This is a genomic window from Sphaerospermopsis sp. FACHB-1094 (genome assembly GCF_014696195.1).
GTDB lineage: Bacteria > Cyanobacteriota > Cyanobacteriia > Cyanobacteriales > Nostocaceae > Sphaerospermopsis > Sphaerospermopsis kisseleviana.
Genome location: NZ_JACJPT010000034.1, coordinates 1 through 47,669, shown reverse-complemented (window position 1 = coordinate 47,669; position 47,669 = coordinate 1). Strand labels below are relative to the sequence as shown.

The 47,669-nt window shown below is 37.6% G+C and carries 42 protein-coding genes and 1 CRISPR repeat array; of the genes, 12 read left to right on the top strand and 30 right to left on the bottom strand.

The annotated features are described in order from the left end of the window. Positions 1-232 precede the first annotated feature (232 nt). Together H6F47_RS12850 and H6F47_RS12845 are read left to right on the top strand one after the other, a co-directional pair. On the top strand, positions 233-550 hold the full coding sequence (locus tag H6F47_RS12850) for a hypothetical protein (RefSeq protein ID WP_096572097.1): 318 nt from the start codon (positions 233-235) through the stop codon (positions 548-550). Between the two features lie 84 nt (positions 551-634). After that, complete coding sequence (locus tag H6F47_RS12845; RefSeq protein WP_137666904.1) at positions 635-1,921, top strand: glycosyltransferase; 1,287 nt, start codon at positions 635-637, stop codon at positions 1,919-1,921. 211 nt (positions 1,922-2,132) lie between these two features. After that, positions 2,133-5,166: direct repeats of the CRISPR family, unit length 37 nt; unit sequence GTTTCAATCCCTAATAGGGAGTAATGGAAATTGCAAT. Positions 5,167-5,393: 227 nt separating this feature from the next. Here H6F47_RS12845 and cas2 read toward each other — a convergent pair. From cas2 to cas6, 4 genes are all read right to left on the bottom strand, one after another. Continuing rightward, positions 5,394-5,666, bottom strand: coding sequence for a CRISPR-associated endonuclease Cas2 (cas2, locus tag H6F47_RS12840; protein WP_096572095.1), 273 nt, complete (start codon positions 5,664-5,666; stop codon positions 5,394-5,396). 99 nt (positions 5,667-5,765) lie between these two features. Beyond that, positions 5,766-6,770, bottom strand: a complete 1,005-nt coding sequence (cas1d, locus tag H6F47_RS12835) for a type I-D CRISPR-associated endonuclease Cas1d (RefSeq protein WP_190649484.1) — start codon at positions 6,768-6,770, stop codon at positions 5,766-5,768. A 126-nt stretch (positions 6,771-6,896) separates the two neighbouring features. Next, entirely contained in the window at positions 6,897-7,505 is a 609-nt protein-coding gene (gene cas4, locus H6F47_RS12830) for a CRISPR-associated protein Cas4 (RefSeq protein WP_190649480.1), read from the bottom strand. Positions 7,506-7,622: 117 nt separating this feature from the next. Continuing rightward, entirely contained in the window at positions 7,623-8,441 is an 819-nt protein-coding gene (gene cas6 / locus H6F47_RS12825) for a CRISPR-associated endoribonuclease Cas6 (protein WP_190649478.1), read from the bottom strand. A 103-nt stretch (positions 8,442-8,544) separates the two neighbouring features. Between cas6 and H6F47_RS12820 the strand changes: the two genes are divergently transcribed. Then, complete coding sequence (locus H6F47_RS12820) at positions 8,545-8,976, top strand: hypothetical protein (protein WP_242027390.1); 432 nt, start codon at positions 8,545-8,547, stop codon at positions 8,974-8,976. A 122-nt stretch (positions 8,977-9,098) separates the two neighbouring features. Here H6F47_RS12820 and H6F47_RS12815 read toward each other — a convergent pair whose 3' ends face one another. From H6F47_RS12815 to cas3, 8 genes are all read right to left on the bottom strand, one after another. Then, positions 9,099-9,704, bottom strand: a complete 606-nt coding sequence (locus H6F47_RS12815) for a type I restriction enzyme HsdR N-terminal domain-containing protein (RefSeq protein WP_137666906.1) — start codon at positions 9,702-9,704, stop codon at positions 9,099-9,101. Positions 9,705-9,928: 224 nt separating this feature from the next. Continuing rightward, positions 9,929-10,636 carry a type I-D CRISPR-associated protein Cas5/Csc1 gene (gene cas5d / locus H6F47_RS12810; protein ID WP_190649474.1) on the bottom strand — a complete coding sequence of 236 codons (708 nt, stop codon included), beginning with the start codon at positions 10,634-10,636 and terminating at the stop codon, positions 9,929-9,931. Between the two features lie 62 nt (positions 10,637-10,698). Continuing rightward, positions 10,699-11,709, bottom strand: a complete 1,011-nt coding sequence (gene cas7d, locus H6F47_RS12805) for a type I-D CRISPR-associated protein Cas7/Csc2 (RefSeq protein ID WP_190649472.1) — start codon at positions 11,707-11,709, stop codon at positions 10,699-10,701. A 175-nt stretch (positions 11,710-11,884) separates the two neighbouring features. Continuing rightward, entirely contained in the window at positions 11,885-12,490 is a 606-nt protein-coding gene (locus tag H6F47_RS12800) for a hypothetical protein (protein WP_190649470.1), read from the bottom strand. Between the two features lie 3 nt (positions 12,491-12,493). Then, complete coding sequence (gene cas10d, locus H6F47_RS12795) at positions 12,494-15,847, bottom strand: type I-D CRISPR-associated protein Cas10d/Csc3 (protein ID WP_190649468.1); 3,354 nt, start codon at positions 15,845-15,847, stop codon at positions 12,494-12,496. Next, the gene (locus H6F47_RS12790; RefSeq protein ID WP_190649466.1) at positions 15,844-16,227 is read right to left on the bottom strand and encodes a DUF5615 family PIN-like protein; all 384 of its coding nucleotides are present in this window, start codon (positions 16,225-16,227) and stop codon (positions 15,844-15,846) included. The genes cas10d and H6F47_RS12790 overlap by 4 nt, the downstream gene beginning before the upstream one ends. Beyond that, positions 16,224-16,484: a DUF433 domain-containing protein gene (locus H6F47_RS12785; protein WP_190649482.1), complete on the bottom strand. Its 261-nt coding sequence runs from the start codon at positions 16,482-16,484 to the stop codon at positions 16,224-16,226. Before H6F47_RS12785 ends, H6F47_RS12790 begins: the two co-directional genes overlap by 4 nt. Positions 16,485-16,774: 290 nt before the next feature. Beyond that, positions 16,775-18,886, bottom strand: coding sequence for a type I-D CRISPR-associated helicase Cas3' (gene cas3 / locus H6F47_RS12780; protein WP_190649464.1), 2,112 nt, complete (start codon positions 18,884-18,886; stop codon positions 16,775-16,777). Between the two features lie 153 nt (positions 18,887-19,039). On the opposite strand from cas3, the gene H6F47_RS12775 reads away from it, so the two are divergent. Next, on the top strand, positions 19,040-19,897 hold the full coding sequence (locus tag H6F47_RS12775) for a WYL domain-containing protein (RefSeq protein WP_190649462.1): 858 nt from the start codon (positions 19,040-19,042) through the stop codon (positions 19,895-19,897). A 274-nt stretch (positions 19,898-20,171) separates the two neighbouring features. On the opposite strand, the gene H6F47_RS12770 is transcribed toward H6F47_RS12775, so the two are convergent. The 7 genes from H6F47_RS12770 to lipB form a co-directional block, all read right to left on the bottom strand. Then, positions 20,172-21,338: a pyridoxal phosphate-dependent aminotransferase gene (locus tag H6F47_RS12770; protein ID WP_137666914.1), complete on the bottom strand. Its 1,167-nt coding sequence runs from the start codon at positions 21,336-21,338 to the stop codon at positions 20,172-20,174. Positions 21,339-21,547: 209 nt separating this feature from the next. Continuing rightward, entirely contained in the window at positions 21,548-22,219 is a 672-nt protein-coding gene (locus H6F47_RS12765; protein WP_190649460.1) for a CAP domain-containing protein, read from the bottom strand. Between the two features lie 243 nt (positions 22,220-22,462). Beyond that, positions 22,463-23,839, bottom strand: coding sequence for a DUF2330 domain-containing protein (locus H6F47_RS12760; protein WP_190649458.1), 1,377 nt, complete (start codon positions 23,837-23,839; stop codon positions 22,463-22,465). Beyond that, positions 23,739-24,014, bottom strand: a complete 276-nt coding sequence (locus H6F47_RS12755) for a hypothetical protein (RefSeq protein WP_190649486.1) — start codon at positions 24,012-24,014, stop codon at positions 23,739-23,741. The genes H6F47_RS12760 and H6F47_RS12755 overlap by 101 nt, the downstream gene beginning before the upstream one ends. Before the next feature lie 13 nt (positions 24,015-24,027). Next, complete coding sequence (locus H6F47_RS12750) at positions 24,028-24,852, bottom strand: RnfABCDGE type electron transport complex subunit D (RefSeq protein ID WP_137666918.1); 825 nt, start codon at positions 24,850-24,852, stop codon at positions 24,028-24,030. Between the two features lie 356 nt (positions 24,853-25,208). Next, on the bottom strand, positions 25,209-26,711 hold the full coding sequence (locus H6F47_RS12745; protein ID WP_096572083.1) for an ABC transporter permease subunit: 1,503 nt from the start codon (positions 26,709-26,711) through the stop codon (positions 25,209-25,211). A 189-nt stretch (positions 26,712-26,900) separates the two neighbouring features. Further along, positions 26,901-27,575, bottom strand: coding sequence for a lipoyl(octanoyl) transferase LipB (lipB, locus tag H6F47_RS12740; RefSeq protein WP_190649456.1), 675 nt, complete (start codon positions 27,573-27,575; stop codon positions 26,901-26,903). A gap of 110 nt (positions 27,576-27,685) precedes the next feature. On the opposite strand from lipB, the gene H6F47_RS12735 reads away from it, so the two are divergent. Both H6F47_RS12735 and raiA read left to right on the top strand, forming a co-directional pair. Further along, a complete protein-coding gene (locus tag H6F47_RS12735) occupies positions 27,686-27,871 on the top strand; it encodes a hypothetical protein (protein WP_162501857.1) in 186 nt (61 codons plus the stop codon). A 558-nt stretch (positions 27,872-28,429) separates the two neighbouring features. Beyond that, the gene (gene raiA, locus H6F47_RS12730) at positions 28,430-29,077 is read left to right on the top strand and encodes a ribosome-associated translation inhibitor RaiA (RefSeq protein ID WP_190649454.1); all 648 of its coding nucleotides are present in this window, start codon (positions 28,430-28,432) and stop codon (positions 29,075-29,077) included. A 208-nt stretch (positions 29,078-29,285) separates the two neighbouring features. Here the strand turns inward: raiA and H6F47_RS12725 are convergent, their stop codons facing one another. Next, positions 29,286-29,747: a peroxiredoxin gene (locus tag H6F47_RS12725; protein WP_137666923.1), complete on the bottom strand. Its 462-nt coding sequence runs from the start codon at positions 29,745-29,747 to the stop codon at positions 29,286-29,288. 113 nt (positions 29,748-29,860) lie between these two features. Here H6F47_RS12725 and H6F47_RS12720 point away from each other — a divergent pair, with 113 nt between their 5' ends. Next, positions 29,861-30,991, top strand: a complete 1,131-nt coding sequence (locus H6F47_RS12720; RefSeq protein WP_190347926.1) for an acyltransferase family protein — start codon at positions 29,861-29,863, stop codon at positions 30,989-30,991. Between the two features lie 138 nt (positions 30,992-31,129). Here the strand turns inward: H6F47_RS12720 and obgE are convergent, their stop codons facing one another. The 3 genes from obgE to H6F47_RS12705 form a co-directional block, all read right to left on the bottom strand. Next, positions 31,130-32,158 (bottom strand): GTPase ObgE, encoded by a 1,029-nt coding sequence (gene obgE / locus H6F47_RS12715; RefSeq protein ID WP_096572078.1) that lies wholly within the window; start codon positions 32,156-32,158, stop codon positions 31,130-31,132. Positions 32,159-32,377: 219 nt separating this feature from the next. Next, positions 32,378-32,581, bottom strand: coding sequence for a hypothetical protein (locus H6F47_RS28880; protein ID WP_307722510.1), 204 nt, complete (start codon positions 32,579-32,581; stop codon positions 32,378-32,380). A gap of 83 nt (positions 32,582-32,664) precedes the next feature. Then, positions 32,665-33,324: a Mo-dependent nitrogenase C-terminal domain-containing protein gene (locus H6F47_RS12705; protein WP_137666925.1), complete on the bottom strand. Its 660-nt coding sequence runs from the start codon at positions 33,322-33,324 to the stop codon at positions 32,665-32,667. Positions 33,325-33,540: 216 nt separating this feature from the next. Between H6F47_RS12705 and H6F47_RS12700 the strand changes: the two genes are divergently transcribed. Beyond that, positions 33,541-34,638, top strand: coding sequence for a glutamate--cysteine ligase (locus H6F47_RS12700; protein ID WP_190347933.1), 1,098 nt, complete (start codon positions 33,541-33,543; stop codon positions 34,636-34,638). 64 nt (positions 34,639-34,702) lie between these two features. Here the strand turns inward: H6F47_RS12700 and H6F47_RS12695 are convergent, their stop codons facing one another. The 4 genes from H6F47_RS12695 to H6F47_RS12680 all read right to left on the bottom strand — a co-directional run bounded on the left by H6F47_RS12695 (position 34,703) and on the right by H6F47_RS12680 (position 38,988). Further along, positions 34,703-36,526, bottom strand: a complete 1,824-nt coding sequence (locus tag H6F47_RS12695) for a penicillin-binding protein 2 (RefSeq protein ID WP_190347927.1) — start codon at positions 36,524-36,526, stop codon at positions 34,703-34,705. 131 nt (positions 36,527-36,657) lie between these two features. Continuing rightward, the gene (locus H6F47_RS12690) at positions 36,658-37,233 is read right to left on the bottom strand and encodes a hypothetical protein (protein WP_190649452.1); all 576 of its coding nucleotides are present in this window, start codon (positions 37,231-37,233) and stop codon (positions 36,658-36,660) included. 89 nt (positions 37,234-37,322) lie between these two features. After that, positions 37,323-38,567: a transposase gene (locus H6F47_RS12685; RefSeq protein WP_347239083.1), complete on the bottom strand. Its 1,245-nt coding sequence runs from the start codon at positions 38,565-38,567 to the stop codon at positions 37,323-37,325. Next, on the bottom strand, positions 38,485-38,988 hold the full coding sequence (locus H6F47_RS12680; RefSeq protein WP_242027388.1) for an IS607 family transposase: 504 nt from the start codon (positions 38,986-38,988) through the stop codon (positions 38,485-38,487). Before H6F47_RS12680 ends, H6F47_RS12685 begins: the two co-directional genes overlap by 83 nt. Positions 38,989-39,571: 583 nt before the next feature. On the opposite strand from H6F47_RS12680, the gene H6F47_RS12675 reads away from it, so the two are divergent. The 3 genes from H6F47_RS12675 (at position 39,572) to H6F47_RS12665 (ending at position 41,064) form a co-directional block, all read left to right on the top strand. Further along, a complete protein-coding gene (locus H6F47_RS12675) occupies positions 39,572-39,802 on the top strand; it encodes a hypothetical protein (RefSeq protein WP_096572074.1) in 231 nt (76 codons plus the stop codon). 261 nt (positions 39,803-40,063) lie between these two features. Further along, entirely contained in the window at positions 40,064-40,732 is a 669-nt protein-coding gene (locus H6F47_RS12670) for a glutathione S-transferase family protein (protein WP_096572073.1), read from the top strand. 17 nt (positions 40,733-40,749) lie between these two features. Next, complete coding sequence (locus tag H6F47_RS12665; RefSeq protein WP_096572072.1) at positions 40,750-41,064, top strand: hypothetical protein; 315 nt, start codon at positions 40,750-40,752, stop codon at positions 41,062-41,064. Positions 41,065-41,474: 410 nt separating this feature from the next. Here the strand turns inward: H6F47_RS12665 and cax are convergent, their stop codons facing one another. Beyond that, positions 41,475-42,569, bottom strand: a complete 1,095-nt coding sequence (gene cax / locus H6F47_RS12660) for a calcium/proton exchanger (protein WP_190649449.1) — start codon at positions 42,567-42,569, stop codon at positions 41,475-41,477. Between the two features lie 480 nt (positions 42,570-43,049). Between cax and H6F47_RS12655 the strand changes: the two genes are divergently transcribed. Further along, the gene (locus tag H6F47_RS12655) at positions 43,050-45,752 is read left to right on the top strand and encodes a DUF3536 domain-containing protein (RefSeq protein ID WP_137668807.1); all 2,703 of its coding nucleotides are present in this window, start codon (positions 43,050-43,052) and stop codon (positions 45,750-45,752) included. Between the two features lie 83 nt (positions 45,753-45,835). On the opposite strand, the gene H6F47_RS12650 is transcribed toward H6F47_RS12655, so the two are convergent. Next, positions 45,836-46,330 (bottom strand): DUF4168 domain-containing protein, encoded by a 495-nt coding sequence (locus H6F47_RS12650; protein WP_137668803.1) that lies wholly within the window; start codon positions 46,328-46,330, stop codon positions 45,836-45,838. A 195-nt stretch (positions 46,331-46,525) separates the two neighbouring features. Beyond that, on the bottom strand, positions 46,526-47,512 hold the full coding sequence (gene holA, locus H6F47_RS12645) for a DNA polymerase III subunit delta (protein WP_137668802.1): 987 nt from the start codon (positions 47,510-47,512) through the stop codon (positions 46,526-46,528). Positions 47,513-47,669 lie beyond the last annotated feature (157 nt).

Below are 47,669 nucleotides of genomic sequence, written 5' to 3'. Positions count from 1 at the left end.
TGGTGACTGGTGACTGGGGACTGGGGACTGGTGACTGGTGACTGGGGACTGGTGACTGGTGACTGGGGACTGGTGACTGGTGACTGGTGACTGGTGACTGGGGACTGGTGACTGGGGACTGGTGACTGGTGACTGGTGACTGGGGACTGGGGACTGGGTAATCAGTTTGATATTTCCCTATAAACTAATTACCCATTATCAATTATCAATTATCAATTATCAATTACCAATTATGAGATTGTGGAATTTTTGGGTTAATACTTTAATTTTATCTAGTCAATATAATCCACCGCGATTTATTGAATTGTTGATGTTGCTGCTGGCGATCGCCATGTTAATTATTTCCACAATTGTACCAGATACACCTTATTTGGTGCTGGGTTTAAGTTTTGTACTTGGGGCTTCAATTTCTATTTTGGTTCGGGAAACAATATCTATCAGGGAAAATGTTCACCCACCTCTTTACCAAAGATTAATTACCCAATTTACAGCTTGTCTTTTACTCAGTGTTAGTATTTATGGTTTTGTGGATTTAATTCGGTCTTTGTAAGGGTGATTGGTGATTGGTGATTGGTGATTGGGAAAAGGTCTTATTAATTAAGAATTACGAATTGCAAATTATATAATAAAAATTATGAAACTCAGTTTGTGCATGATTGTTAAAAATGAAGAAGCTGCTTTACCAAGGTGTTTGGAAAGTGTGCAAAATTTGGTGGATGAAATTGTAGTTTTAGATACGGGTTCAACTGATAAAACGCCGGAAATTGCTCAACAATTTGGTGCTAAATTACATTATTTTCAATGGTGTAATGATTTTAGTGCGGCGCGGAATGAGGCTTTAAAATATGTGACTGGTGACTGGGTTTTGGTGTTGGATGCTGATGAGGTTCTTGCACCAGAAATTGCACCACAAATTAGAGAAGCGATTAATACAGATGATTATATATTAATCAATTTGGTGCGTCAAGAAGTTGGTGCGACTCAATCACCTTATTCTTTGGTTTCTCGCTTATTTCGTAAACATCCAGAAATTAGATTTGAACGTCCTTATCATGCTTTGGTTGATGATAGTATTGCGGCGATTTTAAATAAAGAAACTTATTGGCAAGTTGGTTATTTACCACAGGTTGCTATTTTGCATACTGGATATCAAAAATCTGCTATTAATCAACAAAATAAATATGCTAAAGCTGCAACTGCTATGCTGGAATTTTTTGCAAATCATCCAGATGATGCTTATGTTTGCAGTAAGTTGGGGGCGTTGTATGTGGAAATGGGTAAAGTTAATGAGGGAATAGAATTATTAAATCGGGGTTTAATTCAGATTGTTGGTAGTCGCAAAAAAACAGATAAAAAACCTTTTGCTTGGTTGAAAGATTCACCTTCTAATCAGGTGAGAAATCTGTGGGATCAAGATATTCAAGAAATAAATTATGATATTTTGTATGAGTTAAATTATCATTTGGGTATTGCTCATACACATTTGAAAAACTATTCTTTGGCGATTTCTTATTATCAAGCGGCGGTTAAATTACCTATTTATCCTTTGTTGAAATTGGGAGGATATAATAATTTGGGTAATTTGTTGAAAGCGATGGGAGATTTGCCAGGGGCGAAAAATGCTTATGAAACTGCTTTGAAAATTGATGATCGTTTTGTGATTGGGTATTATAATTTGGGGATGGTGTTTAAAGCAATGGGTTTGTTTGTTGAGGCGATTGATGCTTATAATCATGCGGTTTTTTTAAATCCTGATTATGCGGAAGCTTATCAAAATTTAGGGGTGGTGTTGTTGAGAGTGGGTGATGTGAAGAATAGTTTGGCAGCTTTTGAATATGCGATCGCTCTCCATGAAAAAGATAATCCGCAAGAGGCTAAAAGGTTGCGTCAGGGTTTACAGGAAATGGGATTTTTGAGGTGACAGGTGACAGGTGACAGGTGACAGGTGACAGGTGACAGTATTTAAGAGTGTTTTCTGAAAACAAAAATAGAGATTTTTAGGTTTCAATTCCTCATAGGGATTATTGGAAATTTCAACTTGTCTGAATCAGGATGTCCAGGATTTTAGGATTTACAGGATTATGAGTAATTTTAACTGCAACCGCCACCACAACCACCACTGTTAAAATAATTTTTCAATCCCTAATAGGGAGTAAGTGAAATTTTAACCACCGTGCCATAATGCGGGAAGTTACCGCGTCCTCAACTTGAGAGGTTTCAATCCCTAATAGGGAGTAATGGAAATTGCAATTTTAATTTTAGGAGTTTTAATTAGCTGACCTACATTGTGTTTCAATCCCTAATAGGGAGTAATGGAAATTGCAATACGCACGCCCGGATCTAATCCCACAGAAAAACTAGTTTCAATCCCTAATAGGGAGTAATGGAAATTGCAATTCACTGGACGACAATCAAAAAATTAGAAAGTCATCAGAAAGTTTCAATCCCTAATAGGGAGTAATGGAAATTGCAATTTCCCCTCTAGAGTTATAATTGCCGTTCCTTCAGGGTTTCAATCCCTAATAGGGAGTAATGGAAATTGCAATGTCCGACAGCATCCTGTAGCCATTTTTCGTGGTCAACAAGCGTTTCAATCCCTAATAGGGAGTAATGGAAATTGCAATGCTAAAAGTTTAGAATCACAAGTAGCTCTGGTAAGTTTCAATCCCTAATAGGGAGTAATGGAAATTGCAATGAAAGACAAGACATAAAACTTGCGGGGGAAATTGTTTCAATCCCTAATAGGGAGTAATGGAAATTGCAATAGAAAGTATCCGGCAAGTCGGTGGAAATGTCGCTGTTTCAATCCCTAATAGGGAGTAATGGAAATTGCAATAAAGAGAGTGTTCCGACGCGATCGCCTCCAAGTTAGTTTCAATCCCTAATAGGGAGTAATGGAAATTGCAATTGGATTTGAAACAGAAGGAAGATGACCATAAAAGGTTTCAATCCCTAATAGGGAGTAATGGAAATTGCAATAGCTAAACAATTAGCAGATATTCATCTTAAAGAAGTTTCAATCCCTAATAGGGAGTAATGGAAATTGCAATTGGTAAAGGTAACAAGACACGGTTTTTAATCGTTCCTAGTTTCAATCCCTAATAGGGAGTAATGGAAATTGCAATCTAAAATGTTACACGCTGCTAAATTAGCCGGTCATTTCACAAATGAGTTTCAATCCCTAATAGGGAGTAATGGAAATTGCAATTATTTTATTAAAGACTTTGGGGAAGTTTTGGGTTTCAATCCCTAATAGGGAGTAATGGAAATTGCAATCAGAAATTTTTGCGGAAACCTCACAAACTACATTAAATGTTTCAATCCCTAATAGGGAGTAATGGAAATTGCAATAGGATTTCCACCGATTACGGCATTTTGTCCGTAGTGTTTCAATCCCTAATAGGGAGTAATGGAAATTGCAATTTGGGTAAAGTTGGGAGAGCAATCTCTACTGCTGTTTCAATCCCTAATAGGGAGTAATGGAAATTGCAATCTAACTACCAATCAAGTGCGACCGCTTTTTGCAAAATTCGTTTCAATCCCTAATAGGGAGTAATGGAAATTGCAATACTATAAAAGCCTATATGTGCAGACAAGATACAAAGTTTCAATCCCTAATAGGGAGTAATGGAAATTGCAATATAAGGGCTATGCAATCCCCGCATAGGGCTATTTTCCCCCTGTTTCAATCCCTAATAGGGAGTAATGGAAATTGCAATATAATTCTCGCGCTAAAAGTGATCAATGAATATGCGTTTCAATCCCTAATAGGGAGTAATGGAAATTGCAATGATAAAAAGGCAGAAAATAGCCGCCACGAATATCGTTTCAATCCCTAATAGGGAGTAATGGAAATTGCAATAAGATGCTAAACAAGCATGGAAAACAAAATTTATAGAGTTTCAATCCCTAATAGGGAGTAATGGAAATTGCAATTACAAGTTTCGGTCAGAATCAGAATCTAAGTCTTTTGTTTCAATCCCTAATAGGGAGTAATGGAAATTGCAATAAACAGTTAGTGAAGAGTTAGGGGTGTGCGAGAGTTTCAATCCCTAATAGGGAGTAATGGAAATTGCAATTTTGTGGCGAGTTTGGCTTCTTTGAAGCTAGAAGTTTCAATCCCTAATAGGGAGTAATGGAAATTGCAATTTCCACCATTCCAGCAAGTCGTCATCTATTTTTGGAGTTTCAATCCCTAATAGGGAGTAATGGAAATTGCAATTTCTATTGCTTTCAGTTTCTTGTCTCGATCAACTTCTGTTTCAATCCCTAATAGGGAGTAATGGAAATTGCAATGCGCCCGATAAAGAAGTTTTCACAATTGAAAAGTTTCAATCCCTAATAGGGAGTAATGGAAATTGCAATCTATTTGAGCGTCAATAGCAATTACTTCTCTAGAGGTTTCAATCCCTAATAGGGAGTAATGGAAATTGCAATAGAATTAGAGTTAAATTGGGAAGTTAGCAAAATCGAGTTTCAATCCCTAATAGGGAGTAATGGAAATTGCAATAACAGGGAATACATCATCTTGATATGGGTAAGCAATGTTTCAATCCCTAATAGGGAGTAATGGAAATTGCAATATTCTTTGGCTACTCATGGCAGTTGCACTTGGTAGTTTCAATCCCTAATAGGGAGTAATGGAAATTGCAATCGCGAAGCTGATCAAATACATGATTACGGTTCTCTAGTTTCAATCCCTAATAGGGAGTAATGGAAATTGCAATCCCAATTTTTGCGAGTAGTAATTGATGATTGAATGTTTCAATCCCTAATAGGGAGTAATGGAAATTGCAATTGCCTGTAGCAGTTGCTGGATGCGGTGCAGGCAAGTTTCAATCCCTAATAGGGAGTAATGGAAATTGCAATCTGATTGATCGTATCAAAAAGCAATACTCAAAAATTCGTAGTTTCAATCCCTAATAGGGAGTAATGGAAATTGCAATTTTATGTTTATATATCAGTGCGGTTGCAATGATTGGTAGGTTTCAATCCCTAATAGGGAGTAATGGAAATTGCAATTACATCCTTATCTAGTTTGCTATCTATATACGTATAGTTTCAATCCCTAATAGGGAGTAATGGAAATTGCAATCAGTAAACGAGGCGCTGCTAGAGGAGTTGTCCATGTTTCAATCCCTAATAGGGAGTAATGGAAATTGCAATAGCGGGCGGCTGAAAGCCTATATATATGTAGTTTTCAAGGTTCAATTGCGCGAATGAGATAATAATAGTCGATTTCAGAAATTGTGTCAAGGGGTAAAATGGCTGAAACTCTTGCTGTGTAAAGTGCGCGGGTGGGTGAGTTGGATAAAAATCATGAAAGCCTTGTATAGAGATAATTTCAGCCATTTTTTGTTCACCTAAAATTTTTACACCCACCCATCCGCGCATCAAGCAAAGAAAACAGTGTGATCGCGGGGTTGCTCACCACCGATTCTTTCTATCTTACCGTGACAGCAAGCACAAAGGAAATAGAAACGGATGCTGTCAGTATCAGCCTTGATCAGCTTATGGAGACGCGATCGCAGTTTGGCATACTGAGTATCAGTCAATTCACATTCAAAAATACTATACTGTACCCATTGGCCATAAGACTTGAGGATATTGTGAATTTTAGTCCGCCGCTTATCCTCAGAAATATCGTAAGAAACAACAACATTCATAAATTAATAATTGAAAATTGATAATTGATAATGAATCAGTGATTGGTGATTGGGTAATAAACTATTTACTGTCACCTATCACCTGTCACCTGTCACCTGTCACCTAATAAACAAAGGTGGATACTTGTCAGTTGTTCCCATCAAATATTTAGCTAATAACCGAGCTTGTAATTCAAAAGATTCTCGATAAGTACATTTTTTACCCATTACTGGATGTTTAAAATCTGATTGTTTTTTCTTCTCATAATTAGTGAGAAAAATTTTCCTACCTTCAGCAGTAAGAGAAACAGCATTACTCAAGGGTTCACTAATAAAATCATCTGGCTTTAAAAGTTGTTTATTCAATAAAGTCAAAACCAAAGAATCAACCACCAAAGGTCTAAATTCCTCCATTAAATCCAAAGCTAAAGAAGGACGATTATAACGATCAAAATGGAGATATCCCAAATAAGGATCAAAACCCACAATATTTACAGCAGCTTGGATATCATGACGTAATAAAGAATATCCAAAACTCAACAAAGAATTTACCGGATCAGTAGGTGGACGACGGACACGCTTAGTAAATTCAAAATTAGGATTAAGAATTAGGCGATTAAAACAACCAAAATAAACCGCACTACCAGCACCCTCTAAACCACGCAAAGAATCAATATTTTCAGTTTTATCAATCGCTGCAATGACATTTTCCAAAGGAGTAATATCAGCAGACAAATCAAGATTATCAGATTCTCGTTGACGACGCACCAGAAGTTGACGATAATTTTTTAATTTTCCCCTCACAAAACCCTGCACAACATGAACTGATTGAGGTGTATTTCCCGCAGCTTGCCATTGAGCTTTTCTCACAAAAATATTACCAGACATTTGCGGTTGTAACTGTCCTAAATAATGACCTCTTTCATCAATAAAAGATAAAGGAATGTGACGATTCATCAACTCAGAAACCACCGCTGGTGAAACAGTAGAACGACCCAAAACCACTACACCATCTAACTTAATAAATGGTACATCTATGATAGTTTTCTTATCGAACTTAACATTAATTCTTTCATCAACCTTACCGATAAAAGAATCAGCTTGTGAAATGTAAAGAGTACCCATGATAAAATCCTCAAAATAAGTGACAGTTTTTAGGTGATAGGTGACAGGTGACAGGTGACAGGTGACAGTAAATAGTTGATTACTCAATCACCAATTCATTATCAATTGTCAATTATCAATTATCAATTAACTTGCTTCTTGATAACGTCCAACTTTATCAACAGCTTGGGGTAAACATCGAAAAAATAAACTACAACCATCACAGCGTTTTGTTTTCACAGGATTTGGCATTGCACCTGTAAACAACAACATTTTTACAGCTTCAATTGTGGCAATAGTATTAGCTCGTAATTCTGGAGTAATTTCTACTAATTGACGTTGATGAGTTTGGGCATAATAGATATAACCAGAATTGATATTTTTCCCCGTCATTTCTTCCAAACACAAAGCCTGAGCGCACACTTGTAATTCATCATTATCCCATTCTCCTTTGCGTCCGCGTTTATATTCAATAGGGTAATATTCACCATTTTCAAATTCAATTAAATCAGATTTACCAATTAATTGATATTGATCAGATTTAAGATAAATAGCCCGAATTTGGTAAGTTTCATCTCTGTTTAATTCGCTCATTGTATGAACTCGTTCATGTAAACTTGTGCCTTCAATAGTGTATTGATTATCTGTAAATTCACCAGCACAATGAATCAACCAACAACGATGGGGACAGTAGGAATATTGATTTAATGAGGCAATGTTAACGTAATCTTCTGGAGAGGTGATAGAGGATAGCATATAGTATTCCCAATTTGATTTTCAAAACAATAAACAAACTAATTTGTAGGTTGGGTTGAGAAAACCCAACAAAATTTTTTCCTGTGATGATGTTGGGTTTCCTTGCGTCAACCCAACCTACTTTCTTCTGGCCATACCCATTCCCATAGTCGTTTTTCTCCCAATACCTGCATATAAAGCGCAGTCAGCTAAAGCATTAATTTGTTTAATTCTTGTTGCTTCCACATCCCCTAAAATGCGATAACTAATATCACCTAGACAACCAATAAATTTATTTTCATAGTTGCTGATAACCTCAGTTCTGATATTAAAAGCACTAGGATAAATTGATTCAATGGGAATATTAGTTAATTCAATTCCGCTATATTTATTCCAGCGATTCAACAAACTATTAAAAACCGATTCTTTGGTAGGTAAAACATTATCAAAACCACCTTGACGAAAGGCTACAGGTGTGGAAAAGATAAAATTAATTATCCTTTCTGTTTCACTTGCTGCTTCATACAATTGAGGATATGTACAAACATTAGCCCAAGGTTGGGTAGATTGGGGTGTACCTTGAATGCTGGTAATAAATAAATTAGCAGATCCTAAATGCCAAGGTTGTTCCGGGTTAAGATTCAACCATAAAGGTGTGAGTTGACTAAATAAATTGTCATCTAATAAAGAGATGCGCCACCAACAGGGAGTACCAGCAGGAATTGGTTTTTGATGATTATATTGTAGGATCAGGAATTGAGTTTTATTTCTGTTTTGGATTTGTAAAGGTGAGAGAGTAAAGGCTTTATCGGCGTTTGATTCGTGGAGGTAGTTGCCTAATTTTCTATCAACAGAACTGACTAGATTCAGGAATAAGGCGTGATAGTGTCTACCGGAGAGGAAATTGGGGTAGATGGGGGATTGGGGGGTGATATTGAGGATGAGACTGTGGGGCATATTTTTGGCAGTGTAATACAGTTTGTGAATAGATTGTGAATAGAGAATGTAAGTTAAGAGGGAATTAGAGTATAGACTATATAAAGTAACAAAAATTGCAGAAATGGTAAAGCAAATGACAGTTGATAATTATTTTGAAGCAACGGAACTCACCAAAAAATTAGAAGCTAGTTTGCCAATTAAAGTCAAAGCAGGAAAAGAGTTTATAAAAATGTTGAAGAAAAGAGGAGAAATAGTAAACCCAGAGAAAGAATTTGAGGTTAATTGGGTAGCTTATTCAGGGGATGAAGGCGGGATTATGTGCAGATTAGTTAGCAAAAACGATAATCCCGAAGATGAAGATAAAGTACAATATGTAGTATCTATTACCCATCTCAAAATAGATCCGAATCATCCCCATGCAGAAGAAATAGCAACTTATCAACGGGAGCGAAATCGTAAGTTAATGTTACAAAATCGTGGTAGTCTAATGACTGAATTAATGCCTTTACACCCTCCTAAAAAAAGAAAGAGTAGTAAAGGTTTTGGTAAGTAATTAGCTCCGAAAACGGTATTGCATCAACTTAAAAAGTTTTACATTTTTGAGGTCATCAAAATAGTAATATTCTCCTCGCGTTTTTACATTTTGACTCAGGCTAACTGGAGGCATATTTACCGCTAAATGAGTGCTTGAACTAGAATCCGCATTAGGGGGTCTAAGTCATCAGGAACACGATAACTATCAAGTCCTTGAATGAGATGTTTATTAATGCGATCTAGTTGAGCAAATTCCCAGATTTTGCCAGTGGTAACTGAACCAATAATGTGAGTTTGTTGTGGATTTTCTTGCCATTGATCTAGGGCGATTAATTCTGCAAAAAGTTGTGTCATACCATAATCTAAATCCTCTTTTTTAGCTTCAATTACTAAGAGGTTATGGCGATTTTTGATGAGATAATCAAAGTAACCTTGTAGTTGTTCACTGACTTTAATTTGATATTCAATTCTCACCTGTGATTTTGTATAGTGAACTAAGTCTAAAATGATGGGAGAAATTAATACTTCTCTGCGACTTGTTTCATTAGCTAAATCAAAGTATGGGAGAATTTCATCAAGTCTTTCTTGCAGTTCTGTTAATCGGTCTAGGTTTTGTTGATATTGGGGTAAATTCAAACGTTTTCGAGTGAATGTATAGCCAAATTCTTGAGCAAAATCTTGAGGGGAAATGTGCATCTCAAAATATTTGCTAAAGGTATAAGACTGAGAGGGATCGAGAATGGTCATTATCTAATTTTCCTCAGTTTCAATCTCGGTAATTTGATCATTTTCTAAACGATAAAGAAATTTATAGGTGTCTGGAATGAGGTTTAATTGATGACCTTAGATAAGTCAACACATAGATAAATTGCAATTTATGGGCGGGCAAGACTTGTACTGAGCTTGTCGAAGTATGCCCACCCCACAAAAGTTATAAGCCCCCTTTTTTAAGTTGATGGGGATCTGAGATTTTAAGCCTTAAATCTATATTGCATTTGTTTGGGAAGTTTTACATTTTTGACATCATCAAAATAGTAATATTCTCCTCGCATTTGCACATTTTGAATTAGGCTAACTGGAGGCATATTTACTACATCATAGCTAATTATTTGATTAGTAAACATGACATCCAAAGGATTTAAGGGATGAGTACAGGTGAATAAATCAGTTTTGGTTTTGGGTTGGGGTAATTTTTCCACTGTAATTTCTGCTTTGCTCATCCATTTACCTAAACGAATCCATTTAGGTAATTTGATTTCTTTTTGAGAGATAAGAAAAAACTCAAATTGACTTTCTGGGGCAATTTCCTTTGCTCGTCCAAAACTGGGAATATTCTTTTGGGTTTTCTCCATTTCTACATGGTAATTATTATTAGCATATTTCCATGTATTGAGAATAGCCGCATGATTCAAAGAACGAGCCGGAGTGACATAAATCACCTGTTGGTTTAAAGGGGTTAAATGTTCCTCGTATTTTGGCACTTGTTCGGGGCAGAAATAGCGATAGGAATTTTCTTCAGCGACGGTTGTTGAATAGATTTCACTATCAATTAAACCCAGAGAATAACAGAGGGCGTAATTATGAATTATTGCCTCTGTTTCATAGAGTCTGCCGATTTCACGGGTGGCAAAATAGAGGCTGTCGTGTAGTTCTAATTGACAACGGTAGATAATATTCATAGTGGTGATGATGGGGTATAGATCCCCGACTTCTTTAAGAAGTCGGGGATCTGAATATTCAACTATTTATTTTTAGCGGCGGTTTTCTTTTTGCTAATATGTTTACTGGCATATTGTTTAGCTTCAGTATCAGCTTTTTGCAAAATTGATTTAATTCCTGTTTCGTTATTTGTGAGGTTCTTTACTTCATTAAATAGAGGTAAAAACGCATCACCAATAAAATCTGTATGCACAATAAACTCATCAGCCATTAAATTCTCAATGGCATTTTTAGCACCAGTAATTACATCATCCTCATCTAAAGGATCGGGTGATTTGAGAGTATTATTAGCCTTCATTTCGTCATATATTGCTTGAGTCCACCGCAAGTTACTGGTAATTTCGCCATCAGCAAATACAACACCAATTAATTCATTTCTGACTCTACCTGTGCGGGTTGTTTGTGCGCCATAGTGCCGAGTTCTGAGGATGTTATTAAAGACATACAAAAAACTTGCTTCTGTGGGGTCTTTTAAGGTGACAATACTGGGGAAAAATACCTGTGGTCTGATGTGATCTTGTTGGTTAATTCTACTGGTCACTTCACCGGGTTTAGAACCATCTTCACCTTTAGAAGCCATTGTCCCGTTTTCATAGGGTGCATTGAGAGTAAATGTTTCATGAGATTCATCAAATGCGGTAATAGAAAATGCAGTATCTACTACAACTTTTGATTTTTCTGAACCAGAATCACCAATAGCAAACCCGTAAATAATACAATCAGGATTATCCATTGCAAAAGATACGTTATATTCACATTCTTCTGCTGTCATAAATTCGTATTTCCGCAATAATTCTCGACCTACTAATCTTTCTGGTGTGGACTGTTTACGTTTGAACATGGAAAGCCGGCTAATGGTGTTTTTGTCTTTTACTCCTGCTCTCACTCTTGCTTTGTTTAGTTCGCTATCTGTTTGGAATAATGGATAGGATTCGGTAACGCGAATGGTGAGGAAATGGACATATTTTCCCATTGGTTTGTAGGGAATTTCTGTTTGAAATAATTTAGCGTCAACGGTTTTTAAAAGTGACATAATTTTCTCCAAAATGAGGTTAATTGAGGTAATAAAGTAGATTTATTTTCTCGTTCCCATACTCTGTATGGGAATGAAGTATTGAAGGCTCTGCCTTCTGTAAAGATAGAGTCAGAGACTCTGTTAGGCATTCCCAGTCAGAGACTGGGAACGAGGTAATAGCGATGAGAGTACATTAAATGAGAGATTGAACGAGAATCCGCATTAAGGGGTCTAAGTCATCAGGAACACGATAGCTATCAAGTCCTTGAACGAGATGTTTATTAATGCGATCAAGTTGGGCAAATTCCCATATTTTACCAGTAGTAACTGAACCAATAAGGTGGGTTTGTTGTTGGTTTTCTTGCCATTGATCTAGGGCAATCAATTCTGCAAAAAGCTGAGTCATTCCATAATCTAAATCCTCTTTTTTAGCCTCAATTACTAAAAGATTATTCTGTTTTTTTATGAAATAATCAAAGTAACCTTGTAGTTGTTCACTGACTTTAATCTGATACTCAATTCTCACCTCAGATTTAGTATAGTGAACTAAATCTAAAATTATGGGAGAAATTAATACTTCTCTGCGACTTGTCTCATTTGCTAAATCAAAGTATGGAAGAATTTCATCAAGTCGTTCTTGCAATTCTTTCAACCGATCTAGATTTCCTTGATATTGGGGTAAATTCAAACGTTTTCTAGTAAATGTATAGCCAAATTCTTCAGCAAAATCTTGAGGTGAAATGTGCATCTCAAAATATTTGCTAAAAGTATAAGACTGAGTAGGATCAAGAATAGTCATTATCTAGTTTTCCTCAGTTTCAATCTCGTTAATTTGATCAGGTTCATCTTGGGAACGTGCTTTATACTCTTCATCATCGGCTAAACGATAAAGAAATTCGCAGGTATCTCGAATGAGGTTTAATTGACGACCTGCTAAACGTGCGCGATCGCTCTTAAAACATCCCTCAAATACCTCTTCTACAAAATACTTAGCAAACTCTAAAACTGCTTGTCTTTCTTCCTCTGGAGTTAAGGCAGGTTTCCATTTACCATCAACTAAAGTTAATGTTGGTTTTCCTTCAGCAGTTTTACGACGTATATTGTTCATCAATTTTGATAAACGACCAGCTACCTCATCAATTAAAGCATTAGGGTCACTAGCTAGACATTTTTCTATTTTCAAAATCACATCAGCAGCTTCATCTATTGGTTTGAGAATGGCATTAGCTTTCGGTGCTTTACCTTTAGTTTGTGCGCGATAAAAACGGCGATAAAGTTCTGTTAATTTACGCAATTGATTCACCTTTTCTTCTCCTGGTTCAAAGTATTTGTACAAATCCATATAAAGACGAATTTTTGCTATGGGTACAGAGTCAAAATTTTTCTGCTGCTTGTCTTTATCTTTTTTAGGTTTTCGTTGCCATTTATTAAGGTAATGAAAGACATAGAGAGGACTTGTTTCTAAATCTCTTGATAAGTCTGCTAATTTTCCCCAATCTGGATCACCATCCTTTTTACGGTTAACTTCTAAATGAATAGAATAAGCAGCAGTGAGAGCATTAAGAGGAGAAAATTCACGCTTTTCTGAACTTCTAGGTAAAATACTATCTAAACGATAGTTATCTTTACGAATTAAAGAACGAATTGCTTGATGTTCTCCATCTAATAAAACCGTTTGTTCAAAATCAGCACCACTAATAAAAGGTGGTATTGGTGATTCTGATGCAACTACTTTCACATCTAAAACAAGCGGTAATGTAAATGCTAACCAAGCAGGTGTTACCCAAGATTCTGTATCTGTAGGTTCTTTTCCTGGTGGTAAACCTAAGAAGAAAAATGTCAAGGTTTCTTTTTCAGGAAAACTGATTTTGAAAGTTTTATCATCTTCTGGTTGCAAGTTTTCTTTAATTAGCAAAGAGTCAACATTTTGATAATTCTCAACTTCAAACTTAGCAATTTGATTTTCTGTGATAAAGTGTTTACGCATTTCTGCATCATACCGAGTCTTAGAAAATTGATTGTAGGCTTTTTGCAAAAATTTATTAGTTTCTGGTGTAAAGAAATAAGCAGGGTAAAGATAAAGATAGCGATATTTACGACCTTCAAAATCTGCACCTACAGCATTTGTTTGATTCATCAAAATTTGTCTCAACATGATTTCAATTGACCAAATTGAGCAAATTTGACGTTTCGCAGCTTGAGCGTTAAATAAAATTTGCCGGTTGCTGTAAACTTGAGGAGCAAATAAAGTGGCTGATTCCATTTGCTCTGTGACAGTATAGGAAGAACTAGAAATTGCACAAACATTTTCTCTTCCTCTACCTGTAATTTTCGCAGCTTGATAGCGGCTTAATTCTACTAAAAATGAATCCGGTAATGCTTGTATTACTGCTCCTGTAGGTAAAGAAACTACCCGTTTAACGTAGGTTTTTAAATCATCCCAACCATCTGGCATATCATGAAATTCTGCTATGATTGGTCTAATTAAACTAGCAGCATGATCTACCATTCCTTTCATTACATCCAAAATTTGAGCAAAGTCTAAACCAGGATGTTGAGAAAAATATTGTGCTGCTAGATAATACCAATTAAGTGGGACACCTCCTGTTTTTTTCAAGGATTGAATTTGTTTGATTGCGGGAATTTCTGCTGATAATTCTAGGTATTCAGCCAACTTTTCTGTAAAGTCCAAATTAGGGATAGCTTTTCTGTCTTTTTTAGGTAATTGTTTTTGCCATTCATTCACTTTTTCACGCCAAACATCCCAAATTCCTCTACACAGAATATCACCAAATTCTGCTAATCTATCAATGCGAATTTCATTAGCAAATTTAAAGTTTAAATCTGGTGATAATTCTCCTTGTGCTTGATAAGTTTGTAAGCTGTCTCCGCGCTTACCAACGGAAGCAGTTTTTGAATCTGGAAGTAATCGAGCAGCAGCATCAATACTCACTTCCATTAATTCAACTATATCAAAAAACAGCCAGTAATAATCCGCAAATTTTAAACCTTTTCCCCCACGATTAAAACCTGTTTGTCTTTCTTTCAATTTTTCTGCACAGAGGTATTTAATTTTGGCAATTACTTTTTCAGGAATATTATCTGTTGTAATTTCAGGAGCATTAACAACTGTCAGATAAGCAACACCATCAGGTAAATATAATAATGGTGTGTAAAATTCTGAAGGATGTGCTTCTATTAAAGCATTGTTGAGAATATTTGTGAGAATACCCCTATTTTCTGAAAGGGAATGATAGGTAAATTTTAATTGATGATTACTTAATTTACCGAGTAATGTAGGTAAGCGTCCAGATTCTATATCTCGCGGATGTTTGACTGCGGAAGCAAATAAATCAGATAGTCCAACTAAGTCAATTAAAACTTGTCTAATTCTACTATCTAATCTTTTATCATCTAAAGGTTTAAGTCCACGAGTAGTTAAACCTAAATCAGCATCACTTTTCACACCTGAATTATTACTAATCTCAATGATATCATCAATGAATTGTTCCCAATCTTCACCTAATAAATAGTACAAGCCAAAATCTAAAATCTTTTTATGAATAAATTCGCGTCCAAGATTTGGTGCATCTTCTTTTTTGACTGGTTCTTCTTCCCATTGACGATTGATATTGTTACTAATTAACCAATCTTGATAGTCTGGAAATTTTTCATAGTCGTGTAATAAGTAGGAAACTATAAATACACGAGTTTGCAGTTCTTCACAATGACGTTTAACTGGGTTTGTTCCTACATCTTCAGATTGTAATTTTTTCAAAATGCGATAGGTAGGAAATAACCCATTTAGCAAATGAGCAAGAATAGATTGATCACCAGCATTATCTCGACGAACTGGTTTTTTACCTGCGGCTGCTCTTTTAGCATTAATGATTTCTATCGTCACTTCAAAAAACTTACCACCTTTAGCAGTAGCACCTGCTAACTGTTGAATTAGATTTGGTAATACTTTTTCTGCGAATATTTCTAAGGTAATATCGCGTTCTTTACCTTGTGCTTCTTTTACAGCTTCTTTGAATAACCGAATAGTTAATAGTTCTCGTTTAATCGGTGATTCATCTTCATTATCTTCTGTAGTTTCCAGTTCTGGTTCTACTTCAGGTAAATCATCATCAAAATCGTTATCTAATACAGTCATAAATCATTTTCCTCTTGTTCAATTGCTCGATATTCTAGGATTTTACCTTTTTGGATTATCCACAATTTACCTATTACATCGGCTGATTCTAAACCCGTAATTAAGGTTTCTATAGCTTCACGCCAATCATCATAAATGTAACGAGAAGGTAAACGAATAATTATAATTCCTGAGTAATTAGAAGGATTGTATTTCAGACGATTTCCAAACCCTCTATCGCAAGTAACTAAACATCTACCTTCACGACGACAAACATCAATAACTTCTGGATCAGGTGCAGAATTTAAACCTTGTCCTGGTACTGTTGCTACATCATGTCCTGCTAATTGCAATAAAGTTACAACTCGCAGATCAATATTTTCATCTAGTTTGAATTTCATGCACTTGCTTTATTTTCTTTATTCAAAGGAAGTTCTACAAAAACATCTCGTGCCATTTCTGCACCATAGGCAATACAAGCTAGTACATCTTCTCTTTCTATGCTGGGATAAGCTTGAAGAACTTCCTCAATTGTTGTACCACCAGCTAAATAATCTAAGATTAGAGATACCCAAATTCGATGTCCGCGAATGCAAGGTTTACCAAAACAAATATTTGGGTCAATTGATATTCGAGAAAGTAATTTATCTTCAGTCATTGCTATTTCTCCAAATTTTACGTAGTTCATCTAAACAAACCCATTCACCATTTTTCTTAACTTCGATATATTCCCAGCCATTAGTAGCTTTTTCCAGAACATTGTGTACTCTAGTATGTAAGGAGAAAGAGAAACTATACAGTTATGTATAATTAAATACATACTATGGTAATCCCTATTAGGGATTGAAAAACTTTTGCTATACGATTTAAGGCAAATTTCTTTCTCCACAATTATCTTCCTATGTCTATCTTTCATTGTAGTAAGGACTGTAGGCAGTCGTAAAAAATTTAACATATCCAACCCTCATCTTCCTTTGGTTTCCAATACCAAATGAGAGTTTCCAGTAATAAAGCATCCTGTCCAAAGGCAATAGTGTATCTTGGTGTTTTATCCTCTGGTTCATTGGTGATGGGGTATGCTTGAAAGTGTATGGGTAATCCTAGTCTAGCGCGTAAATAGTTGCGATCGCGGTCAGAAATAAAGCATACTAATTTTCGTCTACTAATAGCATCACTAATTTGGGTAATACCATAACCATGTCTTTGAGAAATTTCCAAATTATTTAAAAGTTGCACCTTTCCAGATTTAGCTACTTCTCTTAAATTGCCTGGATAATAAAAGTGCCAATCTTCCCTCACATCTCGAAAATCTCTTAATTTTAGATAACACAAAGCTTTATCAAAACGAGTAGTAATTACTTCTTCTTTCTCAGCTTCTATGATAAAAGTATCTTTATCCCATAACTCAAACACAAAGTTACTTAAAATACCAGGAAGATTATACATTTTAAATCTTTCTGCTTTGGGTTCATTGGGATTTGTTAAATCATAAATTGCACAATCTAACTGACTACTACCCCGAAAACTTCTAGCTTCTTCAATAATTTTATCTTTCTTTTCTCCCTTACAACGATAATATTGAGCTTGAATATGTTCAAGTTTTATCCCTAAAGCTCTTTGAATGCTAGTACCAAATTTTTTATGAATATCTGGATACTTTTCTTTGAGATGAGCATTATTTATTAGGACTGAATATATATGATATGATTGGAGACTACCCCATCTTTGAGGATATCTTTCAAATTCATTTTTAAATGTCCAAGAATTACGAATAGCATCAGTAAAAGTGATCCGATCATAAATTTCTTCATTTTCTAAAGGATGAGATTTATCTTCAAACAATCTTGCAGTTAGAAAATTAGGTATCAAAGCATAAGCTTGATAAGTTTCAAAACCTTTATGTCTTCCAATTCTGCCAAAACGTTGAATAAAATTACCAGCATCCGCAGCTTCAAAAATTAAGAAATTAATCCGAAAATCTACACCTACATCAATTGTTGATGTTCCTAAAAGTAAGTCAGCTTCAGTCACAGATTGAGATTTTTCAGTTTCTCCAGTTAAACCAGTATTCTCCCTCACCTGCCATTTTGGTTCAAAAATAGCCTTTAATTTAGGTAGTAGCTTTTTGACTGCTGCAATGGAATTGAGAATAATTGCACCTTTGCTATTTGGATAGTCTTGAAAAAACTTTAAAATTACTGTTTCTGCATTTTCTTCTATCCATTTGAAACTCGAACGAAGATTAGGTTCAATACCTTTAGGAAAGCATAAATTAATCGGTTGGCTAATTTGTCGCCACTTATCATGAGAAGAAGGTGAATCAAATTTATAAGCACCAACATCTTTGGGATTAATAATTTTATATTTGATTCCAGCTTTTTCAAAATAACCTTGTAGTAGTTCATTGGGTGTAGCAGAAAGAAAGAGAAATTTCTTGTTAGCTCCTCCAGTGTGTTTAATTAACATAATTGTGTTGATAACACTGGCTATCTGTGGAGATGAGAAAACATGAAATTCATCATAAATAAATAGCTTGAAATTTTCATCTATACGCCTAAATAACCTATCAGGATTGTCTATTTTTCCTCTCAAGTAATAAAAATTATGGATGTAGTGGAAAATATCGGGGTTAGTTAACAGAATTTCAGCTTGAGTAGAAAAATCTTCTACTCCCTCTAGTTTTGAAGGTAGTTGATAAGTAGCTATATATTGCTCTAAAATAGCTGCATTTAAGCGTTTTATTTGCGGTTTTTCTTGGAGTTGAAATAGAGATTTATATCCTTGAACTTGTTTTTCTTGATCTCGTGCTAACTCATTAGTTGGATACATTGCTAATGTATAAGTGCGATTAGTCATAGATGGCAAATAAGCCGCTAAACTTTTACCATCTCCTGTCATGGCAGTATTGAAAACAACATCAATATTTGGATCTCTTAATGCTTTTAAAGTCTCTAATTGATGCCAAGATAAACACCAATTTTCAGGCAATTTTACCCCATCAGGTGTGGGGACGGTTTGTGAATAAACAGGTTTGAGTTGAATACTGTAATTTTCCGACATACCCTTAATAACTCTTTTCAATTTCTGCAACCATTAGTTGCAGTTTTTGTGTTGTAATTAAAAACTGTCCGTAACTCGTTGTTAAAATCCATCATGACACCGAAAATAAAAGTTGGCAAGAGAAAACAAGTATAAAGTACACGGACACTTTTGATGAGTCGAAAAGGTCAGTCTATAACCCTGTCGGTATCAGAACGCGACAAAGCGGAACTAGAAGCGATCGCACTAGAATTTGGGATGATGTGGGGAGATGATCCCAATATCTCCAAACTGATCAAAGCGATCGCCAAACGTGAGTTAATCGTTGGTAAAAATCACGACTGGCAGGATTCCCGCATCCGTGCCTTACATCGTTGTATAGGTTCATTAACCGACATCGGACAAAATGAACAAGCGGAAATTATCGCCAATTTGTTACTAGAACGCAGTGAATTATCCGTACCAATGCGGAAAGAAATCGAAGGGTTTTTAAATCATTCTCGCCCATCTTGGCGGTTGCAAGTAGATCACTATATTTTGCGTGAACAACCCTTTCAGCTTTCCTATCAAGATGCAGCAGAGCGAGTATTTAATTTTACTGTGCATTATGCCAAAATCACACCTCATGAAAAACGTCAATATCTTGACTGTTGGTGTGAAGAAACGGAAGGAAATCTGGATATCCCAGAATTACAACATAATTGGTGTTTCCGTTTAGACAGAATTAATGAAGCAGCAGTTACGGAAACTACGGAGAAATGGCGATCGCAATTAGATCAAATAGATGTGGAAATGCACCTGTACAAAGGTTTAGCATTTGCTTATCAAACCAAACCAGAAGATAAACTTGTGGAATGGATACCCGATCAACAACAGGCAAAGCGCGTTATGAGGAGAGTATCAAATACATTTTGGTTTATCCGGGAAATTATGCAATACTCATCTGATTGTATTGTAGTCTCACCGGAAAATGTGCGATCGCTCATCAAGAAAAAACTGATAGAACAATGTCAAAAATATGACATTTTATAGGTGACAGGGAACAGGTGACAGGGAACAGGTGACAGGTGACAGTTAAGAAAAGAGGTGGGGACATTGGTATCAACTTAACATAAAACCTCTATCGCGCAAGGAACTCAAGTTCCTTGCTAATAGAGAAAGTCATCTAAAGATGACTAAACACTAGGAAAATTGATTAGTCCGTTTTAACGGACTTGAGCTATGAGACAGAGAATTTATTCTCTGGCGGGTGTGGAAGCTAACAGATAAACCCCTACTAAAAAACTACTTTCTATCACCTGTCACCTCATATCTTTGATCGCACAAACTTCTCTAACCTATCCATCCCCTTTTCTATAGTTGCCATATCCGTAGCGTAGGAAAGGCGGATGTTATCATCAGCACCAAAAGCCACACCGGGAATAACAGCAACTTGCAATTCTTCTAACAAAGCGTTGCAAAAATCCAAAGACTTCAAACCGGTTTTGCTGATATCTGGGAACAGGTAAAAAGCACCATCGGGTTTAGGACAACTTAACCCCGGAATAGCGTTAAGTCTGTCATACATCACCTGACGACGTTTAGCAAACGCTTGACGCATTTCCTCTACACATTCTTGGGAACTTTCCAAAGCAGCGATCGCCCCATATTGAGCAAAGGTACACACATTAGATGTACTATGTCCTTGAATGGTACTCGCTGCTTTAATAATTTCCAATGGTCCAGCTAAATAACCTAAACGCCATCCTGTCATAGAATAACCCTTAGCAAAACCATTACTGATCAAAGTCCGGGCAAAAATATCCGCACCTAAAGAACCAATACTGATATGCTCTGTACCATCATAGAGGATCTTTTCGTATATCTCGTCAGAAACAACTAAAATATCAGCATCAACAATTACCTTAGCTAAAGCCTTAATTTCCTCTGGTGTGTACACCATCCCTGTGGGGTTAGAAGGGGAGTTAAGGACAAATAACTTAGTTTTTGGGGTAATCGCTTTTTTTAGCTGTTCTGGGGTGATTTTGTAGCCATTGGAAGCATCTGTATTGACAATTACCGACTTCCCACCAGCTAACGTTACCATTTCGGGATAACTTAACCAATAGGGTGCAGGGATAATCACCTCATCACCCGGATCAATTAATGCCACAATCAAATTGTAGAGAGAATGCTTACCGCCATTGGTAACTAACACATTCTCTGATTTATAATCAAGACCATTATCGCTTTTTAGCTTGTTGGCGATCGCTTCCCTTAACTTAGGTTCACCAGCAGCAGGACCATACTTAGTTTTTCCTTCCTCCAAAGCTTTAGCTGCGGCTGCTTTGATATGGGCTGGAGTGTCAAAATCTGGTTCTCCCGCGCTAAAACTACAAACATCAATACCCTCAGCTTTCATGGCCTTAGCTTTAGCTGCGATCGCTAAGGTGATCGAGGGTGTCACCTGACTTACTCTTGCTGCCAGTTTCATTCTACTTCTTTAAGCCAATCTCTATTATTTATCAGGATATCTCAGATTATTGGTTATTAGTCATTAGTCATTAGTCATTAGTCATTAGTCATTAGTCATTAGTCATTAGTATTTATTCTTACTGTACGGGCGAAGCATTCGGGCAATCAATTATCAATTTTATGAAAAGGCTATTTTCCGAATGCTTCGCCCCTACTGACTCCTAAAAATTAATTACTAAACATTTGCACTGCATAAATACTACCATCTTTCCCCATAGCTATGCCATAACCAAACTTTTTATATTCTAGTAAAAGAATATTCTTTCTATGTCCATTACTATACATCCAACCACGTTGGAATTTTTCCACCTCTCCATAAGTTAACCCTAAACCTGTTCCTGAACTTTGATATATATTTTCACCTAGACCTAAATTACTATTACCACCCACTGCAACATAACGATCATAAGGACTGTTCCCATCAGAAGAAATATGATCAAAATATCTCTTTTCTCCCATATCTTCTGCATGAATTTGAGCAGCTTGTGATAGTACATTATCTACTACTAAAGGCGGTAAATTATTAAGTTTTCTATCTCTATTAACTAAATTTAAAGCAAAATTTCTTAACTCTGTTACGGTTCGCAACTGTTCTGCATTCCAAATATTAACCTGTGCTTGTCCAATTTTCCCATCACTACCACCAGAACCATTATAAAAACCAAGATTAGAAATTTGAAACAAAGAAAGTTCACTCCAGAAATAGTTAATATCCAAAGGATACCCACGCAAAGCTTGGCTAATAAAGTGCATAGTAGGAGGAGTAACCCACAGCACCATAAATAAAAGTGAATATCGCCACCAAAGATTAAATTTCTTGATTTTTTTCTTACTATTCATAGTTCAAAATATATGTTGGTAATGCACTAAGAAGACTTACGCAAAATAGGACTAAAAAGCTGATTATTGCGTAGGGGTAATTCATGAATTACCCGTACTCATGAATTACCTGTACTTTCGTGATCTTTTGCGTAAGTCCTGACTAATAAAGAATTTATCCCCCTTTTTTAGATAAAGGTTAGGGGGATACCCCAGTTCTTCAACTCACAAACTAAAACTTTGAAAAAAGTCTGAGAGAATAGTTTATAATCCTAAAAACATCAGGAAATTTTGCCACCAAGAAGTTGAGATATTTCCCACAGTCAGTTTCATCTTTTGACGAATATTTTGAATATTCCAATTTGTCAACTGGGCTAAAGTTTGTGCTTCTTTTTCAAAACGTCGGGGTAATGATCTTTTATATTCTCTACCCGCAGAACATTGTAAATTACCTGTAAACGGATGTTGTAAAACATAACGTCCTTGAAAAGATTCCCGGTTAGAAGTTGTTTGAAACATCAAATCTTCAGGAAACTTATTGCGAGTATAGCGGACGTGCAAACGAGTGATGTAAACATTATTATTAGAAAACGGAAAACCAAAACCTGGTGCGATTCTATTATTGTTATTACCATTATTATCTAACCAAAACACACCAGCTTGTTTGAGTTCTTCAGTATTGAGAGGTTGAGCAGAACAAGGATCACAATTACCCATATCCCAAGCATATTCTAAAAATGCTACTTTTTTATCTTCTTTGGTATAAGAAGTTTGGAACATAGATTTATAAAAGTCCCCAAATTCGTTTTTCACAAACACAGGAATATTCATATTAGAAGGAATTTTTACTGTGCGGTAGTTAGTAACTTCTGCTTGTCCTTGAGGTGAGAGAATATAAACAATCAAATCTTGTTCAGTATTAGCATTAATCATACCCAAACGAATGGGTAACATAAACTTGGGTGATTCATAAGCAATTTGTAAAGGTCTGAGAAATTGATAACCAGATTCCTCAAATTTATCTAAGTTAACTTTAGCAACAAAGAACTTCATAGAGGAACGAATGTAAGGTTTTAATAATTGATTTGCACCTCTGGGAATTTTATAACCATTGCGATTTAACCAAGTTTCCAAACCATTAGACTCTTTAGCACTGAGGATCAAAATATCATATTCACCCACATTAAACCGTGCCTCAACCGTCACACCCAAACTGTTATCTGCCATTGTTTTTTCTTCAGAACTTCCACCTCTTGCAGCGGCAGTTGGTGCTAACATTGACTGTGGTCTTATTTGTGGAGAACAAGGATCTTCATCAAAATATTCTACCAATCTAGGGGCGCTAAAAGCATCTAATCTTTCAATAATATTAGGTTGAGCAACCCGCACTTGTTCCTCTTTGATGACTGTGGGTACAGGTACGACAACTGCAAAATCTTTAATGTCACCTTGAAAATCATTAGCCATTGTTAATACTGTTTTATTACTATCTCGCGCAATGACTACTTGAGAAGCTTGGTTGTACAATTTAGTATCAGCTTTAGCAACATAAAAACCACAAAATGCTAAAGCTGTAGGGGCAAAAGATAAAACAGCGAAAAGTGCTATGATTAAGGGAATGAATAAACGAAATTTTTTCATTTTTTTGGTAATTGGTGATTGGTGATTGGTGATTGGGGATTGGTGATTGGTGACTGGTGATTGGGGATTGGTGATTGGTGACTGGTGATTGATAATTGGTGATTGGTGACTGGTGATTGGTGACTGGTGATTGGTGATTGGGTATTGGGAATTGGTAAAAATATTTTCCTGCCAATCTTATTAAACTGCTAATCTTCTTGCAACCAAGAAAATCTAGGAGAAAACCAAAGATTATCAAAGAGAACAGTTAACGGCGCAAGGACAAATAAAGCCCAAAAAACTGCGGTAGAAAGAAAGAAATAATTTCGCAAAATAAAGGTAAAAATGGCAATACAAACTGCCCAAATTATACGACCGATGGGAGCGTTAGGAATAGATCGGGGATCTGTCACCATAAATAATGCAAACAGTATTAACGAACCACTCATCAACCGATGTAAGTAAACATCCCAAGTCCAACCTAGCCAAATATTACGCACTGCTTCTAGTAGGGAATATGCACTTAAAAAAGCTGCGGTAGTGTCCCAACGACCAACTTTTTGTAAAATCATTCCTCCTGTACCAAAAAATAACAGTCCATACCACCATTCGTCCCCCCATTGTCCAGGGGAAACCCAAGCATCAGAGGTAAGGGATAAGGCGGAAATAATGCCAAAGTTGGCAGGGTTGAAAAAATGCTTATCACCTGTTTTCAAGATAAATTTGCTACTTATTGCCGTTGCTGCGGCTAAAACCATAGTTGTCCAATGGTCAGCCCGTAGTAGTAAACTAAGTCCTAAAGCAGTAATTAAAGAACTACGGAAATTAAATGTTAACTTATTGTCATTTGCTGTGGTAGTTAATAATGACCAATGACTAATGAATAATGACAATATCCATTGTGTGACTAGACAAGTGGCGATCGCAATTAAAATCAACTCAGGCCGCAATGTCCAGTCCCTAGCAGCAATTCCTAAAATCAGGAATACACTGAGAAAGAGAATTTGATAGTCTCGAATATCTGTGAACATTATCCCTGTGTACGGGTTTACCCCTAACTTTTCATTAATTTAGACTAGAGTTAGAGAAAATCATCTTCTTGTTTCAAAAATCGTAACAACTGACAACTAAGTAGGTAGGTGTTAAAAATTGTCGTTATGACAAGGCAAGAGGCAAGAGGCAAAAGGCAAGAGAGGTTTTTAGATTAATTTACTTTTCTTTAGATACTTTGGTTTTTTCCCGTCGTTCTACTTACAGCATATTTCATCTTAGTCAGGTACAAACGGAAATCATAAAACCCTTGTGGAACAGGCATCCTGCCTGTTAGCCTTGTACCTCATAACTTAGGAAACGGCTGTATTACCCTGACTCCTGAATAATTCATAAATTATTAAATCTTTGCATTTGGCTTTTTTCCTGGATTCATCCACGCTTCTAACCGACTAAAAGCTTGAGAAGAAACCAAGGTTAAACATAAATAAATCACAGCTACCGCTGCGTAAATTTCAAAGGCGCGATAATTTTCTGCAACTATTAACTGTCCTTTTCTAAACAATTCCTCAAAACCAATTACCGCAACTAAACTGGTATCTTTTAATAAGCTAATAAATTCATTACCCAAAGGGGGAATCATGCGCCGGAAGGCTTGGGGAAAAATTACATGACGCATAGTTTGTACAGAATTTAAACCCAATGATTTGGCTGCTTCTGTTTGTCCAATTTCTATTGATTGAATCCCAGCCCTAACTATTTCTGCAATGTAAGCAGCACTATTTAAACTTAAAGCCATGACTCCCGCAACGAGGCGATTTAATGATAAGGTAAAACCCAATTCTTGCCAAAGTGCAGGTATACCAAAGTAAATCATAAATATCTGCACTAATAAAGGTGTACCTCGGAAAAAATCTATATAAGTTCTGGCTAACCACTGCACAGGTTTAATTGCCGAAAGGCGAATAATTCCTATGAATGAACCACCAATTAAACCAAAGAAAACTGATATAATTGCTAGTTGCAATGTCACCAAAACACCAGTTAATAAATTCGGTAATGATTGCAATATTAAGCCTAAAGAATTTACAGTAGGGGCGTTTTGATTTGCAAATAGTGTTTTTTCTGGTAATACTGGCGGTGTTGACTTAAACCATTTTTGATAAATTTTTGGATAAGTTCCGTTTTCTAATACTTTTGTCAAACCTTGATTGATTAAAGATAAATAAGGTGATTTTTTAGCAGTAGCAATTCCGTAAAATTCCTCTGTGAGTAATTGTTGTATAACTTTGATTCCTTGGAGATTACCTGTATTAATGGCGTATAATGTAACAGGTGCATCGTTAATAACTGCGTCTACATTTCCATTTAGTAATTCTTGTAATGCTAATGGTGCAGAATCAAAACTGCTCACCTGCGCCCCAGGTACAGTTTTAGCTGTTTCTGCTCCTGTTGTCCCAATTTGAACGGCGATTTTTTTATTTTGTAGACTTTCAAAACTATTAATTTCTTGGTTATCTGTGCGAATAGCTATCGCTAACCCAGCTTTAAAATAAGGACGAGAAAAATCTACAGTTTTTGACCTTTCTTGAGTGATGGTAATTGAACTAATTGCCACATCTACGGTTTTAGCTTGCAATGCGGGAATGATGCCATCAAAAGGTAAACTTTGAAAATCTACCTGGAAATTAGCCGCAGTTGCGATCGCTTTCATTAAATCAATAGAAAAACCCTGTAACTCTCCCCCATTCTGTTGAAACTCAAACGGTGGAAATGCTGGTTCAGTCGCTACTCGCAGAGTTTTTGCCACACTAGGATTCACACTACAACTAGCTAATAGCCAGCAACTTAAACCTATCACTAAACACCAACGCAACCAACACCCAAATAAAAATTTTACCATTTATCCCTTGATTTAAAAGTAACTTAGATCATAATCTTCTCAGAAAATTTATGGAATTTCCCCATCGCTTTACTGAGATCACATATACTCTACATAACCAGTATTTTATTATACAATAATTAATCCATGTATGGTTATAATGTTATTTTTCTAGCTATTGGTATAGCATGAATACTGACTGCTAGTGTATTATTCATAATAGGAATCTATTAATTCCACACCAAAAACCTCAGAAAATGACTGAGCTATACAAGAACGCACTTCTAAACTTATGATACCGGGAATCCATTCTGCTAGACTGCCAACAGGCTTATCAGTAATACCACAGGGTACAATGCGATTAAATCCTGTCATATCAGGACAAACATTTAAAGCAAAACCATGCATTGTCACCCAACGACTCACTTTAATGCCGATAGCTGCAACTTTTCTTCCTTCTAACCACACACCTGTAAAACCGGGAATGCGTTCTCCCTGCAAACCATAATTTGCTAAAACACGAATTAATACTTCCTCAAGTTGACGCAAATACCAATGCAAATCTTGACGATAACGTTGCAGATTTAAGATTGGATACCCTACCAGTTGTCCAGGACAATGATAAGTAACTTCGCCACCTCTTTCAACTCGATGCACATTATATTCACTTTTGTCAAGGTCAAATTTAAGAAATTCCGGGTTTGCACCTTGTCCTAAAGTGTAAACTGGCGGATGTTCCAGCAAGATGAGTACATCTTCGAGATCGGGGTTATTGATGCGTTCTTTGAGTAGCGATCGCTGCCATTGAAGAGCATCTACATAAGGCATTAATTCTTTGTTATACAAAAAACAGCGGTGCTTGTGAGGTGTCTGAGTATGGATCATGGAAAAAATCAATGAGGGGAAGCAGGGAGCAGGGAGCAGGGAGCAGGGTGCAGGGTGCAGGGAGCAGGGAGCAGGGTGCAGGGGGAAGGGAGCAGGGTGCAGGGTGCAGGGTGCAGGGGGAAGTTAATAACCCAATGCCCAGTCACCAGTCCCCAGTCACCAGTCACCAGTCACCAGTCCCCAATCACAGATCACCAATCACCAATCACCAGTCCCCAGTCACCTATTCTCTGAATATATGTTGCAAAAAAGTAAGAATTGGGTCAACAAATGTCAAGCAATGCAAAGGATCTTAAAGGAAAGTCAACGAAATAAACTTTATCCACAAGAAAGTGTTAGTTTAAATATATAACCTCAATGGTGATGGGAGGAATTACCTGCAATAAGCATCACGCCAAAACAAGAGAAATAGAATGGCTGATGGTATCTTCAGAAGTTGTTGACATCGATCAGAATCAAAACTTCTATTCTGGCTGGCATAATTAATATATAGAAAGAGCAAGCCAACAGAAGAATCACAAGAGGAGCTACTTCTAGAATTGTAAATAAAAGTTGCTCAAACTGAAAAAGCAGGTACAGAACAGCTAATAATGATTGATTGAAAGTTTTTCTTTGCAGATCCAGTTGTCTGGCAAGCAGTTGGATACTAACACAGAGTTTCACAAACTAAATCAAAGCTAGAGGTACTTATAGTTAAGATGCAACAACTTGAGAAACAAATACAAAAGCCTTACATTAAAAGCAGTTCACAATTTGTATTGGCGGCAGTGATAGACCTTACCGCAATCTCTGTGCATACAAAACCCATTCACATCAAATAAATATTTAGCTAAATATTTAGCGGGAGAGTTTACATGAAGCTTGTCATCCACGGCAAAAATATTGAAATTACCGATGCAATTCGAGAATATGTGCATCAAAAAATTGAAAAAGCAGTTAGTCACTTTCAAAACATCACGAATGAAGTAGATGTCCATTTAAGTGTAGCTCGCAATCCGCGAATTAATACTAGACAAGCGGCTGAAGTCACTATTTATGCTAATGGTAACGTCATCCGTGCAGAGGAAAGCAGCGAGAACTTATATGCAAGTATTGACTTGGTGGCAGATAAAATATCCCGTCAACTGCGAAAATACAAAGAAAGAAGACAAGAACACAAAACCCAGCCTATACCAACTAATGAAGCCGTAGTTGCCGAACCAGTAGCAGATTTAATCGGCGATCGCACTCCTGAACTACCAGGAGAAGTAGTCAGGACTAAGTATTTTTCCATGCCTCCGATGACAGTTGTAGAAGCGCAAGAACAACTGCAACTTGTAGGACATGACTTTTATATGTTCCGTAACGCCGAAACAGGAGAAATCAACGTTATTTATGAACGTAACCACGGCGGTTATGGCGTGATTCAACCCCGCAACCCTAACACTAACGGACAAACTAACGGCAAGAACGGCAAAACCGCCCAAGGTAATATTTCCATGCCGGAAAAGTCTAAAGTCTGATTTCAGGTGATTGGGGACTGGGGACTGGGGACTGGGGACTGGGGACTGGGGACTGGGGACTGGGGACTGGGACAAGATTTTAGATTTTAGATTTTAGATTTTAGATTTTAGATTGGAGTACATGAAATACAATCCAAAATCCAAAATCCAAACTCCAAAATCCAAACTCCAAAATCCAAACTCCAAAATTGTATCACCAATCACCAAATCATCTTGCAGCCAACTGTTGTAACATTTTCAAGGTTTCCTCAACGTGACCTTTAAAGTTAAACATGGAATCAAACACAGATTTAACAATGCCGTTTTGGTCTATTACGTAAGTTACCCGGCCGGGGATAAAACCAAAAGCAGTAGTTGCACCATATTGTTTTCTAACATTGTCGCCTTTATCACTCAACAGTGTAAAAGGTAAATTGTACTTAGCTGCAAACTTCTGATGAGATTCGCTAGAGTCACCACTTACGCCGATGACTTCAGCACCAGCAGCTTTAAATACTTCATATTGATCTCGGAAAGCGCAAGATTCCGCAGTACATCCAGGGGTGTCGTCTTTAGGATAAAAGTAAAGGACGACAGCCTTTTTGCCGCGAAAATCCTTTAAACTGACTGTAGAACCGTCTTGAGAGGGTAGACTAAAATCAGGTGCAGTATCTCCAATGTTGATAGCCATATTAAAAAATTCAAAATTCAAACAATATTTAACAAAATATTACCTTGTAACTAGTATATAAATTTTTCTTGATAACGGTAGTTTAATATTCATCAAAAAAAACTATTTCGCTTATGCGCCTGACTTCACTGGATGTATTTCGTGGTATTACTATTGCGGGTATGATTCTTGTCAATATGGCGGGAGTCGCAGAGGCTAAATATCCCCCTTTAGATCATGCGGACTGGAACGGTTGTACACCCACCGATTTAGTATTTCCTTTCTTTCTGTTCATTGTTGGTGTAGCAATGAATTTCTCTTTATCAAAGTACACCGCTAATAACAAACCTACCAAAACTGTTTACTTACGTATTCTGCGCCGCGCTGCTATTCTCTTTGTATTAGGATTAATACTTAACGGCTTTTGGAATAAAGGTGTTTGGACTTTTGACTTTAGTAGTCTCCGCTTGATGGGGGTATTGCAAAGAATAGGTTTAACTTACCTTTTTGCATCTTTGATAGTTTTAAAATTACCCCGCAAAAGTCAATGGATATTAGCAGGAATATTACTTATTGGTTATTGGATAACAATGATGTATGTCCCTGTTCCCGGTTATGGTGCGGGAGTGCTGACGCGGGAAGGTAATTTTGGCGCATTTATTGACAGATTAATTATTCCCAAACCACATTTATATAAAGGTGATGGGTTTAATTTCATGGGAGATCCAGAAGGATTATATAGTACAATTCCAGCAATAGTTAGCGTTTTAGTCGGTTATTTTGCAGGAGACTGGATTAAAAATAAAAAACAGGCTAATTCACAAACTAGCATGGATTTAGTTTTATTTGGTTTGTGTTGTTTAGTAATTGGAATTATTTGGGATGTAGCATTTCCCATTAACAAGAAACTCTGGACAAGTTCCTATGTTTTGTTTACCAGCGGTTGGGGGTTAATGTTATTAGCGGGTTGTTATGAATTGATAGAAGTGAGAGGGATAAAACGCTGGAGTAAACCTTTTGAGGTGATGGGGTTAAATGCGATCGCTATTTTTATCGCCTCAGTTTTGTTAATCAAAGTCACAGTAAGAACTCAAATTGGTACTGGTGAAAATGCCATTAGTATCTACAATTGGATTTATCAAAATATCTTGGCATCGTGGGCGGGAAATGCCAACGGTTCATTTTTATTTGCACTTTTTACCCTGTTGTTTTGGTATGGTGTGGCGGTTTTAATGTATCAGAAACGCTGGTTTATTAAAGTGTAAATAATGTAATTAAAACCTTTGTGGGACAGGCATCTTGCCTGTCCAATATTTTGTTAGATATTGTTTCCAAATAATTACGAAAATAGTAAAAATGAGTCCGCATTTGCGGACATTTACTCAACAAAATCCTTACATCAACTACACCCCAACCTCCGCAGCTTCCAAAGCATTCACTTCATCAACCACTCGCCAAATTTCCTGCATCAACTCATCTAAACCAGTGCGAGTTACAGCCGAAATAATAAAAACCGGAGCTAAAGAAAGATGATTTAATTGTGTAGCTAAAGCCTCTAAATCAACACTTGCCCTATCAACCGCATCAATTTTATTTAACGCCAAAATTTGCGGACGTTTAGCCAAACCCCTTCCGTAAGCTTTGAGTTCTTCTTGAATAGTATGGAAATCACCAATTACATCTTCACTTGTAGCATCAATTAAGTGTAATAAAACCCTAGTCCTTTCAATGTGCCGCAAAAAATCATGACCCAAACCAGCACCATGAGAAGCACCTTCAATTAAACCAGGAATATCTGCAAAAACAGTACCATCACCTGTGGGTTTTTTCACTACTCCCAAATTAGGAACAAGAGTTGTAAAAGGATAATCAGCGATTTTCGGACGTGCAGCAGACAAAGAAGAAATTAAAGTTGATTTACCAGCATTTGGTAAACCAATAATTCCCACTTCTGCTAACAGTTTCAACTCCAAACGTAAAAATTTATGTTCACCTTCTAAACCAGGAAGGGCATATTCTGGGGCGCGGTTACGGTTACTTAAAAAATGTTGATTTCCTAAACCACCTTTGCCACCTTCAGCAGCCAGAAAACGTTGTCCAGGTTCAACTAAATCACATAACAAAGCGTCCGTTTCCCCATCATAAATGGCAGTACCACAGGGAACTTCAATAATTAAATCTTTGCCGTTTGCACCTGTACAATTATTAGGACCACCACGACCACCATTATCGGCTTTAAATATATGTTTATATCTAAAGTCTAATAAGGTTTGTAAGTTGGTATCAGCCACAAAAATCACTGAACCACCTTTTCCTCCGTTACCACCAGAAGGACCACCTGCTGGTACATATTTTTCTCTGCGAAAAGCGACGATACCATCGCCACCTTTACCGGCTTGAACTTCAATTACTGCTTGATCGATAAATTGCATAATTTAATTATTGGGCATTGGGCATTGGGCATTGGGCATTGAAAATTAGCTATTAGTTGTCTTTTCTGTTTCCTATTGATTTTAAGTAAGCACTAAGTTTAGGTAACAGTTCCTCAATAATTGGTTTGAATCGGTTTATTTGTTCATTGGTTAATAATTGTCTAGAGTATGCTAGTCTTAACAAACTTATTGTTTAATATAAAGACCCTCTAGCAATTTTTACAAATCAGCGATTATCTTGGCCATTATATCGCCCCCTGCCTTCCTCAATATTGGTACAAACACTATCAGCAGCCTCACAATTTGCTTGCCTATAGTATCCTTGGCGAAATAGTCCCATTCTTTAACAATATACCAAATTTGATTAGCTAACTTTTCAGCTAATTTGTAAACCTCTAAATTTTCAAAATCTGGTCTATTCATTAAATACAAGAATTATGCACCTGGTTTATTTGTTAAGGGCGGGAATAGAGCATAAAAAATCTTCCATGCTCCATACCTAATGCCTAAATATACTGTGAAACATCCTCCTGACATTCATCAGCAAGGTAGGAAAGAGCGCGAAAGCGTAAACCTACTAATTGTTCATACAATGGGTTGATTTTGCACATTGGGGGAATATGGACTATTTTTTTACCAAATAGGGTGACATCTCTTTCAAAAGGACACTGGGAAGGAATCATTTTACATAAAAATCTGGCAACTCTAGGATCATGAATTTCTAACCCGTCTAACCAATCCCGAAGCGGGTGCAATATATCTGGTGGGTGTAGGGTGGTTTCTTGTACTTGTTTGGGATGTTCCAATGTGTGACGTAAAGCTGTGAGGGCTTGGGTGTCTAATTCCAAAGCTTGACAAAACTTGTGTAAAATTTTTTCTTCGCTGGGAGAATATATTCCATCAGCGATCGCCACCATCACTGCTGTCCGCAAAAAATTTTCCCCAACTGCTGTACCTTTACCCAACACAGCAGCTAATTCTTCAGGTGTAATTATCTCTAATGAATCCCATTTCAGACAAGGGGCTAATTCATCTTTGGTAATGCTGTTAATTAACTCCTGTTCTTGGGCATCAAAATTACCATCAGCCCAAGCAATAGTTAGTAGTCCACGTAACCAAACCGTAATTTGTTCGCTACTGTAGGGGGTTTTAACCGCACTTGTCATAAAAACTCACGCCTCAAGATATTCAAGACATTCAAGATATTATCAATCATTCATTTCTAAACTACCCCAATCGTCTGTTTTGCGCTAAAATCCCTTTTACAAAGATTATTGATAATTTTTTCTATTTACTACTTTAAAGGAGGCAAAAGGCAGGGGAAGATTAATAATCTAATAATGCCCAATCACCAATCACCAATCACCAATCACCAATCACCTATGTTTTTTTTCGGAATTGAACATGAAGTTGCTTTTCTTAACCATGAAGGAAAGTTTGCTGATTTCTCTTGTACAAAATTTGCTGATTTTCAGCAAATAGTTGACAAATTACCTCTTTACCCCCATGACTACCCACAATTGAGGGTTGGTGATGCTGGTATTAAAAAGAAGCGATGGTATATTGAGGGTTTTGAAAGATTTGCTGATTCAGAAGCAGTAATTGATTGTGTAGCTAAAGGCATCGAAATTAGAACTACTATAAATTCTACTATTCAAGGTGCAATTGATGAATTAACAGCTAGTTTTTCTTTACTACGTGAGACAGCTGCTAGTTTTGGTTTTTCTCCTGTTTTAATCAGTTTTAATCCCTATACTTGTGTTTTTGAACCCCAACCACCATTAAATGATTTTGAACTTAGGCAATTACAAGCTTATCCAGATGAACAAACTGCCCATATTTACATGGTTTCCTATGGTCCAGATTTAAATATTTCCATAGCAGATTTGCCTATAGAAAATGTAATTGATATTGGGAAAAAACTGACCTATTACAGTCCTTTTATTGTTCCTTTTAGTTACAGTTCTCCGTTTTATAATGGCAGTTTATGGGAAGGTTTATCAGTGAGGACATTTATCAGAACTGGCAAAAGATCAGCAACATTAGTGTTTGTGGAAAACCAGGAACATTTAATTAAAAGTGTACCTTCATTAACGAAAATTGCCCGCATTCCCGCAGAAGTAGGAAGAATCGAATTTAAAGCTTGTGATAGCTGTGATAATTTTTCTATTTATGCAGGGTTACTGGCACTGTTAAAAGGTTTGGCTTTAGATAAAACCTTGGAAGGTAGAGCTATTGTACCTGATACAACTTTACATCAAATTTCAGCCAAAGCAGGATTTGATCATGATGATATTTTTCTAAATGCCACCAAAGTTTTACACGCTGCTGAAAATGCTCTAGAAAATGACCCAGATATTAAATTTTTAGCCCCATTAAAAGATATTTTGGCAAATCGCAAAACCAAATCCCATCAACTAATTGAAATGTTTGAAAATCTAGGTTCAATTGAAGAAACAATCAAGAGAACTTATGTTTGAGGTAATTGGTAATTGGTAATTGGTAATTGGATAAAAACAACTATCAATTATCAATTATCAATTATCAATTATCACCTGTCACCTGCTGACTTGGTGGAATCTTCTGCATAGGAATAAGCACTTCCATTACAGATTTAACAATAGGCGCTGTCACAGTTCCACCATAGGCATTTGCTCCTTTTGGTTCATCGACTATTGCCAAAACTACATAACGGGGGGCTTCTGCTGGGACAATACCCACAAAGCTAGTAATTCTTGCACCGGGAATATATCCACCTTTAGGAGAGGCTTTTTGGGCTGTACCGGTTTTACCTGCAATACCGTATCCTTTGATTTGAGAAGCTTTACCACTTCCCTGAGAAACCACAGTTTCCATCATGTCCATGACCTTTTGGGTAGTTGTAGGTGAGAAAATCTGGCGTGGTGCTGGTAGATTAGGTGAGTAGTGAATTTTACCTTGATTATCAATCAAGCCTTCAACTACATGGGGTGTTATCAATTTACCACCATTAGCCAAAGCGCCGTGCATTTGCACCAGTTGTAAAGGTGTCAAAGAAAAACCTTGCCCAAAAGAAGTAGTTGCTGGTTCTAGATTAGAGGATAGGAATTTTTCTTGCCTTTTGAGACTGCCACTGACTGCAAAAGGCAAATCTGTATCCATTTTTTGTCCTAGTCCCAGTTTTTCTAACCAGTTATAATATGTTCTCGGCTTCAGACGTTGGATAATTTGTACCATACCAACGTTGCTAGAAGTTTGTAAAATTTCGGCAATATTAATTCGTCTAAAACTGTTAATTTCTGCGTTTTTGATAATGCGGTCAGCGACTTTAATAGTACCTGGGTCATTAAATACATCCTCTGGTTTGATGACACCATTTTCCAGAGCGATCGCCACAATTAAAGGTTTAAAAGTAGAACCTGGTTCATAAAGATCCGCGACAGGCCAATTTCTAAACAGTGAAATATCTGCTTTGGAATATTGATTTGCATTATAGGTAGGATGAGAAACCAAGGCCAATAATGAACCATCGGTGGCATCCATCACAATTACAGCACCGCGTTTAGCCTGAAACTTGTCAATCTGTTCTTTGAGTGCCGTCCGGGCTGCCCGTTGTAAACGATTATCAATAGTGAGTTGCAGTTTTAAATCATCAGAATGCAAAAATCCTTCTGGTGCATAGGTTGGCATAATTGCACCGTTACCAGCCCGACTGAGACGCACTGTTTGCCTGGAGCGTTCCAATAGTGTCTCTTGACTATATTCAACCCCCGCCTGACCCTGACGGTCAAGATTAACATAGCCCACTACATTAGCAACCAAATCATCTTGTGGGTAGAAACGGGAATATTTTTGAATAAATTCCAAGCCATTCAAGCGGAATGAAATCAAGCGATCGGCAATATTTTCGCCAATACCATTAGCAATTAGAATACCGCTGCTTCTACTTTCAAATGTTTTTACTAACTGACGAGCATCTTTGTTGAGAATTGGTGCAATTTTTTCTGCTATTTCCTCCTTAGACTTATCAAATAGTTTGGGATGGGCATACAGGGTATATACTGGACGGTCAATGGCCAACATATTGTTATTGCGATCAACCACTGGGCGACGGGGTATAAAAGGACGCACATTCACCATTTGCTGGTTTCTTGCCCTTTGAGTGAGTTTTGCACCATCAATAATTTGCAGTCGATACAAATTGAAAGCCAACCCCAACCCAGCAGCAACCAATATACCCCAAACTATCAACAGTCGAGACTTGGGATTGGTTGCTTGAGCTTGAGGAAAACCATTCTCTGGTACAGCTTGTTTGTAGAACTTGCGCCGCCTTGTAAACTTTAAATTCTGCAAATTTCTCAATTTTGTTCGGCTTGGTGACTTCTGCATTGGGTTTTTTTGTGTCAGTTCTCAGTTGTTAGGGAACAGGGAACAGGGAACAGGGAATAGGGAACAGGGAATAGGGAACAGGGAACAGGGAATAGGGGTAATCAATTAGCAATCACCAATCTCTTTAAATTTTAATATCCTAATGGAGAGGAAGTTTGGGACTGCACTTGTGAATTGGGAATTATACTTGAGGATGCTGACTTTGGACTAGGGGATGTTGGTGGCAAAAAAATTGTCTCCCCTGGAGTTGGTAATTTTAGTCCTGCTTCTGCTTTTTCTCCCTCTTCAGCCATCTTTTTGATCAGTGCTGCATTGATTGTGTTCAACTGCCGCTCATGACGTTGTAGGCTTTGCAGAGTGCGGTAATATTGACTCCAAAGCTCTTGAGAATAGACTGTCAAACCATAAACCACCAGTGTTGCAGCCACAGATACAAATGTCGCAGCTGAGGAATAACGATAGACAGCGTGCAAGCGTAGCAACCATATCGGTGTGGATGCAGCAGTAGACATCTCATTTAGGTGTTTATCCTTGGACTGCCCATTCACATTTGTGGTATTTGTGACTGTTTTTTGTCCAGAATTTTTCTCCAATGTTGATACTACTGCCTCACTGACTAGAGAAGTTGATATTTTTCTAGGGGAATTACGTTTTCTTTTAGAGCGCACTACTGTGGATGCACTATTCGATTTAGAATTTGTTTGCATATTTTTTAACAGGATACTAGAGCCGATACCTTTTTGCTAACTAATGCTAACAAATACATAAGTTGAGATTATCTCTCAACCAAGGCGTATCAACCAATGCACGAAGACTTGTGTCGAGCGCAAGCCGAGACATAAATTCCTCGCGCACCATTCAAATCTCGGTTCATAGTTTTACCATCTATCCGAGATTTGATAGTTTTAGATCCCCCTAGATTATTGATGATTTCACCAGTCCAACTTACTGTTTTTGAAGTGTATGCTTCATTAACATCAACCACTATTTTATTAAATTCGTGCGCTTTATGTTTGATAAATTGCTTGAATTTGTAGTGACTTAAAGTAAGCATTTGTCGGACTGATTTAGACTTAATCCTTCTCTTGACTTTTCTAGACATCATAGATGTCTCAAAAGTAGGAAGTAGAATCACATCAAAATTATCAACCAAAAATCTAGCTGTCTTTTTATGCAACTCGTCTACTAGATATTTAATCTTTCCTCTTAGCCGAGTTGCTGCATTTTTTAATCTCTTCTTCTGTTTGCTCTTAGCCTTAGATATTTTGCTAATTAACTTATCTAATTTGAAACAAAGTTTCTGGGTTCTTAGATTAGCATTTTCGCCTAACCATCCAAAGCAATTATCCGCAAAGAAGGTTAAAAAATTTCTAATTCCGGGATCTAAAGCTACAACACGACCTTGGTTCTCGGTTTTATGCCGTAGACTTTCTATTGGTAAGCAGATGTAATAATCTCCGTAAAATGAGACTAATCTACAATCTCCAAACCCATCAGGGAGAGGATCTTTATATTTTAGCTCTCCTAACACAGTGTGATAAATTCCTGCATCTTTTACAGCAGATTTGGGAATATAACAAGACTGCACAGGATCTTTTTTGGTTCTGAATCTACACCTGCTAATTCCACCACCATTAATATACTTTTTCTTAGCATTTTTAACAGCTTGGCAAGCATCTTTAATGGCAATAGATTTAATTTGATATGGCGCATCTTTACACCATTCAGGTAATCCTTGGATAATCCCAGTTTTTATCCCTTTCCAGTTGGCTTTTGTTTCTGGAGTTTGTAAATACCGAATTGTTTCGTTATAAACAAATCTGGAAACACCAAACCAATATTTAACCTTCCTTTTCTGTGCAGGACTCAATTTCAGATAAATCCTCTTTGATTTTTTTAAAGTATTTTCTCCAGTCCTGCATTCTACAGGAAAAAACGTGAAGGATTGATAGTAAATTTTATGGTGAGCGAAGCCGAACCACTTGGGTAAGCTCTGATTGTGGAGAGTGTACAGTTTTGTCGAGAACCACGATTTGTCCACCGTTTTGCTCGACCATATATTGTACAAGCTCAAATCCAAATCTTGCGAGTCTGTCCCGACAGGCAACAACAAGGATGAATTTATCTCCTTGCAGAAGTCTGTCCAGTAGGGAGCGCAGACCTTTTCTTTTGAAGTTGAGTCCTGAGCCGATATCTTTGATGATTTCTGCGTCTGGGTAGAGGGATTGCATATAAGCGATTTGTCTATCGAGGTCATCTCGCTGCTTTGAGGAGCTAACCCGACAGTAGCAAATAGTGGGAGTTCTAGTTGAATCGCCCCTGATGTATGATTCGACATCGTACAATCTTTGCCCTGCTGGGTTTTTAATGCTTTTGATTTTCCCCTCATCTGCATATCTCCTTAAAGTGTTTGGATGCAATCCCAGAAATTCGACCGCTTTTCTGAGTGGTATGTATGCCATGAGGAAAGTATAGCATTAGTTAGCGAAAGTTAGCAAATGATTAACTAGCTAATTTCCTCCCCGCAGGGGTAGGTTTTTAATATTATCTGTTGAGGCAGGACCACCGAAGACAAGGAGGTATTGTAGACAAGGAAGATTTTCTACAAAACAAGGTCTGTTTAGCCTCAGTTTTTGTTACCAATTGTACATTATTTGTACGGTTTTCCTCCCTTGTCCACTGTCCTTCCTTGTCCCCCAAGTCTTGCCCTCACGAAAATGTAAAATACCTACCCTTGTGAGGACCCCAGGGTGGGGTCAAATTTCGCTTGAACCAGGCACTTTTTGTAGCAACAGCTAATTTGCGGACAGCAGTCATGATTTTTGTAAATGATAGATTTTGTACTTAAACTTAATACATTTAAAATTATGGCAATGCAGAGCAGTCAGAAGCAATACCTAATACTCATATTGGTTTACCGTTAGAGATTACCCAAAAGTTGGGTGGAAATTTCTACTCTCAAAGCATTTCAAAAAAATCGACAAATAAGCTATTGTAGTCAACAGAGCAATTTTTAGTATTGCCTTAATTGGTGAAAGAGGAGTTATGAAAACAAAAATCTTTGGTTTGGCTCTCATGTTAAGTCTGGCTACCACTCTGGGAGCTTGTGAAGGTGGTGGCAATCCCGCTGGTACTACCACTACTCCCGCTGCTACACCAGCAGCTGGCGAGCCTGCTGACACTGGTGCTACCCCCGCTTCTGCTACAACAACACCAGAAGCTACCCCCGCTGCTACAACAACACCAGAAGCTACCCCCGCTGCTACTCCAAACTAAGACTGGATACGATAATTTATTGAGGATAGCGATTCTCTCTGCATCGCAATCACATAAATAATTTGATCAGGCATCCAGAATGGTAAACAGTATGAGATAACCTTCTTGGCAGGACAATCAAAACCAAAGCGGAGCGACTCGACTATGATAAAATCGAATCAATCCGCTTATGGTTATCAATTGATAATTGTTTCGGTAATTGTCAATTGTTCATTGTCCATGATTGCAACAATTGTCTTTACTTAGTTAGAAAGTAGCTTTATGTTGCTACTGCAATTCAGTACATCTCACTATTGTCGTAAAGCTCGACTGGTTTTAGGTTACAAGGGTATTAATTATCAGGTAGAAAATCTCACTCCTGGCTTGCACATCCTCAAGGTGAAGCCATTAACAGGTTTAACTACTCTGCCTGTTTTGTTGCCGCAAATAGAGGGACAACCCCAAGCTATTGGCGACTCTACGCAAGTTTTAAAATTTTTAGAATCGTATCAACCAGAACCTTCATTATTTTTCAGTAACCCGGAACAACAAACAGAAGCTTTGATGCTGGAAGACTGGTTAGATGAAAGCATTGGTACTGCTACAAGGTTTGTATATTATCATTTTCGGGCTGGTGAAGGTAAAAACATTGATCCCTCTTTATCCAGTCAAATAGTGATTGGTGTGGTTAGGAAACAATATGGTATTAACAATGCTAGTGTAGAATTAGCTACTAAAAGGCTGACAATTGCCCTAGAAGAATTATCTAAACGCTGGCGAAGCAGCGAATATTTAGTAGGCGATCATTTGAGTGTAGCTGATATTGCCGCAGCCGCTTTATTGAGTCCTTTAGCACTTATTCCTCAATATCGTCAAGGATATCCTTGGTTGTTTGAACGCATTGTCAAAATTCATCAATTGTGTGGTGAAGCATTACCACCAGGACTGTAAAAAGTCAAAAGTCAAAAATGAGATGTATGAAATTTTGGTTTTTGGGTATAAGTACCGCTATGTTAGTGGTGGTTAGTAGCCATTGGGGAACAAAGGTCATGGCATTACCACCTGTGGAGGATATACCAGAGGAGATATTGCGGACAGAGATTATTACCATTGGGCGATCGCCTATTGATGGTAAACTCTTAACTGCTGCTGAATATGCCCAAATACAAGCGCAACTACAAACCAGCCCCCCACCAAAACTTAATGCTCAAATCCGAGAAAAAATATTTCTGTTACAGTTACGCAAGACATTATTACAGCTTTTCCCTTTTTTAGATATTTAGGGGTTGCTGAATAAACCAAAAAGCCTCATAAATCAAAGGTTTGAGGCTCTTCAATAATGGACAATTAACAATTAAAAATTGACAATGACCTCTCCCTTAAAGGGCGGATTTTTTTTGGGTTTTTTCCCCTTGAAACCCACCTTCCGCACCCTAAACTGTCACACAACGAAGATTGACCGTTTGGGGATTTGAGATTGGCGAACTGCTTGCAGCAGCGCTTCGCTATCGCCACCTAAGATTTAGACTATTTTGTATCAAAATTATCCTCAAAGGTATTCAAAAATCCGAAATTACCGATTGTGACACTAGGGGGTGCGGAATGTGGGTTTGATAGCACCGTTGAAGGTTCGTTTGTGGACTATTCAAGAATCCCCCGGCTTTTAGCCGTGGGGAGTATCAAAACTGAATCACTAACCGATACTGTTAGTAACCGGGTGGAAATAAAAAGCAAAACCTAAAACTGTATAAGCAGCTAAAAGTAAAGTTCCTTCCAACCAATTAGACTTACCATCAGAACTAATGCTATTGGCAATTAAAACCGATACCGCTACAGCTACCAGTTCAAAAGGATTAAAATCTAAATCCATTGGTTGACCCATAAACCAACCTGCAATAACCAAAACAGGAGCAACAAATAACGCTATTTGCATACTTGAACCCACCGCAACAGATAAAGAAAGATCCATTTTATCTTTCATGGCCACAGTTACAGCCGTAGCGTGTTCAGCAGCATTACCAACAATGGGAACTAAAATTACCCCTGTAAACAAAGCTGTTAAACCTAGTTTAGAAGTAGCTACTTCCAAAGAATCTACCAATAATTCTGATTCTAAAGCCACCAGCAGAGTGCAAACTAAGAGTACACCACTCCACAACCAAAGATTGGGTTTTTCATGGGGAGTTTCTTCAGCTTCTTTTATCTCTGCTACACCTACATCATATAAATAGGCGTGAGTTTTCATAGAAAATAGCAGTGTCAAGCCATAAACTAAAATTAAGACTACAGCCACAGCTAGAGACAGATTTTGTACTACTTTTTCACTAATGCCAATGGAAGTGTAGTTCATAGCTGTGGGTAGCAAAATTGCTATAACCGCCAAATTCATCGATGAAGCATTTACCCTAGCTACCACCGATTCAAAAGTTTGTTCCTTGTAACGTAGTCCGCCTAATAACATAGAAAGACCCATAACTAGCAGTAAGTTACCGATAATTGAACCTGTGATACTGGCTTTAACGACTTCTATCAGTCCAGCATTGAGGGCAACCAAGGCTATGATCAATTCTGTAGCATTACCAAAGGTAGCGTTTAATAACCCTCCCAGCACCGGACCGACAACTACAGCAATTTCTTCGGTAGCTGCACCCATCCAAGCGGCTAGGGGCAAAATTGCTAATCCTGCGGTGATGAATACTACCAATTCTCCCCACTCCAAAAAGTGCGCTGCTAGGGAAATGGGGATAAAAACTAATAGGCCAAGAAAAATGATGTTTTTAGTTGACATTATATGATCTCGAATTTTGGATAGGTATAACCAAGATATAGGATACTGTCAAGCTTTCGGAAATTCTACTGTTTCAATGATTTCCGCAGATATATAAAATAAGATGACGATTTAATTCAATATTGCAATATTTTGTTGCAAAAGTATGACTTTCAACTTGGGTTTTATCACAAAAATGGGTTTTAATAGATTACAATACCGTTAATTGTCTTGGCTGATGAGCGTTGCCAGTGATATAATCCCCAATATGAAATTTTATGCCATCTTTGATCATTTTTCATCTACGAGGGAACAGTTGCGCGAGAATGCAGATTTCCTGACATATTGAGACAATTTTTGCCAAAATTCTGATTCGGTTTGATTTTCAAGCTGTTGTTTAAAGCGGATTAGACCATAAAACAAATGTAAAAAGGTACACATAACACACACTTTCGCCACAATTGCAATTTGACCTGTAATTTTAATTGGGATAAAAATATGATGACATCTGCTGCTGAATTGCCAGTAAACTCTGGCTTAACATTAACATTAAATCAATCAGAACCAGATTCTCAACACCTGACTGAAAATGATCCCCTGAAAAAACCCCGTGGTGTATACGTGACGGTGCATGGACATTTTTATCAACCACCTAGAGAAAACCCTTATTTAGATGCCATTGAACGTCAACCTAGTGCTACCCCTTTTCATGATTGGAATGAGCGCATTCATTGGGAATGTTATCGCCCCAATGCCTTTGCTAGAGTGCTAAATGACAAAAATGAATTATTGGGGATCGTCAATAATTATGAGTACATGAGCTTTAATATTGGTCCTACTCTGATGTCGTGGTTGGAACGCTACGATGTAGAAGTTTATCAACGAATTTTAGAAGCTGATGCTAAGAGTAGTCAAAGGTTAAATGGTCATGGCAATGCGATCGCCCAAGTCTATAATCACATTATCATGCCTTTAGCTAATGAACGAGATAAATATACACAAATTCGCTGGGGCAAAGCAGACTTTAAATCTCGTTTTGGTCGTGATCCCGAAGGTATCTGGTTAGCAGAAACGGCGGTTGATTATGCAACTATCAAAGCTCTCATTTCCGAAGGCATTCGTTTTATTGTCCTTGCACCATCCCAAGCTCAACGTTGTCGTCCTTTCGCCACAGAACATGATCCCCACCCTAAATGGCATGAAGTTGGAGGTAGTCAGATTGATCCTACTCGTCCTTATCGTTGTTATTTAAAGCCAACTCTGCAAACCACATCTTCACCTTTGAGTGTGACTAAAACCACTTCTCTAGAAAACACAGAAGGTTTACCTTATATTGATATCTTTTTCTACGATGGTCCGATATCACGGGATATGGGTTTTAGTGATGTGGTTTATAGTTCTCACCACTTTGCAGGTAGAGTAGGTGCAGCAGTACGCGGGGATCATCGTCCCGCACAGTTAATATCTGTAGCTACCGATGGGGAAACCTTTGGACATCACAAAAAGGGAACTGAGAAAACTTTAGCCTATGCTTTTATTGGTGAGTTTCCCCGTCACGGTTGGACGGTAACAAATTTTGCTCACTATTTAAGTTTAAATCCTCCGAGTTGGGAAGTGGAGTTAAAACCTGTCACCGCTTGGAGTTGCGCTCATGGTGTGGATAGATGGCAAGATGATTGTGGTTGTGGTGGAGAAGGTGGTGTTTGGCATCAAAAATGGCGCAAGCCGTTACGCAGTGCGTTGAACTGGTTGCGGGATCAGTTAATTGAAGTGTATGAGGAATATGGGAGAAAGTTATTTCGTGATCCCTGGTTAGCAAGGGATGAATATATTGAAATTTTACGCGATCGCTCTCCTGCTAATGTCACCCGTTTTCTCTCCCGTCATCAAACCCACAAACTTACTGCTACAGAACAGATAGATGCTTTGCGTTTGTTGGAAATGCAGCGCCACGCCTTATTTATGTTTACCAGTTGTGGTTGGTTTTTTGAAGAGTTATCCAGACCAGAAGGAACGCAAATTCTCCGCTATGCTGCTCGTGCTTTAGAATTAGCAGGAGATGTGGCAGGTGTGCAGTTGGAAAAAGGTTTCCTCAAACGTTTGGGTTTAGCTCACAGCAATGTGGAACACTTTAAACATGGTGCAGAAGTTTATCGTCAATTGGTGCTAACTGCCCAAATTGGATTTAAACAAGTTGCTGCCCATTATGCGATTACTTCCTTATTCAACAATCACAATAATGCGATCTCCACACAAGACAGATCGGAAAATCTGGAAACTTATCAAAAGCGTGTTTATTGCTACACAGCCAATGAGTTAGATTATCAATTGCAACGCATGGGCGCGTTAACTATGGCGGTGGGACACTTGAAGTTAGTGTCAGAAATTACTTGGGAAAGTGAAAATTTAGTATTTGCAGTGTTGCATTTAGGCGGTTGGGATTTTCACTGCTGCATTCAACAGTTTACAGGTAGACGTGATTATAGTCACCTCAAAGAAACTCTATTTACATCTTTGCAACAGGCCAGCGCGGCTCATGCTATTTTGGCAATGACAAAGATTTTTGGTGATGAAGCCTTTAGTTTGCAAAATCTGTTTGCAGAAGAACGTCATCGTATTATGCGGCTGTTAAGTCAGGAAACACTGAATAGATTAGACCAATTGTATACCCAGACATACAGGGAAAACTACGGTGTGATTATGGCTTTTCATCGGGATGGGTTAACAGTTCCTCAAGAATTGCAAGTAGCAGCGGAGATAGCTTTAGGTTATCGCTGTATGATGACATTGCGTAGCCTAGAGCAAGATATCACCGAAACCCAATTAAGTTGGAATCACATTTTAGAATTAGAGGCGATCGCCACTGAAGCTAAACATTTGCGTTGTCAGCTAAATATACCTGAAGGCAAACAGATATTAGAACAGTTAATTGTGCGTTTGCTGTGGCAATTATTACACGAGGCTAATGGTTCTTTTAGTACAGATATCCAAAGGTTAGAAAAGTTGATTGATGTGGGATATCAGTTAAATTTGGGTATTTCTCTGGAAAAATCCCAAGAACTATACTTTAGTTGTTTACATAGTCAAATAGTTCCCCTGTGTCTCACTAACTTGAACAACCCAACCGAAGCTAATCAGTGTCGTCATCTGCTAAAATTGGGGCAGAAATTAGCCGTTGATGTCAGCATGATTGGTGATCGGTGATCGGTGACTGGTGATTGGTGATTGGTGACTGGGAAAATACAAATAATTTCTCCCTGCTCCCTGATCCCTACCTTTGCCAATATCTAACGGCTATTACGCGCACCCGATTTAGAAGCAGATTCATTTTGCAACCGCAGCAAAGTATTATATATCTGACGCTTCAAATCGGCGTTGCTTTGAATTTCGACAGTAATTTGATTAAACCGGGCAATGCTTAAATTATTGGCTGATACTATGTTTTGAGAATCGTTACAATAATTAACAGCTATCTCCCTGGCCTTGTTTGGTAGGGAATTCATGCTGTTAGGGTCATTACAGACAATTTTGGGAATTTCTTCTCCACCAATAAGTTTTTTAATTTCTTTAAACGCAATTTGGCGCTTTGGCTCCATTTCTAATACAGACTGGGCATAGTTAGTAACTTCTGCATTATCAACTGGCGGAATTTGAGCATCTGCTTTCACAGTCAAACCCAAAGTAGCAATTAAACTCGCAGCGGCGAGAGTTGCAAATACCAAGGACTCAGAAAGTTTATGTTTAATTGAAGTTCGCAAAAAGACAAAATAATTTTCCTGCATACGATAGATGACACAGAATAATAGTAGAGATATGATAATAGATTTGATTTATTTTAGGAATCAGATGTTCCGGTAAAATCGGAATTTTGATCAAGGTTGGGACTGGGGACTGGGGAAGAAGCAGGGGGAAGTTATTTGTATTTTTCCCAACTACCAACTACCAATTACCACCAATTACCAATCACCAATCACCAATCACCGTTTCTGATATACTTGGCATAGTTCAACGACTTTAGTTTGTAGGATTGAGGTTTCTGAAGCTCCTTGTTTGAGGCTAACTTCTAATTCCAGCAGTAGGGGTAAAGATGAAATTAGTTGTTGTACAGAAAGAGATTTGACTTCTTGCTGTAAGAAGTAAATACGTTTGGGGTTATTGATTTCCGCTGCTTGGGCGATCGCTTGGGGGTTGCGCTCTCCTGTTTCCATCATAATCTTTACCCATAGCCATGTGCGAAACTGCCCTATCAAAGTGGCAACAATTCTTAAACCCGGTTCAGCCGCATTTATTAGATCCCCGACAATACCCAAAGCTTTAGCTGTATCACCCGTTCTAATAGCTGCTGCTAATTGCAAGGTGTTTTGAGTAGTATTTCTGACTAACTGAGTTACAGTTTTCACATCTAAAGGTTTATTACTACCTCCCATAAACAGGCGTAATTTCTCCATTTCTGTATAGAGAAGCCTGGTGTCGTTGCCTATAGACTCAGCTAATATTTCCGCAGTTTGGGAAGTTAATTTGATACCGACATCTTGAGCAACTTCATTGACAGCTTGTACCAACAACTCAGTTTTCCAGGGGGGAATAAGTGAAAACTCGCGGATTTCGGCAAATTGTTTGATAAATTTTGTAGCTTTGAGACGTTCATCAGGTTTACTGCGGCTTGTTACCAATAAAAAGGAATTTTCAGGAATTGCGGGTAAAGTCCGTTGTAATTCTGATAACGCATTTTCTGGACACTGTTGGCATAAATTAGAATTGACTAACCAAACCAAACGCCCACCAGCACCGAAAGCGGGAGTCATAACTTGATTTAAAGCCTGAATTATTGCATCAGGTTGATCTGGGGGAAAAGCGGTATAGTTAAAGCTTGTCCAAAGAGGATCAAGAACGCGATCGCGCAAAGCTACAACCGCCTTTTCCATCGCAAAATCATCTTCACCCCAGTAAACGTAGATTGGCATAAATTGGTGATAGTTGATAGTTGATAGTTGATAGTTGATATGTTGATAGTTGATATGTTGATATGTTGATATGTTGATAGTTGACAGAGAAACATAAAATTGATTACCCAGTCCCCAGTCCCCAGTCCCCAGTCCCCAGTCCCCAGTCCCCAGTCCC

What these genes read in the sequence shown, in the direction of transcription:
- H6F47_RS12785 (WP_190649482.1), bottom strand. Translation starts at nt 16,484, where the DNA reads ATGACTGAAGATAAATTACTTTCTCGAATATCAATTGACCCAAATATT.
- H6F47_RS12690 (WP_190649452.1), bottom strand. Translation starts at nt 37,233, where the DNA reads ATGCAAACAAATTCTAAATCGAATAGTGCATCCACAGTAGTGCGCTCT.
- cas4 (WP_190649480.1), bottom strand. Translation starts at nt 7,505, where the DNA reads ATGCTATCCTCTATCACCTCTCCAGAAGATTACGTTAACATTGCCTCA.
- H6F47_RS12705 (WP_137666925.1), bottom strand. Translation starts at nt 33,324, where the DNA reads ATGACAAGTGCGGTTAAAACCCCCTACAGTAGCGAACAAATTACGGTT.
- H6F47_RS12665 (WP_096572072.1), top strand. Translation starts at nt 40,750, where the DNA reads ATGAGATGTATGAAATTTTGGTTTTTGGGTATAAGTACCGCTATGTTA.
- H6F47_RS12695 (WP_190347927.1), bottom strand. Translation starts at nt 36,526, where the DNA reads ATGCAGAAGTCACCAAGCCGAACAAAATTGAGAAATTTGCAGAATTTA.
- H6F47_RS12845 (WP_137666904.1), top strand. Translation starts at nt 635, where the DNA reads ATGAAACTCAGTTTGTGCATGATTGTTAAAAATGAAGAAGCTGCTTTA.
- H6F47_RS12675 (WP_096572074.1), top strand. Translation starts at nt 39,572, where the DNA reads ATGAAAACAAAAATCTTTGGTTTGGCTCTCATGTTAAGTCTGGCTACC.
- H6F47_RS12850 (WP_096572097.1), top strand. Translation starts at nt 233, where the DNA reads ATGAGATTGTGGAATTTTTGGGTTAATACTTTAATTTTATCTAGTCAA.
- H6F47_RS12670 (WP_096572073.1), top strand. Translation starts at nt 40,064, where the DNA reads ATGTTGCTACTGCAATTCAGTACATCTCACTATTGTCGTAAAGCTCGA.
- cas7d (WP_190649472.1), bottom strand. Translation starts at nt 11,709, where the DNA reads ATGTCACTTTTAAAAACCGTTGACGCTAAATTATTTCAAACAGAAATT.
- H6F47_RS12820 (WP_242027390.1), top strand. Translation starts at nt 8,545, where the DNA reads ATGGTAAAGCAAATGACAGTTGATAATTATTTTGAAGCAACGGAACTC.
- cax (WP_190649449.1), bottom strand. Translation starts at nt 42,569, where the DNA reads ATGTCAACTAAAAACATCATTTTTCTTGGCCTATTAGTTTTTATCCCC.
- H6F47_RS12680 (WP_242027388.1), bottom strand. Translation starts at nt 38,988, where the DNA reads ATGGCATACATACCACTCAGAAAAGCGGTCGAATTTCTGGGATTGCAT.
- lipB (WP_190649456.1), bottom strand. Translation starts at nt 27,575, where the DNA reads ATGATCCATACTCAGACACCTCACAAGCACCGCTGTTTTTTGTATAAC.
- H6F47_RS12775 (WP_190649462.1), top strand. Translation starts at nt 19,040, where the DNA reads ATGAGTCGAAAAGGTCAGTCTATAACCCTGTCGGTATCAGAACGCGAC.
- H6F47_RS12650 (WP_137668803.1), bottom strand. Translation starts at nt 46,330, where the DNA reads ATGCAGGAAAATTATTTTGTCTTTTTGCGAACTTCAATTAAACATAAA.
- cas6 (WP_190649478.1), bottom strand. Translation starts at nt 8,441, where the DNA reads ATGCCCCACAGTCTCATCCTCAATATCACCCCCCAATCCCCCATCTAC.
- H6F47_RS12815 (WP_137666906.1), bottom strand. Translation starts at nt 9,704, where the DNA reads ATGACCATTCTCGATCCCTCTCAGTCTTATACCTTTAGCAAATATTTT.
- H6F47_RS12745 (WP_096572083.1), bottom strand. Translation starts at nt 26,711, where the DNA reads ATGGTAAAATTTTTATTTGGGTGTTGGTTGCGTTGGTGTTTAGTGATA.
- raiA (WP_190649454.1), top strand. Translation starts at nt 28,430, where the DNA reads ATGAAGCTTGTCATCCACGGCAAAAATATTGAAATTACCGATGCAATT.
- holA (WP_137668802.1), bottom strand. Translation starts at nt 47,512, where the DNA reads ATGCCAATCTACGTTTACTGGGGTGAAGATGATTTTGCGATGGAAAAG.
- H6F47_RS12770 (WP_137666914.1), bottom strand. Translation starts at nt 21,338, where the DNA reads ATGAAACTGGCAGCAAGAGTAAGTCAGGTGACACCCTCGATCACCTTA.
- H6F47_RS12720 (WP_190347926.1), top strand. Translation starts at nt 29,861, where the DNA reads ATGCGCCTGACTTCACTGGATGTATTTCGTGGTATTACTATTGCGGGT.
- H6F47_RS12790 (WP_190649466.1), bottom strand. Translation starts at nt 16,227, where the DNA reads ATGAAATTCAAACTAGATGAAAATATTGATCTGCGAGTTGTAACTTTA.
- cas1d (WP_190649484.1), bottom strand. Translation starts at nt 6,770, where the DNA reads ATGGGTACTCTTTACATTTCACAAGCTGATTCTTTTATCGGTAAGGTT.
- H6F47_RS28880 (WP_307722510.1), bottom strand. Translation starts at nt 32,581, where the DNA reads ATGAATAGACCAGATTTTGAAAATTTAGAGGTTTACAAATTAGCTGAA.
- cas5d (WP_190649474.1), bottom strand. Translation starts at nt 10,636, where the DNA reads ATGAATATTATCTACCGTTGTCAATTAGAACTACACGACAGCCTCTAT.
- H6F47_RS12655 (WP_137668807.1), top strand. Translation starts at nt 43,050, where the DNA reads ATGACATCTGCTGCTGAATTGCCAGTAAACTCTGGCTTAACATTAACA.
- obgE (WP_096572078.1), bottom strand. Translation starts at nt 32,158, where the DNA reads ATGCAATTTATCGATCAAGCAGTAATTGAAGTTCAAGCCGGTAAAGGT.
- cas3 (WP_190649464.1), bottom strand. Translation starts at nt 18,886, where the DNA reads ATGTCGGAAAATTACAGTATTCAACTCAAACCTGTTTATTCACAAACC.
- cas10d (WP_190649468.1), bottom strand. Translation starts at nt 15,847, where the DNA reads ATGACTGTATTAGATAACGATTTTGATGATGATTTACCTGAAGTAGAA.
- H6F47_RS12700 (WP_190347933.1), top strand. Translation starts at nt 33,541, where the DNA reads ATGTTTTTTTTCGGAATTGAACATGAAGTTGCTTTTCTTAACCATGAA.
- cas2 (WP_096572095.1), bottom strand. Translation starts at nt 5,666, where the DNA reads ATGAATGTTGTTGTTTCTTACGATATTTCTGAGGATAAGCGGCGGACT.
- H6F47_RS12765 (WP_190649460.1), bottom strand. Translation starts at nt 22,219, where the DNA reads ATGAATAGTAAGAAAAAAATCAAGAAATTTAATCTTTGGTGGCGATAT.
- H6F47_RS12760 (WP_190649458.1), bottom strand. Translation starts at nt 23,839, where the DNA reads ATGAAAAAATTTCGTTTATTCATTCCCTTAATCATAGCACTTTTCGCT.
- H6F47_RS12725 (WP_137666923.1), bottom strand. Translation starts at nt 29,747, where the DNA reads ATGGCTATCAACATTGGAGATACTGCACCTGATTTTAGTCTACCCTCT.
- H6F47_RS12800 (WP_190649470.1), bottom strand. Translation starts at nt 12,490, where the DNA reads ATGACTATTCTTGATCCTACTCAGTCTTATACTTTTAGCAAATATTTT.